Below are 53,252 nucleotides of genomic sequence, written 5' to 3' on the forward strand. Positions count from 1 at the left end.
GGTGGTCGCGAAGCGACCGGGTTGGAGGACCGACGGTATTGCTCAGCAGAAGAGAGCGCGAAACCCATTTGCCCGTCATGGCCGACGTCTTGCAGACGTTCAAGACAGATCATCGACGCCGTGCGCAGCTGGGCCTCGGGCTTCATCTTCACCACCAGCCTGCCGCCGGCCCTGACGGCGGGCGCCCTGGCCTCGGTGCGCTGGCTAAAGGCCCATCCCGAGGTGCGCGAGGCCCACCAGGAACGCGCCGCCGCCCTCAAGGCCCGCTTCCGCGCCGCCGGCATTCCGGTGATGGAGTCGGTCAGCCACATCGTCCCCGTGTTCGTGGGCGATCCGGTCCACGCCAAGATGATCTCGGACATGCTGCTGGAAGAGCACGGCGTCTACGTCCAGCCGATCAACTATCCGACCGTGCCCAAGGGCACCGAGCGGCTGCGCTTCACCCCCTCGCCCAACCACTCCGACGCCATGATGGACGACCTCGTCAAGGCGATGGACCGCCTCTGGACCCACTGCAACGTGGCGCGTCTNCCTGCGCTTCACCCCCTCGCCCAACCACTCCGACGCCATGATGGACGACCTCGTCAAGGCGATGGACCGCCTCTGGACCCACTGCAACGTGGCGCGTCTGCCTGCGGTGGCGTGAGGACGTCCTGCGTCGGACAGCGGCCGACGCCATCGGCCATGTGGCGCCGTCAGCTCGCCGGGCCCGGCGCCCGCGACGACCAGTGAATGTGGTGGAGGCGCCAGCCGTCGTTGTGCCGCTTCAGCACCATGGTTTCGGTCGTGAGCCGGTTCACGGCGCGGCCGTTGAACTGACCCATGGTGCGGCCTTCGCTGGTGATCCAGGCGACGTCGCCCTCGGCCCAGCCCGATCTGCGCGTCACCGTCGCCTCCGAGGCTGCGGCGAAGGCGGCGTCCGAGCCCAAGTGGTGGGACGCATATTCGTCCCGCGATCGCTCCGCGCCGCCTTCCTCGAAGATCATCACCTCCGGCGCCATCAGGGCCAGCGCCGCGGCCGTGTCGCCGGCCTTGAGGGCCGCGTGGAAGGCGTCGACGACCATGGCCGCCTCCGCGGCTTCCGCGGCGACGGACCCGGCGGCGTGGTCGTGGCCGTGGGCGGGATCCTGGGCGAAGGCGGGCGGTGCGGCCAGAACGGCGATCGCCAGCGCCATGGCAAGAGAGGTGCGGGACATTGGAGGCTCCGGATTATCGTTGGCGCGAGCAGATCGAACCGTCTGCTTCAGGCCGGTTGGTTGTGGCGAGCGAACACGCGGGAGGCGCCCGATCGGAGCACCAGAAGCGTGGCGTAGGGTTCCTTGCGCCCTTCGGGCGTCTCCATGCCGGGAGAGCCGAGCGGCATGGCGGGTACGGCGAGACCGACCGCGGTCGGTCTTTCTGCCAGCAGACGTATAACGTCTTCAGCCGGCACATGCCCCTCTATCAGATAGCCGTCTATCAGCCCGGTGTGACAGGAGGCGAGCGCGTCGGGCATTCCTCGGCTGCGTCGGACCGACTCGAGACTCTCCAGGACCGTGATGGCGGTGGTGAACCCCGCCGCGCGCATGTGCGAGATCCATCCGTCGCAACAGGCGCAGGACGGCGTCTTGAAGACCGTCAGATTTCTCGAGCGGGCGGTCTGGGCGCAGGCGGTTCCCGCCATGCTCATGATCAGGCCGACGCCGAGCAGCAGACGGCGGTTCGGGGTCGATTGCATCAATCTGCGCTCCATGGCGCCGAGTGGACCGGTCCGATGGCCACACGTCAACCACTCAGCCCGGATAATCCCGTCCCGTCCCGGCGTATCGCAGGCAGACGGGTGCGACGGACGGGGCGTGAGCCCCTTGCACAACGATGGATGACACGCGCCCTTTCTTGTACGGGGGGCCAAGGGCCGCGATCTCGATGGCTGTGGCGACCTGTCGCAAGGACTACGCCGCCGGGATGCGTATCTGAACAAGGGGCTGGACAGCCGGCCAAGGGACCCTCGCCTATGACCATGTCACGCCTCGATCGCCGAATGCTTCTCCGGGGCGCCGCCGCCGGAGGCGGTCTGCTGGGATTGCAGGGTCTGCTGCCCGCCTGGGCGCAGACCGGATCGGCCGGTTTGCGAGCGGACATGCCGACGCTGACGGGACCGAACGTTGATCTGACAGTCGGCCACTCGCCCTTCACCGTGGGGGGCCGAACGGGTCACGCGGTGACGATCAACGGGGTTCTGCCGGCCCCGTTGCTGCGCCTGCGCGAGGGCCAGAATGTTCGGCTGTCGGTGACCAACCATCTGGACGAGGAGACCTCCATCCACTGGCATGGATTGCTCGTGCCGTTCCAGATGGACGGCGTGCCGGGCGTCAGCTTCCCCGGCATCGGGGCGCACCAGACCTTCGTCTATGAGTTTCCGATCAAACAGGCGGGCACCTTCTGGTACCACAGCCACTCCAACCTCCAGGAGGCGATGGGCCACTACGGTCCGATCGTCATCGACCCGGCGGGCGCGGACCCGATCGGCTACGACCGCGAGCATGTGCTGGTCCTGTCGGACTGGAGTTTCATGCATCCGCACGAGATCCTGACGAAGCTCAAGAAGAGCCCGGGCTATTTCAACCGGCAGCGCACCACCCTCGCGGGCCTCATGGACGGCGGCGACCGCATGAGTCTGGAGGAGCGGCGCATGTGGGGCGCCATGCGCATGGACCCGCGTGACATCCTCGACGTCAACGGCTCGACCTACACCTATCTGATCAACGGCCACGGACCGCAGGAAAACTGGACGGGTCTGTTCCGACCCGGCGAACGGGTGCGGCTGCGCATCATCAACGCCTCGGCCATGTCGATCTTCAACGTCCGCATTCCCGGCCTGCCGATGACGGTGGTCCAGGCCGACGGCGAGAACGTGCGTCCGGTCGAGACCGACGAGTTCCAGATTTCGGTCGCCGAGACCTATGACGTCATCGTCCGGCCGACCGAGGACCGCGCCTACACCATCGTCTCCGAGGCGATCGACCGTTCGGGCATGGGGCGGGCCACCCTGGCCCCGCGCCCGGGCATGACCGCCGAAGTCCCGCCGCTGCGGGAGGTCCCCAACCTGAGCATGCGCGACATGGGCATGGGTGGAATGGACCACGGCTCAACGGGCGGCATGTCCGGGATGGATCACGGCGCAATGCCCGGCAGGGACCACGGAGCCCCGGCCGAGGGCGCGGCTCCGGCGGGCGAAATGGCGGGGATGTCCATGGCCGGCATGAACATGCGCGATCCGGAGAACGCTCCGCCGGACATGGCGGTGGGCGTCGGCGTCGACATGATCTCCATGGATCCGCAGAACCGTCTGGGCGAGCGGCCCACCGGCCTGACGGACGTCGATCACCGGGTGCTCGTCTACACCGACCTGGTGTCGCTACAGCCCAACAAGGACCAGCGCCCCCCCTCGCGGACCATGGAAATCCACCTGACCGGCAATATGGAACGGTTCATGTGGGGCTTTGACGGCCGAAAGTTCAGCGAATTGGTCGAGCCGATCCGCTTCGAGCGCAACGAGCGCGTGCGGGTGACCCTGGTCAACGACACCATGATGGCCCACCCGATCCACCTGCACGGCCACTTCTTCGAACTGGTGACCGGCGGACCGGCCGGCCATCAGCCGCTCAAGCACACCGTCAACGTCGCCCCGGGGTCGAAGGTGACCTTCGACCTGACCGCCGACGCGCCCGGCGACTGGGCCTTCCACTGCCATCTGCTGATGCACATGCACGCCGGCATGTTCAATGTCGTGACGGTGCGGCCCATCGACGGAGCCGCGTCATGAACCGCCTCGCCGTCGCCCTCGCGCCGCTGATCCTCGCCGCCGGCGCCCTCAGCGCCCAGGCCCAGGCACAGGCACAGGACCCGCACGCGGGCCACACCATGCCTCCGCCGGCGAGGACTCAGCCGGCCACGCCGGTTCCCGACCCCCACGACGGCCACCGCATGCCGGCCCCGGCCGCCGCCCCGGACCCGCACGCCGGGCACGTCAGGCCGCCTGCCTCGCCTCCCGCAGCCGATCCTCACGCCGGCCATCAGATGCCGGCTCGGCCCGCGCCCGTCGATCCGCACGCGGGTCATGACATGGCGACCCCGGCGCCCGCCCAACCTGATCCACACGCCGGCCATGACATGTCCGCCATGGCTCCTGCGCAGGTCGATCCCCACGCGGGCCATGACATGTCGACCATGAGCATGGGACCGCCGGACGTGCCGACCAGCGCCGACAATCCCGGCCGTCCTGCCGAAGACCCGATTCCGGCCGCCGCTCTGAGCGGTCCGACCCATGCCGCGGACCTCATCTTCGGGGCCGAGGCGATGGCCGCGTCACGCCGGATCCTGCTGCGCGAAAACGGCGACGTCCGCACCACGGCCGTCGTGATCGACCGGATCGAAGCCGGCTTCGGCGACGACGGCGAGACCTGGCTCTGGGACGCCCAGGGCTGGAGCGGAGGCGATATCCATCGCTTCTGGTGGAAGTCCGAGGGCGAGGGCGACCTCGGCGGCGATGTGGAGAAAGCCGAGCTCCAGGCTCTCTACAGCCGCGCTGTTGCGCCCTTCTGGGACGTGCAGGCCGGCCTGCGTCAGGACGTCAGGCCCGACGGCGAGGATACGACCCATCTGGTCCTCGGCTTCCAGGGCCTCGCGCCCCACTGGTGGGAAGTCGACGCCGCCGCCTTCCTGTCGACCGAGGGCGACCTGACCGCCCGCGTCGAGGCCGAATACGACCAGCGCATCACCCAGCGGCTGATCCTCCAGCCGCGCCTCGAAATCGACGCTTCGGCCAGCGACATCCCGGAGCTGGAGATCGGCCGGGGCCTGTCGTCCGTCGAGGCCGGCCTGAGACTGCGCTACGAGTTCCGCAAGGAGTTCGCGCCCTATGCCGGAGTCGAGTGGAGCCGCGCGCTCGGCGACACGGCCGACTATATCGAAGCGCGGGGCGGCGAGGCTGAAGACACCCGTTTCGTCATCGGCCTCAGGGCCTTTTTCTAGGCCCGGCGACCTCCCCGGGGGCCGCGCCCTCCCCGCACCTCGCCGGAAGGACGCCGGCTCCCGGCCGGGGCCATCAGGCCGCGACGGTCAGCACCGCCGCCATGCCCGGGTGGAAGCGGCAGACGTAGGGAATTCGCCCCGCCGTCCGCAGCACGGTCCGGCCGCTGGCTCCCGGGGCCAGATCGATGTTGAAAGCACGATTGCGCGCCGTGGCCGTGTGCCGGAACAGGTCGCGGTTGACCCAGACGAAGGGGTCTCCGGTACGGCAGGCAGGTCGGTTCTCCGGCGGCTTCGGCATCGGCGACGCTCGGGTTGATTGCCGGCGCCGCGGGTTCCCTCTCTGTGTCTGCCTCACCCCCCTTGATGCATCCGGGTCCACCTGGGGTCCCTGCAGCAGATATGGCGGCGTCCGGCGTCGCGTCCGGCCGGCCGGCCGGACGTTGACTCGCACTGCCGCCAACCCGACAACCAACCGCATGGAGATCCGGATTCTGTTTCTGGGCGAACTCGGCGCCCGTTTCGGTCGCGAGCATGTGCTGGAGTCCACGGAAGTCCTGACCGTCCAGGAGGTCCGTCGACGGCTCGGCGACCAGGTGGAGGGCTCCGCCGCCGTCCTGACGCGACCGGACGTTCGCCTGGCGGTCGATCAGACCGTGGTCCCAGACACCGCGCTGGTCCGTCCCGACCAGGAAGTCGCGGTCCTGCCGATCTACTCCGGCGGCTGACATGGCGATAACCGCGCTCCTGTCCCGTGATCCGCCCCGCGCAGAGGCCGAGCTTCAAGCCTTCCTCAACGGCCGCACCGGGGACGGAGCCGTGGTCGCCTTTGTCGGCCTGGCCCGCGACAGCGCCGGCGGCGGGCCCGTCACCGGCCTCCATCTGGACCACTACGCCGGCTTCACCGAACGGTCGCTGGAGACCATCGCCGCAGACGCCGGGGGGCGCTTCCCCGTTAGCGACATCCGCGTGATCCATCGTTGTGGCGACGTGGCGCCCGGCGAGGTGATCGTCTTCGTGGCGGTCGCCGCGCCACACCGCCGGGCGGCCTTCGAAGCTGCGGACTACCTCATGGATCGCTTGAAGACCGAGGCGGCGTTCTGGAAGCGGGAGGACGGCCCCGACGGCTCGCGCTGGATCGAGCCGACCGACCAGGACCGCGAAGACCTCAGGAGATGGAGCGACTGATGCCCGGGATCGACGAGAGCTTCGACTTCCACCCGCTGAACATCGCCGTGCTGACGGTCTCGGACACCCGGACGATGGAGACGGACACGTCCGGCGGTCTGCTCCTGGAGCGACTGAACGCCGCCGGGCACCGGCTGGCCGCCCGCGCCCTGGTCCGTGACGACGTGGAGGCGATCCGGGCTCAGGTCCAGGCCTGGGTCGATGAGCCGGACGTGGACGTGATCATCACCACGGGCGGCACCGGGTTCGCCCCCCGCGACGTCACCCCGGAGGCGGTTAGGCCGCTGTTCCAGCGCGAGATGGACGGCTTCGCCGTGGTCTTCCATCAGGCCAGCCTGGGCACGGTCGGGCTGTCCACCCTCCAGTCGCGCGCCTTCGCCGGCCAGGCCGGGGACAGCTTCGTCTTCTGCCTGCCGGGATCGACCGGGGCCTGCCGCGACGCCTGGGATCTGGTGCTGGGCCTGGAGCTGGACAGCCGTTATCGCCCCTGCTCGCTGGCGGGGCAGATTCCCCGCCTGCGAGAGGTCTGCGCATGAACGACCTGAGCCATCTCGACGCCGCCGGCCGCGCCCGCATGGTCGATGTGTCGGACAAACCCTTCAGCGACCGGACGGCGGTCGCCGAGGGAACCCTGACCTGCGCGGGCTCGACCGTCGAACGGGCCCTCGCCGGCGACACCCCCAAGGGGGCCGTGGTGTCCACGGCCGAACTCGCCGGGGTCATGGGCGCCAAGCGTACCGCGGACCTGATCCCGCTCTGCCACCCCCTGCCCCTCACCCACGTCGCGGTGACGGTGACGCCCGAGCCCGCCCTGCCCGGCTTCCACATTCGAGCCGAGGTGCGCACCCACGGCCCGACGGGCGTGGAGATGGAGGCCCTGACGGCCGTCGCTGTCGCCGGCCTGACGCTGTTCGACATGCTGAAGGCGATCGACCGCACCATGGTCATCGGCGCGGTTCGGGTGACGGCCAAGAGCGGCGGCCGCGGCGGCGATTGGGGCGAAGGCGCCGGGGAATGATCGGTTTCGACGAGGCGGCGGCGTTGATCGAGGCGGCGGCGACGCCGCTCGGTCGCGAGACCGTCGCCATGGCCGAGGCCTGTGGCCGGGTGCTGGCCGCGCCGGTCGTCGCCGGTCTCGACTCGCCGGCCTCGGACACCTCGGCCATGGACGGCTATGCGGTGCGCGCGGCCGAGGTCGCCGAACTGCCCGTGCGGTTGCGGGTCATCGGCGAATCCTTCGCCGGGCGCGGCTTTGACGGGCGGATGGGACCCGGCGAGTGCGTGCGCATCTTTACCGGCGCGCCCATGCCTGCGGGCGCGGACCGGGTAATCATCCAGGAGATCGTGCGCCGCGACGGCGACGAGGCCCTGTTCAGCCCCGCCCTGGGCGGGGGCCGTCATGTGCGGGCCATGGGCTCGGACTTCCGCGCCGGTGACACGCTGCTGCAGCCCGGACGCCGGCTCGACGCCCGGGCCATGGTCGCCGCCGCCGCCGCCGACCGGGCGACGGTCGAAGTCTGGCGCCGCCCCCGGGTGGTCGTGCTGGGCACCGGCGACGAACTCGCGGAGCCGGGATCGGCGGCCGGGACCCCGGGCTCGATTCCGGAGAGCGTCTCGTTCGGCGTCGCCGCCCTGATCGCGCAGTACGGCGGCGAAGTGATCGGGCGCCGGCGCCTGAAGGACGATCCCGCGAGCCTTGAGGCGGCCGCCGCCGCCGCGCTGGATGAGGCTGATCTGGTGGTCGTCACCGGCGGCGCCTCGGTGGGCGAGAAGGACTACGCCCGGGCGATGTTCGGGCCTGCAGGCCTGGCGCTGATCATCGACAAGGTGGCGATCAAGCCGGGCAAGCCGGTGTGGCTGGGCCGGGCCCGGGACCGGCTGGTGCTGGGGCTGCCCGGAAATCCGACCTCCGCCATGGTCACCGGGCGACTGTTCCTGGCCCCGCTGGTCGCCGGCCTCTCGGGCGCGAAGGCCGGCTCGGCGCTGGACTGGCGCCCCGCGCGGCTGGGCGGGGCCCTGGGCGCGTGCGGCGATCGCGAGACCTTCCATCGGGCGGCGTGGCGCGACGGCCGGGTCCATCCTCTCACCGACCAGGACTCCAGCGCCCAGAAGGCGCTGGCGGCGGCGGACCTGTTGATCCGCAGACGTCCGGGCGAGCCGGACGCAGCGGCGGGCGACGAGGTCGAGACTCTCGACTTCTGATCAACCCAGCCGGGCTTCGGCTTCCGCCAGTCCGCGGCTGTGTTGACGTTGAAGAAGGGGTCGACGGGCCCGATCGGCCAGTCGACGGCGGTGAACCCGACGGCTTGGGCGAAACCCCTCAGTGAACGCTGTCCCGAGGCGGCGTAGGCCGGGAGCTGCTCGAGCGCGGTGACCCGCCACAGCCCGCAGACCGGATGCAGCCGACCCCCGCTGGCGGCGATGGCGGCGGCGTGGCCGTCAAGCGCCGCGCCGAGCCTCATGGCCAGATCCAGCGGCGCGAACGGCATGTCGCACGGCAGGGTCAGCACCGCCGCCCGACCCTGCTCACGGCCGTACGCGAGCGCGGCGGCGAGACCGCCGAGCGGACCCTCGATCGGCATGTCGGAAATCACCGCCACCCCCTCCGGGGACCCGACCTGCCCCGGGTCGCGGACGGCGAGCGCCACCCGGTCGGAGAGGACCGCCGCCTGGGCGAGGGCGCGGGCGAGCAGGGTTTCGCCAGCGAGCACGCGCAGCGGCTTGCCCCCGCCGATGCGGCGCCCCTCCCCTCCGGCCAGCACCACGACGGCGATGTCGTCCATGATCGTCATGTGAAGATCAGCTTGGCGCCGGCCAGCAGCAGGACAACCCCGAGCACGACAAGCAGCCCGGGCCGGGGCAGGCGGTGCAGGCCCAGCCAGGTCCCGGCGACGGCGCCCACGGCCACGGCGGCGACGAACACGGGAAGCGCCGGCGGCAGGGTCGGCAGCACGCTGACATTGCCCGCAAGGCCGGCGGCGGAATTGACGACAATGAAGACCGCCGCGACCCCCGCTGTCCGCCGCGGCTCCTCCCATCCGAACAGCAGGATCAGGGGGCTGAGGAAGATGCCGCCGCCGGTGCCGGTCAGGCCCGCCAGCAAGCCGAGCCCCGCCCCGGCGGGCAGGGCGATCAAGGCCTTGGGAGGCCGCACGGTCCGGGCCGCGGTCCACGCGGGCCGCCACAGCATCCGCGCCGCCGCGAACCACAGCACCGCCCCCAGCAGGGGCCGGTATACCTCGGGCGACACCTCGATGCGTCCGCCCAGCCACGCCATGGGCACCGCCGTGATGGCGAAGATGAGGAAGAGGCGCGGGTTGAACTGGCCGGCGCGCAGGTACGACACCGCTGCGTATCCGGCGACCACGAGGTTCAGCGCCAGGGCGGTGGGGCGCATCACCTCCATGGGGACGGCGAAGAGGGCCATCAGGCCGAGGTAGGCGGACGCGCCGCCATGGCCGACCGAAGAATAGAGCGCCGCCGCGCCGCCCATCAGCAGGGCGAGCAGGATCACCGTCGAGAGGTCCACGCGCGCCCTCTTCGTCAGCCGCCGACGTCGGCCATGCGGCGCAGGTCGCCGGACTGCGCCAGCATCAGACTGTGGCCCCGGGCCTTGGTCGGCAGCGCTTCGAGAATCCGGGCCTCCAGCCGGCCCGGCGCGATCTCCTCACCCAGCAGGTCGCGCAGATCCACTCCGCCCTCGCCGAACAGGCACAGCCGCAGCTTGCCGCGCGCCGTGACCCGCAGGCGGTTGCAGCCGTCGCAGAAATGGTCGGCGTAGGGCGCGATCAGACCGAAACGGCCCAGATAGTCGGGGTGGCTGTATTCCACGGCGGGCCCGTCCTCGGGTCGGCGCGGCAGCGGGGTCCAGCCGCGTTCGCTCAGCCAGTGCTGGACCGCGGCGCCGCCCAGGTGCTGGCGTTCGAAGACGTCGACATTGTCGAGGGTCCGCATCAGCTCGATGAAGCGCACGGTCGCCGGCCGATCGCGCAGCCAGACGGCGAACCGCTCAACGGCCGTCTCGAAGGTGTCGCGCAGCAGGACCGCATTCAGCTTCACCCCGAGATCGAGATCGAACGCCCGGTCGATCCCCGAAAGGATATCGGGAAGCCGGTCGTGACCGGTCAACCGGGCGAAGGTGTCGCGATCCAGCGAGTCGACGCTGACGTTCAGGTGCGTCAGGCCGGCGTCGCGCCAGGCGTCGACGCGCTCGGTCAGCCTCCAGCCGTTGGTGGTCATCGCGACCCCGGCGATTCCCGGCGTGTTCGCCACGCTGGCGATGACGGCCGGCAGGTCCGTGCGCACCGAGGGTTCCCCCCCGGTCAGCCGCACCTTGGTCACCCCGAGGGCGGCGAAACCGGCGACAAGGCGGCGAACCTCGGCGACCGAAAGAAACCGCGCCTCCGGACCGCGGGCGTAGCCGTTCGGCAGGCAGTAGACGCAGCGGAAATTGCACACTTCCGTGATCGAAAGGCGAAGGTAGCGAAAGCGCCGGCCGAAACTGTCGGTCAGCGCCTCCCGGTCCCGCTCCGCCTCGTCCAGGCCCACCGTTCACGCCTCGTCACGCCCGGCCCCGCGCGACGCGACCGCCCTCTTGCCGGTCACCCTACCGCCGTCCCGGGCGTCGACACCAAGCATATTGTGCCAGCGCCGAATTTGTTCTCGGACAAAGACGGCGATCACCCTCTTCCTGGTGTTCGCCTGATCGCCCTACTCCAGTCGCAGGATGTCGATCACCACGCCCTGTTCCGAACGATGACGATAGGCGATCTCGAAGGTCTCGCCGTAGCGGTCGGTGATCTGTCGCAGGAGCGGCAGGGGGTCGTGGTCGTTGAGGAAGCGCATCGCCTCTCCCGGAGTCAGCGTCTCCAGGGCGCCGAAGATCGCGGCGTGCCGAAAGCGCCGCGCCACGCCCCTTGCATCGAACGGGTGGACGGCCTCGGGGGCCGGTTGAGCGGGCGCGATGCGATCGTCGGCGTCGGTCGAACTCATGACGAAATCTCCTTTGCCCTTCACCTTCGCGCATCGATCCGGCCGGAACCTTGTCGGGGCGCAAGACGGCGGCCGCTTCCTCGGGCAGGTTGAGATCGATGACCCACGATGCGCATTTCCGGCAGCTCGTCGCCGCCGCCCTCGACCAGCCCGAGCCCCACCGCCTGCTGTTCGTTTTCGCCGCGGCCGAGCTGTCCGGGGACGCCACGCCCGCGGAGCGTGAGCGGTTCCTCGCCGGCCAGGGCGGCGCCCTCGCCCCGGTGATGTGCGTGGACAAGGCTCCGGGGGACCTGTCCGACTTCGCCATGCTGGCGGACGAGTCCCGCCGCGCCGGTCCGCCGTGGAGCCTGATGTTCGCCGCCGGTCTCGCCGGCCGCAACGGACGTCCGCCCGAACAGGCCGAAATCGACCAGGCGTTGCAGATGATGGTCGAGACGGTCCGCGACGGCGGTTTCGGACGGTTCGCCGCCTATGACGCCGAGGGCGCGGCGGTCACTTTCGAATGACGGGAGGGACTCACTCCCACTCGATGGTGCCCGGCGGCTTGGACGTGACGTCATAGACGACGCGGTTCACGCCGCGGACCTCGTTGACGATGCGGGTCGCCGTCTTGCCGAGGACGTCCCACGGAAACTCGAAGAAGTCCGCGGTCATGCCGTCGGTCGAGGTGACGGCGCGCAGGGCCAGCACCTTCTCATAGGTGCGGGCGTCGCCCATGACGCCGACGGTCCTGACCGGCAGCAGGACGGCGAAGGCCTGCCATATCTGGTCGTAAAGCCCGGCCTTGCGGATTTCCTCGAGATAGATGGCGTCGGCCTGCTGCAGGGTCTCGACCGCCTCGGGCGTGATCTCGCCGGGGATGCGGATGGCCAGACCCGGCCCCGGGAAGGGGTGGCGTCCCACGAACGCGTCCGTAAGCCCCAGTTCGCGGCCCAGGGCGCGGACCTCGTCCTTGAACAGTTCGCGCAGCGGCTCGACGAGCTTCAGCTTCATGAAGTCCGGCAGGCCGCCGACATTGTGGTGGCTCTTGATCACGGCGGACGGACCGCCCGAGGCCGAGACGCTCTCGATCACGTCCGGATAGAGCGTGCCCTGGGCGAGGAATTCGGCGCCCTCGACCTTGTGGGCCTCGCGGTCGAAGATCTCGATGAACACCCGGCCAATGATCTTGCGCTTGGTCTCGGGGTCCGAGACGCCGGCCAGTTCGCCGAGGAATTCCTTCGACGCATCAACGTGCACCAGCGGGATATTATAGTGCTCCCGGAACAGGGTCGTAACCTGCTCGGCCTCGTCCTTGCGCAGCAGGCCGGTGTCGACGAAGACGCAGGTCAGCTGGTCGCCGATGGCCTCGTGGATCAGCACGGCGGCGACCGAGGAGTCGACTCCGCCCGACAGGCCGCAGATGACCCTGGCGTCGCCGACCTGTTCGCGGATCTGCGCGATCTTCTCGTCGCGATAGGCGGCCATGGTCCAGTCGCCCTTCAGCCCGGCGATGCCGAACAGGAAGTTGCGATAGATTTCGGTGCCGCGCGGCGTGTGGTGGACCTCGGGGTGGAATTGGACGGCGTAGATCTTCCGCGCCTCGTCCGCGATGGCGGCGAACGGCGCCCCGGCCGAGGTGGCGACGACCTTGAAGCCCTCGGGGATGGCGGCGACGCGGTCGCCGTGGCTCATCCACACCGGCTCGCGGTGGTCGACGGCGCCAATGCCCGCGAACAGCGGCGTCTCGTCGGCGATGACGATCTCGGCGCGGCCGAACTCACGGTGATGGCCGCCCTCGACCTTGCCGCCCAGCACGTCGCACAGCAGCTGCTGGCCGTAGCAGATGGCCAGCATCGGCAGGCCGAGGTCGAACAGCTTGCGGCCGATGCGGGGGCTGTCGGGCTCCAGCACGCTGGCCGGGCCGCCGGACAGGATGATGGCCTGGGGCTTCATCGCGTCGACCACCGCCTCGGCCTTGTCGAACGGATGGATCTCGCAATAGACGTTGGCCTCGCGCAGGCGCCGCGCGATCAGCTGCGTCACCTGGCTGCCGAAGTCGACGATCAGGACCTTCTGGTGATCAGCGGGGGCGGTCATGCGGGCTCCGTGGCGGCAGGCGTGAAATGGTCATGCAACAGGTCGAGCGCCTCGGCCAGCCGCTGGTCGATCTCGGCCAGGGCGTCCGTCCAGTGCTCGAGGCGGGACAGGTCCGAGCGGCCGTCCGAGACGCCGCGCAGGCCGATCACCGGCACGCCGAAGCGGGCGGCGGCGCGGACCACGGCGAACGTCTCCATGTCGACCATGTCGGCGTCAACGGCGTCATAGGCGGCGCCGGAGACGACGCTGGCCCCGGTGGCGAGCCGCGCCCCCGGCAGGCCGGCTGGCCCCTCGGCCAGCGGCAGGACGGCGGGCAGGCGCGGATAAGGCGTCTCCCCCTTGGGGAAGCCCAGCACGCTGGCGTCCATGTCGCGGTAGCTGACCTCGGTCACCCGGTAGACGCGGGCGTGGTCGAGCGTGCGCGACCCGGCCGAGCCGAGCGACACCACCACGTCCGGCAGGCCGGGTCCGGCCCTCAGACTCTCGAGCGCATGGGCCACGCCCACCGCGGCCTCGATCGGGCCGACGCCGGTGATCAGCGGGCGGATGTGGTCGCGCAGGGCCGGGCCGTATTCGGGCGCAGCGGCCATGACGCAGAGGGCGGTCTTCGGACCGAAGCTGGAAAGGATCCAGTCCCGGCTCACGCCCGCCGCTCGTAGAGGGCGACGAAGAAGCCGTCGGTGCCGGTCGAGGCCGGCGAAAGCCGCAGCCGCCCGCCGGTCGCCGCCTCGATCAGCCGCGTGCGCGCGGCGTCGGTCAGCGTCTCGGCGGCCAGCACATCGGCCACCGGCAGCGGGCGGAAGCCGCTGTTCGCGGCCTCGAAGGCGTCGGCCACGGCCTCGTTCTCGCGGCTCAGGATCGAACAGGTGACATAGGCCAGCCGCCCGCCGGGCTTCACCAGCGCCGCGGCCTGGGCGAGGATGCGCAACTGCAGGGCGTGGAGCCGCTCGATCTCGTCGGCCTTGAGCCGCCAGGCGTCCTCGGGCCGGCGACGCCAGGCGCCCGAGCCGCTGCAGGGCGCGTCGACGAACACCAGATCGGCCTTGCCGTTGAATTCCTCGACCCCGCCGCCGTTCTGGCCGATCAGCCGCAGGTCGGCCGCGACGCCGGCCCGGGCGAGGCGCGGGCGGATGTTGTCGAGCCGCTTCTGCACCACGTCGCAGGCGATCAGCCGCATCGGCGCGGCCGCCGGTGTCGCCTTGGCCGCCGCCAGCTCGTCGGCGCCGGTCGGCGACCAGCCGGCCCGGCTTGGGGCGGCGACCCGGGCCGGATCGGCGGCGGGCAGGCCCTGCACCGCCAGCGCCAGCGTCTTGCCGCCGCCGCCCGCGCAATAGTCGACCACGATGCTGTCCGGCGTGAACGACAGGCCGGCCCCGGCCACCCAGGCGGTCAGCTGGCTGCCCTCGTCCTGGATCTCGACGCGGCCGGCGTTGAAGGCGTCCAAGCCCTGGACGTTCGGCGCCGGCTCGGACGGCAGGCGCAGACCGACGGCCGACCACGGCGTCCGCTCCGGCGTCAGGCCCACGGCCTTCAGCTCGGCCCGGGCGGCCTCGACCGTGGTTTTGGCCGTATTGACCCGCAGATCGACCGGCGCCCGAGCCATGAGCCCGGCGGCCTCCTCGCTCCAGCGCTGGCCGAAGGTCGCCTTCAGATCCTCGACCACGAAGGCCGGCAGGTCGGTGGCGGTCTCGGGCAGGTCGCCCTCCCCCGCCGCGATCCGGGCGCGCTCCTGTTTCGACAGCGGCCGCGGGCCGTAACCCTCGCCCGAATGCAGCGCCTCGATCTCTTCCAGAGACAGCTTGTCAAGGAAGGCCAGGGCGCCGACCACCAGCGCCCGTCCGTCCTCGCGGCCGCCCATGGCCGCGACCAGCCGGCCGCGCGCGCGCAGCACCTGATAGACCCGCTCGGCCACGGCGCGGCGATCGCCGGAGCCCGCATAGCGGTTGGCGGCGCCCCAGGCCTTGATCACCACCTCGGCGGGGGCGCGGCCCTGGGCGATGCTGTCCAGGACGGAGGCGGCGGCGGCGAGGCGGGCGGCTGGGGTCAATGCGGGCTTTCAGACGAAAAGGGCGACCAGCACCATGACCAGACCGACGAAGGCGACGAGCCAGGCGAGGGTGCGGACATAGGGCGTGCCGAAGGCGTAGAGCGGCAGATAGATCAGCCGCCCGAACAGATAGAGGTGGGCGCCGACCAGGGTCAGCGTCTGGCCGTCCTTACCGGCGATATGCGCCATGATCACGGCGGCGGCGAAGATCGGCAGGGTTTCGAACAGATTGGCCTGGGCGCGGATCAAACGGCCCGCCAGCCTGCCCGGCGCCGGGACCTCGCCGTCGCGCGGCCCGGCGTTCCACTTCAGCCCCAGCTCGGCCGTGCGCGCCGAGGCTGCCCAGCCGATCTGGACGATCGCCAGCACCAGGGTGAAGGCCAGCGCGATGAATTCCGGCGTCATATCCATGACGTGAGCCTCCCCGCTCATCCCTGACGATAGTTCGGCGCTTCCCGCGTGATCATCACGTCATGGACGTGACTCTCGCGCAGGCCGGCGCCGGTGATGCGCACGAACCGCGCGCGGTCCTGAAGTTCGGCGATATTGGCGGCGCCGACATAGCCCATGGCGGCGCGCAGGCCGCCGACCATCTGGTGCAGCACCGGGGCGATCGGCCCCTTGTAGGGCGTCTGGCCCTCGATGCCCTCGGGCACCAGCTTCTGGGTGTCTTCCACTTCCTTCTGGAAATAGCGGTCGGCCGAGCCGGCGCCCATGGCCCCGACCGAGCCCATGCCGCGGTACGACTTGTAGGACCGGCCCTGGTACAGGAAGACCTCGCCGGGACTTTCGTCCGTGCCGGCGAACATCGAACCCATCATGGCGCAGGACGCCCCGGCGGCGATAGCCTTGGCCAGGTCGCCCGAATATTTGATGCCGCCGTCGGCGATGACCGGCGCGCCGGACTCCTTCGCCGCCCGGACGGCCTCCATGATGGCGGTCAGCTGCGGCACGCCGACGCCCGCGACGATGCGGGTGGTGCAGATGCTGCCCGGACCGATGCCGACCTTCACCGCGTCGGCGCCCGCGTCGATCAGGGCCCGCGCCGCGTCATAGGTGGCGACATTGCCGGCGATGATCTGGATGCGGTTGGATTCGCGCTTGATGCGCTCGACCACGCGGCTGACCTGGATCGAGTGGCCGTGGGCGGTGTCGATAACGACCACGTCCACGCCCGCTTCCGCCAGCGCCATGGCCCGTTCGTAGCCGGCGTCGCCGACGGTCGAGGCGGCCCCGACCAGCAGCCGGCCCTGGTCGTCCTTGGCCGCGTGCGGGTGGGCCTGGGCCTTCTCGATGTCCTTCATCGTGATCAGGCCGGTGGCGCGATAGTCCTCGTCGACGACGATGACGCGCTCGATCTTGCGGTCGCGCAGCAGCGCCCTCGCCTCGTCGCGTCCGGCGCCCTCGCGCACCGTAACCAGGTCGCCCGTGGTCATCAGCTCGATGGCCTTGCGGTTCGGATCGGTGTCGAAGCGCATGTCGCGGTTGGTCAGGATGCCGACCAGCTTGCCGCTGACGGGATCGACCACCGGGAAGCCGGATATCTTCTTCTTGGCCACGATGGCGCGGATCTCGCCCAGCGTGGTCTGCGGCGTGATGGTCACCGGATTGATGACCATGCCGCTTTCGTAGCGCTTCACCTCGCGCACCTGATCAGCCTGTTCCTCGACCGTCATGTTGCGGTGGAGCACGCCCAGACCGCCGGCCTGGGCCATGGCGATCGCCAGCCGGCTTTCGGTGACCGTGTCCATCGCCGACGAGGTCAGCGGGATGTTCAGCCTGATGTCGCGGGTGAGCTTCGTCGAGACGTCCGCATCCGCGGGCATGATCTCTGACGGGCCGGGTTCCAGCAAAACATCGTCGAAGGTGAGCCCTTCGCGTATCTCCATGAGGAGTCTCCGTTTTGCGGGCCGCGTATAGCGGTGAGCGGCAGGGAACCGCAAGGCCTGCCCGCCCTTATCGTCGCGATAAGAACAATTGGCTTGCCGGATGCGGCGCCCACCCCACATCTGGGAAACCCATGGTCCGCACGCTCATCAGCACCGCCCGCCGCCTCGCACTCAAGATCGCGAGCTATGGCGTGATGCACCTGGTGGTCGCCGTCCTGGTGGCCTTCGCCATCACGCGCGACTGGCGGCTGGCGCTGGCCGTCGGGGTTGTCGAGCCCTTCTTCCAGACCATCGCCTATTCGATCCACGACCGCGTCTGGCACCGGATCGAGCGGCGGCGGATGCTCTCGGGCCTTGAGGAGGCGTCGGAGGCCTTCACCGCCCGCCTGCAGATCATGGCCCCCGAGGAGCAGACCCGCGCCCACGGCCACCACGGCCACAGCCACGCCCTGCCCCGCTCGCTCAAGCAGATCGCGCTGAAGTCGGTCACCTACGGGGTGATGCATTTCGTCGTGGCGGTGACGGTGGCCTTCGCCCTGACCCGCGACTGGCGGGTGTCGCTCGCCATCGGCATCATCGAGCCGCTGGTGCAGACCGTGTTCTTCACGGTCCACGACCGCGTCTGGACGCGGATCGAGGCGCGGAAGGCCAGGCGGGCGGCGGAGATGGCGGCCGTCTAGGGGCTGAAATACCCGGTGTTGGAACAGCCCGGACGCACCGCTCCGGCCGTGCCGCGATCATCAACGCACAGCGCCGAAGTCAGACCCAGTCCGGCCGCGGCTCCTCCATCCGCCGTCCAGACGATCCTGTCGGCCAGAACCCCGATCAGGGCGGCGCCGTTCATTCGCGCGAGGTTATTGTTGGCCTCGGCGCCCAGATTGATGACCAGCACGGAATAGGCCGGGTCTTCTTCGTCGTCATATCTGCGAACCCCGGGATGAGCCGACAGGAAGGCGTTCAACCCGCCCGGAAGCGAATCGCCCGGCCGTAAAGTGGCGAACAGGGCCGCGCCCTCAAGGCGATTGGCCTCCCGTTCAGCGTTCAGGCCCCGCAGCCGCCAGGCGAACGGCAGCAGGGACAGACCCTGAAGCAAGCCGGCGTCATCGCGGGCGGCCGGGGCGGGAAACTGGACGATGAGAGCGGGCTCGCACAGGTGGGCCAGAATTGCGCCGTCCGGAGCTTTCAGATCGACGCGCCGGTCCAGGAAGGCGTCGCCGTCCGACAGAGGCAGCCGACCGGGCGCCGCCGACAGCCACGGGTCCCGGTTCTCCTGCATGACCCGCCTGAGGCGGTCGCGACCGGTTTCGTCCGGCCGCGCCGGCGCGGCCTCGATCACCGGCGGGTTGAGGACTGAGACGACGACGCCGTCGCGCGCCACGACATAGACGGCGGCGACACGGCGATAGCGCGCCGCGCTACGGCTGCTGGCGAACAGCGGGACGCGGCTGTTCCCCAGTTCGGTCAGCAGCTCAGGCGGCACGAGGCTGACGTCGCATCTCAGCGGATGAGGCGCGGGCGGGGTCAGTTCGTCGGCCGGATAGATATCCAGCCGGCTTCCGCCCCGCATGATCGTGATTGCGGGTGCGGGGTCACGGGTCGCGCCCAGCCGGGACGCCACCTGCGCCACGGGCCGACCGATCAGCTCGGCGACCGGCGCGGCGGCCGCCACGCCCGGGCTCTGGACGGCCGATAACCCGAGCAGGAGCGCCGCCAGACTCATCGCCGGTTCATCGCCACCAGGAAGACCTCGGCGCTGTCCTTCCGGCTCGACTCGGGCTTGACGTATTTGACCGTCTCGAACTCCGCCCGCAGCCGGGCCAGCACCCCGCCGGCGTCGCCGCCCTGGAAATTCTTCGACACGAAATGCCCGCCGGGCTTCAGCGTGCGGATGGCGAAGTCGGCGGCGATCTCGATCAGGGCGATGATCTTCAGGTGGTCGGTCTGGCGATGGCCGACGGTGTTGTGGGCCATGTCGGACAGGACCAGATCGGGCGGCCCGCCCAGCAGATCGATCATCTGCTGATCGACGCCCGGATGGGTGAAGTCGGCCTGGATCATGATGGCGCCGGGCACCGGCTCGACCGGCAGCAGGTCGACGCCGACCACCGCGACCGCGCCGCGCTTGACCGCCACCTGGGCCCAGCCGCCCGGCGCGGCGCCCAGGTCGATGACCCGGCTGCCGTGTTTGATCAGGTGGAAGCGGTCGTCGATCTCCAGCAGCTTGAAGGCCGCGCGGCTGCGCCAGCCCTCGGCGCGGGCGCGCTCGGACCATTTGTCGGACAGCTGACGCTTGATCCACTGCTGGCTGGACATCGACTTGGTGTCCGCCGTCTTCATCTTGGTGCCCATGCCGCGCCCGGCGGCGGTCCCGCCCGAGGGCGGACGCACCATCCGTCTGCGTTCTGCGGGCTTTTCTTCGTCAGTCATCGCATCCACATAGCCCCCGACGGGTTTGCGGGCTATGCACCCGCGATAATTCACAAGGAGCGCGCCGATGGCCGACGAAACCCTCACCTTCACCCTCGACACCGGCGACGGCGTCGACCGCGACGTGGTCATCAAGCTGCGCCCCGACCTGGCCCCCGGCCACGTGGCCCGCATCACCGAACTGGCAAAGGAAGGCTTCTACGACGGCGTCGTCTTCCACCGCGTCATCGCCGGCTTCATGGCCCAGGGCGGCGATCCGACCGGCACCGGCACCTCGGGCTCGAAGAAGCCGAACCTGAAGGCCGAATTCTCGAAACAGCGCCACGCCCGTGGTGTCTGCTCGATGGCCCGCACCTCGGACCCCAACAGCGCCAACAGCCAGTTCTTCATCTGCCTCGACGACGCCTCCTTCCTCGACGGCCAGTACACCGTCTGGGGCGAGGTCATCGAAGGCATGGAGCACGTCGACGCCCTGCCCAAGGGCGAACCGCCGCGTTCGCCGGGCAAGATCGTCAAGGCGACGGTGGGCTGAACAAAAGGGCCGCTCCGGATAGGGGCGGCCCTTTTTGCATTATCACCCGTCCGTCACCCTCGGGCTTGACCCGAGGGCCAGACCGTCCGGTGCTCCGTAGAGGGTGGGAGGGATACGGCCGGCGTGCGATCCCGAACGCACAGCCTGCCTCAACCTCTGATCCTCGGGTCAAGCCCGAGGATGACGGTTGGGGGTGTCGCTACTCGATCTCCACCACCTCGACCCGCGCCCCGTTCAGCACCAGCGCGATCTCGCCGCGCTTGAGCTTCAGCGCGTCCTCGCCGAACAGCTGGCGCCGCCAGCCCTTGAGGGCGTCGACGTCGGCCTCGTCGTCGAGGGCGATCTTCTCGAGGTCGGCGACATTGGCCAGCAGCTTGGTCGCCACGCCGGCGTTGTCGCTCTTGGCCTTCAGCAGCACCTTCAGCAGTTCGACCACCGACGGCGGGGCCGGCTGGTTGTGGGCCGGGCGCTCCAGCTTGGGCGCATGGGCCTCCGGATCGGCCAGCACGCGCTTCAGTTCGGCCGACAGCTCCACGCCCAGACGCGAGGCGCCGAAACCCTTGGGCACGGACCGCAGGCGGTTGAACGCGTCGGGATCGGTCGGGCCCTGGGCCGCGATCTCGTCGATGGCCTCGTCCTTCAGGATGCGCCCGCGGGGCTGGTCGCGCTCCTGCGCCGTGCGCTCGCGCCAGACGGCGGTGGCGACGAAGGCCGACAGGTATTTGGCCGAGAATTTCTTGGGCTTCAGGCGCTTCCACGCCTTTTCCGGGTCGGTGTCGTACAGGGCCGGATCGGTCAGATCCTCCATCTCGGCCATGACCCAGTCCAGACGACCTTCCTTCTGCAGCCGGTCGCGCAGCTTGGGATACAGGGCCGCGAGGTGGGTCACGTCGCCGAGGGCATAGATCAGCTGGGCGTCCGACAGCGGGCGGCGGGCCCAGTCGGTGAAGCGGCTGCCCTTGTCGACTTCCTGACGCAGCATCTGGCGCACCAGCGCCTCGTACGACACCTGGTCGCCGAAGCCTGCGGCCATGGCGGCCACCTGGGTGTCGAACATCGGCTTGGGCATGGCGCCGAGCTTGACGAAGATTTCCGTATCCTGACGCGCGGCGTGGAAGACCTTGATGATCTTCGGATCGCGCAGCAGGTCCAGGAACGGCTCCAGGTCCAGCCCGTCGGCCATCGGGTCGATGATGGCGGCGTCCGTGGCCGACGCCGCCTGGATCAGGCACAGGCGCGGCCAATAGGTCGTCTCCCGCATGAACTCGGTGTCGACGGTGATGAAGGGCTGGTCGGCCAGGAGCTTGCAGAAATCGCGAAGCGCCTCGGTGGTGGTGATCGGCGTCATTCGGATGCTATAGCCCCGCGCGACAGGGTTGTGGCAAGAGCCGCCGCAGAAAACCTCCCACTGATTCAGGCCCGTGACCGATGAGCGACACCTCCGATTCCCGGAACGACGGCCTCAGGAACGGTCTGACCTACGCCGACGCGGGCGTGGACATCGACGCCGGCGAGATGCTGGTGGACGCCATCAAGCCGCTGGCGAAGTCGACACGCCGTCCGGGCGCCGAGGCGTCGCTGGGGGGATTCGGGGCCCTGTTCGACCTCAAGGCGGCCGGGTTCGAGGATCCGCTGATCGTCGCCACCACCGATGGCGTCGGCACCAAGCTGAAGATCGCCATCGAGACGGGCCGCCATGACGGCGTCGGCATCGACCTGGTCGCCATGTGCGTCAACGACCTGCTGGCCCAGGGCGCCGAGCCGCTGCTGTTCCTCGACTACTACGCCACCGGCAAGCTCGAGATCGACGCCGCCCGGCGCGTCGTCGCCGGAATCGCGGAGGGCTGCCGCCAGGCCGGCTGCGCCCTCGTCGGCGGCGAAACGGCCGAGATGCCCGGCATGTACCAGGGCGGCGACTACGACCTGGCCGGCTTCTCGCTCGGCGCGGTCGAGCGCGGCCACGCCCTGCCGTATCTGGACCGGCAGGCGGCCGGCGACGTCATCATCGGCCTCGCCTCCTCGGGCCCGCACTCGAACGGCTATTCCCTGATCCGAAAGGTGGTCGAGAAGTCCGGCCTGGCCTGGGGCGACGACGCTCCGTTCGCCCGGGACCGCACCCTGGCCCAGGCCCTGATGGAGCCGACCCGCATCTATGTGAAGCCGGTGCTGCCGCTGATGAAGGCCGGCCTGATCAAGGGCGCGGCCCACATCACCGGCGGCGGCCTGATCGAGAACCCGCCGCGCTGCATCGCCGAGGGTCTGCAGGCCAGCTTCGACTGGGACGCCTGGCCGATGCCGCACGTGTTCCAGTGGCTGGGCGAGGCCGGCGGGATTTCGGATCATGAGCTGCACCGCACCTTCAACTGCGGCGTCGGCTTCATCCTCGTGGTCGCCCCCGAGAACGTCGAGCCGGTGCTGGCGGGGCTGCTCACCGCCGGCGAAGTCGCCTTCGTCTGCGGCCAGCTGGAAGCCGCCTAGGTCCCCCCGGCGTCGAGGCTGCTGAAGGTCACCCGCACGACGGCCGCCGCGCCGGGGTTCTGCCGCAGCGACACGGTCACCCCGCCCCTGGTCCAGATCGGCCGCTCGGCCGGCAGGCCCGCCTCGGCGGTGAAGCCCTGTTCGCGCATGACCGGCGTGACCGACGCCCGCGCGCCGTCCAGGCCGCCGCGTCGCGCCTGAATGACGCAGACCCGGTTCAGATTGCCGTCCTGGCGGCTGCCTTCGGTCGTCAGCCGCAGCAGATGGGCCTCGTCGCCGCTGCGGAAGGTGCGCGTGTCGTCATCCGGCGCGGGGGTCTCGACGAAGCCGAGGAACTCCAGCCCCGCCGTGTCGCTGGTCTCGCCGGTGACATAGGGCAGGCAGACGTCGACCAGAACGCTGCGGGTCAGGTCGGTCGGCGGAGCGGGCGCGGCGACAAGGGCGGCGGCGAGGACGAGGGCAAGCATGGATCGAGACTCCGGAGCGGTCCGTCCACTGTTTCCGAGGCCATGACCAAGCGCAAGCGTCGCGGCCGCGGCCGTTGACCGGGGCCGGCGCGACCGGCAAGGTCCGCGCCTTCCCCGTTTTCGTGAGGTCGCCGATGCGTGCGCTGTCTATCGCCCTGGCCGGGCTGATGCTCGTCTCCGCATCCGGCGCCTCGGCGCAGACCGCGGCCGGGCAGGAGCAGGCCCTGCTGCATCAGCTGGCCGGCGAAATCCGGCCCGAACGGATGCGCGCCGACATCGAGGCCTTGGTCGGATTCGGCACCCGCCACACCATGTCGGAGACCCGGTCCGATACGCGCGGCATCGGCGCGGCGCGGCGCTGGGCGCAGGGGCAGTTCGAGGCGATCAGCCGCGACTGCGGCGGCTGCCTGACCGTGGTCACGCCCTCCGACACCGTCACCGGCCCCCGCGTGCCCACCCCGACCGAGGTGGTGAACATCGTCGCCATCCAGCGCGGCGCCGGCGACCCCAACCGGGTCATCATCATCTCGGGCCACATCGACTCGCGCGTCACCGACGTGATGAATTTCACCGCCGACGCCCCCGGAGCCAATGACGACGCCTCGGGCGTGGCCGCCGTTCTGGAGGCGGCGCGGGTGCTGTCGAAGCACCGCTTCGACGCGACCCTGGTGTTCGCCGCCCTGTCCGGTGAGGAACAGGGCCTGCTGGGCGGCAAGATCCTGGCCGACTACGCCCAGGCCCAGGGCTGGCGCGTAGAGGCCAATCTGAACAACGACATCGTCGGCAATTCCGAGGGCCAGTCGGGCGTGCGCGACACCACCCGCGTCCGGGTCTTCTCGGAAGGGACGAAGACTGTTGAAACCGAGGCCCAGGAGGAGCGCCGGCGCTACAACGGCGGCGAGGTCGATTCCTCCTCGCGCAACCTGGCGCGGTTCGTGGACGGCATGGCCGACCGCTACCTCGCCAATTTCGACGTCGATCTCATCTACCGGACGGACCGCTACGGCCGCGGCGGCGACCAGGTCGAGATGCTGCGCCACGGCTTCCCGGCGGTGCGCATTTCCGAGGGCGCAGAAAACTACGACCGCCAGCACCAGGATCTGCGGGTCGAGGACGGCGTCCACTACGGCGACACCCTCGACGGCGTGGACTTCGCCTATCTGGGCCAGGTCGCGCGGCTGAACATCGTCGCCATGGCCGCCCTGGCCAACGCCCCGGCCAGCCCGCTGGGCGTGACCATCGAGGGCGCGGTCAAGCCGGACACCACGATCAAGTGGCAGGCCGTGCCCGGCGCGGCCGGCTACCGCGTCTGGTGGCGCTCGACCACCGCGCCGCAGTGGACCCACAGCCGCTGGGCCGGATCGGCGACCGAGCTGGTCCTGCGCAACATCGTCATCGACGACTGGTTCTTCGGCGTCTCGGCCGTGTCCGAGGACGGCTACGAAAGCCCTGTCGTCTTCCCCGGCCCCGCAGGTTCGTTCGTCTCGGTCGGCGACCCCGCCCCCCGCCCGGCCAACTGATGCCCGCCGGCAGTCCCGGCCGCGTACGCGTGGCCGTCCTGATCTCGGGCGCCGGCTCGAACATGGCGGCCCTGATCGACGCCGGCCGCGAGGCCGCCGCGCCCTTCGAGGTGGTCCTGGTCCTGTCCAACCGGGCGGACGCGGGCGGCCTTGCGGTCGCCTCGGCCAAGGGCGTGGCGGTCGCCGTGGTCGACCACGCCCCCTTCGGCAAGGACCGCGCGGCGCACGAACAGGCGATCCAGACCGCGCTGGAGACCCACGCCGTCGAGGTCGTGGCCCTGGCTGGCTACATGCGCCTGCTGACGCCCTGGCTGGTCGGACGCTGGACCGGACGGATGCTCAACATCCACCCCAGCCTGCTGCCGAAATACCCGGGACTGGACACCCATGCCCGCGCCATCGCCGCGGGCGACGCCGAGGCCGGCTGCTCGGTGCATCTGGTCACCGAGGGCGTGGACGAAGGCCCGGTCCTGGCCCGGGCAGCGGTTCCTGTGCTGGCCGACGACACGTCGGCCTCGCTGGCGCAGCGGGTCCTGGCGGCCGAACACGCCCTCTATCCGCGGGCGCTGGGCGATTTCTGCCGGCGCGGTTGACCTCAGGCCCGTTCGGCCCGGACCTCGGCCCGGCGCACCGCCAGCGTCAGCCCCGCCACCACGGCGAAGGCCGGCCACAGCGCCAACACGTCAAGGCGCAGGAAACTGATCGCCCCGATGGCCCCGCCCACGGCCAGGCCCACCCACAGCATCAGGAACGGAGTCCACTCCCAGCAGGCGCCGCCGTGCAGGGCGCTGGCGATCCGCTGGCCCATCCGCACCAGGGTCCCGGTCATATAGGTCAGGCCGACTCCGACGTCGCCTTGGCGCTGGAACACCGCATTCTCGACCCCCATGGCCATCACCACGGCCACCATGCCCGCCTCCCGCCAGCCCATGGCGCAAAGCCCCGCACCGGCCAGCAGCAGGACCGACTCGACGGCCAGAACCGCCGATCGCCGCCCCTCGCCGAAACGCCGGGCCACGGTGGCGCCGATCACCACCCCGACCACGAACAGGGCGATGAGGCCGAAGGCGACCCCGGCCTGCTCCCATTGGCCCATGGCGAGGCCGACGCCCAGCCGGGTCGAATTGCCGCTCATGAAGGAGACGAAGAACCCGCCCAGGGTCATGAAGCCGACGGCGTCGACATAGCCGGCCAGGGCCGACAGGGTCGCGGCGAGCATCACCCCCCTGCGGCTGTAGTCCTTCATGACGAATCCCCCGGCGCGCCGGCAGGCTGACACGAAAACGGCCGGATCGTCACCGATCCGGCCGCTGGCGGTCTGTGTGGCGTGACCCGGATCAGCCGACGATCTGGTCGTCGGTGAAGAACTGGGCGATCTCGATCCCGGCGTTCTCGATCGAGTCCGAACCGTGGACCGAGTTCTCGCCGATCGACAGGGCGAACTGCTTGCGAATTGTGCCGTCGGCGGCGTCCTTCGGATTGGTGGCGCCCATGACTTCGCGGTACTTGGCCACGGCGTTGTCGCCTTCCAGCACCTGCACCACGACCGGCTCGGCGGTCATCTGGCCGACCAGCTCGCCGTAGAACGGGCGCTCGGCGTGGACTTCGTAGAATTTCTTGGCCTGGGCCTCGGTCAGCTTAACGCGGCGCTGGGCCACGATGCGCAGGCCCGCGCCCTCGATCACGGCGTTGATGGCGCCCGTCAGGTTGCGGCGCGTGGCGTCGGGCTTGAGGATCGAGAAGGTGCGTTCGGTCATGGAGGTGACTTCTTGTTGGGAGATTGAGGGTCGCGGGCTTATAGCGGCGCCCTCCCCGGTTTCCAACCGCCACACAATTTTGCCCTTTTCGCGCGCCGCAAGGCCGTTCGATGCGTCAGGGGTCGCCCGAGATCACGACCGACCATGCTCCAGATCACCGACCTGACCTTCAACGCCTGGGGCCGCAAATTCCTCGAGGATGCCTCCGTCTCCCTGCCGCCCGGCTCCAAGGTCGGGCTGGTGGGCCGCAACGGCATCGGCAAATCGACCCTGTTCAAGCTGATCCTCGGCGAACTGGCCGCCGGCGGCGACGAGATCAGCCTGCCCAAGACCGCCCGCATCGGCTCGGTCGACCAGGAGCACCCCGCCACGCCCGTCAGCGTGCTCGAGACCATCCTCGAGGCCGATGTGGAACGCCACAGCCTGCTCGGCCGCCTCGAAACCGCCGAGCCGGAGGAGATGGGCGAGATCTGGACCCGGCTGATCGAGATCGACGCCGACGCCGCCCCGGCCCGCGCCGCCGAAATCCTCGTCGGCCTCGGCTTCGACCAGGAGAACCAGCAGCGGCCGATGTCCGAGTTCTCCGGCGGCTGGCGCATGCGCGTCGCCCTGGCCGCCGCCCTGTTCGCCGAGCCGGACATGCTGCTGCTCGACGAACCGACCAACTATCTCGATCTGGAAGGCGCCCTGTGGCTCGAGGCGCGGCTGAAGAAATACCCGCACACGGCCCTGATCATCTCCCACGACCGCGAGATGCTGAACGAGGTCTGCACCCACATCCTGCACCTCGCGAACCGGACGCTGGAGCTCTACACGGGCAACTACGACCAGTTCGAAAAGGCCCGCGCCGAAAAGGCCCGGCTGCAGATGTCGGCCAAGGCCAAGCAGGACGCCGAGCGCGCCCACCTCCAGGCCTTCGTCGACCGCTTCAAGGCCAAGGCCTCCAAGGCCGCCCAGGCCCAGTCGCGGATGAAGCGTCTGGCCAAGATGCAGCCGGTGGCCACCACCATCGAGGAACGCGTCGCCCCCTTCATCCTGCCCTCGCCGCCGCGCCCCCTGGCCCCGCCGCTGATCCGGCTGGAGCGCGCCAATGTCGGCTACGAGCCCGGCAAGCCGATCCTGCGCAATCTCAACCTGCGCATGGATCTGGACGACCGCATCGGCCTGCTGGGCGTCAACGGGGCCGGCAAGTCGACCTTCGCCAAGATGATCGCCGGGGCCCTGAACGTCTCCGAGGGCGAACTGCACCGCGACCGCAAGATGCGCGTGGGCTGGTTCCACCAGCACCAGATCGAGGCCATGGACCCGACGGACACGCCGCTGGAGATCATCCGCCGCGCCATGCCCGACGCCCCCGAGAGCGCCCGCCGCTCCAAGCTCGCGCAATGGGGCCTGGGCTATGAGAAGCAGGAAACCACCGTCGCCAGCCTGTCGGGCGGCGAGCGCGCCCGCCTGCTGCTCAACCAGGTGGCCATGGACGCGCCGCACATCCTGATCCTCGACGAACCGACCAACCACCTCGACATCGACAGCCGCCGCGCCCTGCTCGACGCCCTCAACGACTACTCCGGCGCCGTCATCCTGATCACCCACGACCGTTCGCTGATGGAGATGGTCGCCGACCGCCTGTGGCTGGCCGCCGACGGCACGGTCAAGCCGTGGGACGGCGACATGGACGACTACGCCAAATTCGTCCTCGACCGCGCCAAACAGGCGGCGGTGAAGCCGACTCAGATCAAGGACGAGACGGCCGCCGTCGCCGCGCCGGCTTCCAGCAACAAGGGCAAGAAGAACGACAAGAAATCAGGCCCTTCACCCTCGACCCTGCGTCACGCGGTGAAGAAGGCCGAGGAGCGGATGAGCCAGCTCACCGCCGAGATCGCCCGCATCGACGACGACATGGCCAACGCCTCGGTCAGCAACCCCAAGGCCCTCGAAGGCCTGACCCGCGCCCGGGCGAAGACGCAGACCGATCTGGACAGCGCCGAACAGGCCTGGGTCGCGGCGGAAGAGGCGTTGGCCGAGGTAAGCTGAATCCCACCTCCTCTCCCGATGGGAGAGGGCTTGAGCATACGGCGGCGTAGCCGTCGTCCTGGCGCGAAAGGGTCAGGGTCGCCTGTCGCCGCGGCTTCGCCGCTTCCATCACCGGCCCCTCATCCGGCCCTACGGGCCACCTTCTCCCATTGGGAGAAGGATCGGGGACTGTGCGAGCAATCCGTCGCCAGCCAGACGACTTCCCGCAGCTAGCCCTTTGATCTCACTGCGCCACTTCAAAGGGGCAGCGTCATTTCCCCGCCATAGGACCACCTCGCACTAAACTCCTTCCCGTCCATCGCAGGGCACGCCCAGAGTCCGCCAAGTCCGAATTGTCCGCCTGTTTTCGAGCGGACTCCCGGCGAAACCACCCGAGTCCGCTGTGTCCGAAGAGTCCGCCGTTTCTCTACTTCCGGATGACGGAAAGCGGCATACTTCCGAATCCATGCTCATCCGCCGCCTCCCCCCTGAAACGGTCAACCGCATCGCCGCCGGCGAGGTGGTCGAACGCCCGGCCAGCGCCATCAAGGAGCTGGTCGAGAACGCGCTCGACGCCGGCGCCACGCGCATCGAGGTCCAGGCCGACGGCGGCGGCCTGACCCGCATCCTGATCGCCGACGACGGGCACGGCATGGCGGCCGACCAGCTGGCCCTGGCGGTCGAACGCCACGCCACCTCAAAGCTCGAGCCCGACGACGCCGGCGACGTCGACCTGCTGCGCATCCACACCCTCGGCTTCCGCGGCGAGGCCCTGCCCTCGATCGGTTCGGTGGCGCGGCTGACTATCACCAGCCGCCCGCGAGAGGGCGGCGACGCCCATCAGATCACCGTCGAGGGCGGCGACCAGCGACCCGTCGCCCCCGCCGGCTTTCCCGGCCCCCACGGCGCCCGCGTCGAGGTCCGCGACCTGTTCTACGCCACCCCCGCCCGCCTCAAATTCATGAAGTCCGAGCGGTCCGAGGCGATGGCCATCTCGGAAGAGATCAAGCGTCAGGCCATGGCCCATGAAGGCGTCGCCTTCACCCTCGACCTCGATGGCAGGACGACCCTGCGCCTGCCCGCCGAACACCCCGGCGACGCCGGCCGGCTGAAGCGCCTCGCCGCCCTGCTCGGTCGCGACTTCGAGGCCAACGCCCTGCTGATCGACCAGTCTCGGGACAACGTCCGCCTCACCGGCTACGCGGGCCTGCCGACCTACAGCCGCGGCAACGCCGGCCACCAGTATCTGTTCGTCAACGGCCGCCCCGTGAAGGACCGCCTGCTGCAAGGCGCCCTGCGCGGCGCCTACGCCGACTTCCTCGCCCGCGACCGCCATCCGGCGGCGGTGCTGTTCCTCGAGATCGACCCGCTCTACGTCGACGTCAACGTCCACCCGGCCAAGGCCGAGGTGCGCTTCCGCGATCCGGCGCTGGTGCGGGGCCTGATCGTCGGCGCCCTGCGCCACGCCTTGGCCGCCGCCGGCCACCGCGCCTCGACCACGGTCGCCGCCGACGCCCTGGCCGGCTTCCGGCCCCATGCCGGGGTCGGCTCCGGCCCCGCCTGGAGCCCCTCCGCCCCCTCCGCCCAAGGCTGGAGCGGCTGGCAGGGCTGGGCCGCCCCGGCCGGCGCGAACGCCCAGATCATCCCCGGCCTGAACGAGCGTTCGGCGCGCGTTGAAGCGGCGCCGGGCGATCATGGTCAATCATTGATTCACCATGAATCCCGCGGTGCCGTCGACCCGCTCGACTTCCCGCTGGGGGCCGCCAGAGCCCAGCTGCACGGCACCTATATCGTCGCCCAGACCCGCGACGGCCTCGTCGTCGTCGACCAGCACGCGGCCCACGAACGCCTCGTCTATGAGCGGATGAAGGTGCAGATGGCGCGCGGCTCGGTGACGCGTCAGGCCCTGCTGACCCCCGAAGTGGTCGAGCTCGATCCCGCCGAGGCCGAACGCGTCTCGGCCCGCGTCGACGAGCTCGCCGAACTCGGCCTGATCGTCGAGCCGTTCGGCGTCGGGGCGGTGCTGGTGCGCGAGACCCCCGCCCTGCTGGGCGACACGGACGTCCAGGGCCTGATCCGCGACATCGCCGACGACCTCGCTGAACACGGCGCCGCCCTGGCGCTCAGCGAGCGGCTGGGCGCGGTCTGCGGCACCATGGCCTGCCACGGCTCGGTCCGCGCCGGCCGCGTCCTCTCGGCCCCCGAGATGAACGCCCTGCTGCGCGAGATGGAGGCCACGCCCCACTCCGGCCAGTGCAACCATGGCCGCCCGACCTATGTCGAACTCAAGCTGGCCGACCTCGAAAAGCTGTTCGGGCGGCGCTGATGTCGGTCCTGTTCGTCTGCCTCGGCAACATCTGTCGCTCGCCCCTCGCCGAGGGCGCGCTGCGGGCGGAGGCGGCCCGGCTCGGGCTCGAGCTGATCGTGGACTCGGCGGGCACCGGCGACTGGCATGCGGGCGAGCCGCCCGATGAACGCGCGCAGAGGACAGCCCTCCGCCACGGCGTCGACATCTCCGGCCTGCGCGCCCGTCAGGTCCGCGCCTCCGACTTCCGGCGTTTCCGGCATGTCATCGCCCTCGACCACGACAACCTGTCCCATCTCCGGAAACTGGCGCCGCCCGACGCGACCGCCGAGCTCAGCCTGCTGCTTGACCATGTCGAGGGCCGCGAGGGCCAGCCGGTGGCCGATCCCTGGTTCGGAGACGAAGCCGGCTTTGAAATCACCTGGGCCGAGGTGACCGCCGCCGCCCGCGCCCTGGCGGCCCGGCTTCACCCCGCCTGAGGCGTGGCCCTGAGAAACAGCACGGAGGCGGCGCCGTAGTCGCGCTTGTCCAGCCGCTCATAGCCGGGCGTGGCGATCTCGGCCTCGTCCGAGCCGCGCTCGAACACCACGACCGCGCCGGGCTTGAGCCAGTTGCCGTTCAGCAGCCGGGCCAGCGTCTGCTCCCCCAGCCCCTTGCGATAGGGCGGGTCGAGGAAGGCCAGGTCGAAAGCCTCGCCGTCCGAGCCGGGGCGGACGCCCAGGTCCGTCGCGCTGCGCCGGTGCACCCGGGTGCGGCCCATCAGGCGCAAGGCGTCGGCGTTCTCGCGGATAGCCCCCCGGGCGTCCTCATCGGTCTCGACGAACAGGGCGAAGGCCGCGCCCCGGCTGATGGCTTCAAAGCCCAGGGCGCCCGAGCCGGCGTAGAGGTCCATGACCCGCATGCCCTCGAGCGGCTCGGCCCAAGCGGCGTGTTCCAGCACATTGAAGATGGCCTGACGCGCGCGATCCGAGGTCGGGCGCGTGCCCTCCCCCTCCGGCGCGACGATGGATCGGCCCTTCAGCGTTCCCGCGACGATCCGCACGGATCAGCCCTTCGAGCGGGGACCGCGCGGGCTGCCGCGCCCGCCGGCGGGGCCGGCGCCGGGGCGGGGACTGCCTGGCTTCGAAAAGCCGCCCGGACGCGATCCGCCGGGCTTGCCCGCGAACGGCGGCTTGCCGTCGGGCTTGCGGTCGAAGGGGCGCTTGTCGCCGGGGCGGTCGTCGGAGCGGGCCGCCGGACGGGCGCCGGTGCGGGCGTCGCCGCGCGGCCGGTCGATGAACTGGTCCTCACGCGGCTTGAAGACCCGCTTGGGCCGCTCGCCCGCCGCCTCAGCGCCCTCGGGCCGGGCCCGCGGCGTGAACGACTTCTTCGGATGCTCGAACTTCGGCCCCGCCTTGGCCCAGCCGGCCTTTTTCGGCGGACGGGCGGCGCGTTCGGCGGCGGCGTCAGCGGCGGCTCCGGCGGCGCGGGTGCGGCTGGGCTTGCGCGACGGATCCGACATGGCCGAGCCCGAGGCGCCCTTGACGATCGGGGCCGAGGTGCGGCGGCCCGGGATCGGCGCCGGCGTGGCGACCGTATTGCCCTGGGGCAGGTTCTCGGGCCGGATATGCTGGGCCAGCATCTCGCGGATCACACGGGGGCCGACCTCCTCGACCGACCCCGTCGGCAGGGTGCCGAGCTGGAACGGGCCATAGGCCAGGCGGATCAGCCGGTTCACCGTCAGGCCGAGGTGTTCGAGAACCTTGCGGACCTCGCGATTCTTGCCCTCGGTGATGGAGACGCTGATCCACAGGTTGGCGGGAGCATTGCCCTCGCTCTCCTTGGCCTTGTCCAGGGTGGCCTCGATCGGACCGTAGCGGATGCCGTCGACGGTGACGCCGTCCTTGAGCGAGTCGAGTTGCAACTGGCTGACGCGCCCCCGGGCCCGGGCCCGGTACTGGCGCACCAGCTCGGTCGTCGGCAGCTCCAGGGCGCGGCTCAACTCGCCGTCATTGGTCAACAGCAGCAGGCCCTCGGTGTTCAGATCGAGACGACCGACCGAGATCACGCGCGGCAGGCCGCTGGGCAGGGCGTCGAACACCGTCGGCCGCCCCTGCGGGTCGTTGTGCGAGGTCATCAGGCCGGCGGGCTTGTTGTAGCGCCAGACGCGGGTGGCCTGGGCCGAGCCGATCGGCTTGCCGTCGACGGTGATGACATCGTCGCGCGTGACCAGCACGGCGGGCGTGTCGAGGATCTTGCCGTTCACGGCCACCTTGCCGAGGCCGATCAGCCGTTCGACCTCGCGGCGCGAGGCGATGCCCGCGCGGGCCATGGCCTTGGCGATCCGCTCGCTGCGCTTGGGCGCCTCATCCGCCTTCGGACCCGGCTTTCCGTCCTTCGAGAATGGCTTGCCGCCCGGCTTGCCGAAGGATTTGCCGCCCTTGGGCGGTCCGCGATCGTCGCCGCCCTCGGCGCGCTTGACGTAAGGTTTGCGGGGACCGTCGCGGCTGTCGTCTTGACGCGGGCGCGGCTTCTTGTCGTTGTCTCGGGGATGGCTGGCCATGATGAGCGGTTCATGCACATGGCCTTGGCGTGTGCGCAAGCGGCGGCGGACGCGGGAGAGACTCCCGTGGGCTGCGTGATCGTCGATGAATCCACCGGCGAAGTGGTCTCCGAGGGTCGAAACGGCCCCATCGGCGCGCATGATCCGACCGCCCACGCAGAGATCGTCGCGATGCGTGCGGCCGCCGCGAAGCTGGGAAATTATCGCCTGACGGACCTGACTCTCTACGTGACGCTGGAGCCCTGCGCCATGTGCGCCGGGGCCATCAGCCACGCCCGCATCGGCCGGGTGGTCTGGGGCGCCGACGATCCCAAGGGGGGCGCCGTGGCGCATGGACCGCGCTTCTTCGAACAGCCGACCTGCCACTGGAAACCCGCCGTCGAGGGCGGGGTGCTGGCCGCGGAGGGCGGCGACCTGTTACGGAGTTTCTTCCGCGCCCGGCGCAAAGGAACGGCGGCGCCCGACGCACGTTAGTCCGCCGGGCCCTACGGCTCCGCTTGTTCGAGAGTCCGCATGAAGCCCCTGGCCGTCCTCGCCGTCGCCTGTCTCGCCCTGACCGCCTGCGGCCAGAAACCGAAGGACGCGCCGACCGACGGGGACGCCGTCCGCGAACGGGCCCAGCAGGCCCAGACCGCACGCCGTCGCACGGGAGCCGAGGCCCAGGACCGGGCCCTTAATCGCGTCATCCGCACCGTCTATCTGTGCAACAACAGCGAGCGCCTGTCGGTCGACTTCGACAATCCGCGCCAGATGGCGACGGTCCGCAACTCCAGCGGCGAGGCGGTCGACCTGTTCCAGGAGCGGGCCGAGGACGGCATCTGGTATCGTGCCTCGGGCTATGAGCTGCGCGGCAGGGGCGTCATGGCGACCTGGACATCCGACGGCCGCGAGCCCACCGACTGCCGGGCGGTCGACTAGCCAAACGAAGCCAGCCGTGTGTCGAGGCGCGCCCTGATCCCCGGCCAGTCGTCATCGAGAATGGCGAACTGGGCCGTGTCGCGGATACGGCCCTTCCAGGTGATCTTGTGCTTGCGCAGCACGCCCTCGTCGCGCGCCCCCAGTTTGCGGATGGCGGCCTGGCTGGTGGGGTTTATGGCGTCGGTGATGATTTCCACACGCACCGCGCCGGCGTCGAAGGCGTGACCGAGCAGGAGGCGCTTGCACGACGGGTTGACCGGTCCGCCCCGGACCTCCGGCCGATAGAAGGTCGAGCCGATCTCGCAGCGACGATAGTCCGGTTTGATCTCATAGAGGCTGGTTGTGCCCACGATCGCGCCGTCAGAGGCGCGGCGGACGGCCCAGGCGATGCGCGTCCCCTGCTCCATCGCGGTCAGGGCGCCCAGCCACCAGCCGTCGAAATGCGCGCCATAGGCGGCGCCCACCATGATGTCCCAGGATGCGGCGTCGCAATCCAGCGCCGCGCGAACCTCGACCTCCAGGCCCGGGCTGAAGGGTTCGAGCCGGACGAACCGGTTCTCCAGCGAAACGACCGCCAGCGTCATGCGAGGGGGCTTCAAGCGGCGCCCTCGGCCTTCAGAAAGGCCATCACGGCGGCGCGGTCCACCGCCTTGTCGACGAAGGCGTCGCCGATGGCCCGGGCCAGGATCAGGGTGAGCCCTCCGCCCTCGGCCTTCTTGTCGCCGGCCATGCGCGCGAGGAGCCGGTCGGCGCGGAAGACGCCCGCATGCTCCAGCCGCGTGGGCAGTCCGGCGGCGTCGATAACGGCTTCGACCCGTCGGGCATCGGCGTCGGAGGCCCGGCCAAGGGCGGCGGACAGGCGGAAGGCCATGGCGCAACCCAGGGCCACCGCTTCTCCGTGGGTCAGCACGTACTCGTCAAAGCCCAGCTCGGCCTCGATCGCATGGCCGAAGGTATGGCCGAGGTTCAGCAGGGCGCGGCGGCCCGCCTCTTTTTCGTCCTCGCCGACGATGGCGCTCTTGATCTCGACCGAACGGACGACGGCCCTGGTCAGGGCGGCAGGATCGCCCTTGGCACCGACGGCCCCCTCGCCCGCCAGCCAGTCGAAAAAGTCTGCATCGCAGATCAGGCCGTGTTTCAGCACCTCGGCCCAGCCCGAGCGCAACTGACGGTCCGGCAGGGTGGCCAGCAGGTCGATGTCGGCCACCACCATGCGCGGCTGGTGGAAGGCCCCGACCAGATTCTTGCCGCGAGGCGTGTCGATGGCCGTCTTGCCGCCCACGGAGGAGTCGACCTGGGCCAGCAGTGTGGTCGGCGCCTGGACGACGTCGATGCCGCGCATGTACAGGGCCGCAGCCAGACCCGCGAGGTCGCCCACGACGCCGCCGCCCAGGGCGATGATCAGGTCGCGCCGGTCCAGGCCAAACGCCAGCAGGCGATCGATGACCCGCTCCAGCTCGGCGAACGACTTGGAATTCTCGCCTGGCGGAATGGTCAGCAGCCGGCCGCGGATGCCCGCCGCCCGCAGCGAGGCCAAGGCGGCGGGACCGTGCAGACCGGCCACGGTCTCGTCCGTGATGATCACCGTCCGGCCCCGGACCAAAGGCGCGACGCGGGTCCCCAGTTCGGCCAGCAGACCCCGGCCGACGACCACGTCATAGGGTTCGAACCGGCCGCCGCTGACGGGAACGATGACGGTCATGCCGCCCGCTCCGCCGCGAAGGCGTCCAGCGCTTGGACGATGGCTTCCACCGCCTCGGCGTGGGCGCCGGTGGCGACGTCAACGGTCAGGTCGGCCAGGCCGTAGTAGGGATAGCGGACCTCGGCCATGGCCGTCAGCGTCTCGAGGGGATCGCGGCCGCGGAGCAGGGGGCGGGTGTCGCGGCGCTGGACGCGTTCGGCCACGGTCTCCAGGTCGGCCCGCATCCAGACGGTGACGGCGCGGGCGTGCAGGGCCTCGCGGGTTTCCGCGTTCAGGATGGCGCCGCCGCCGGTCGCCAGCACCATGCGCGGGCCGTGCAGCAGCCGCTTCATCACCCGCGCCTCCCCCGCCCGGAACTCGGCCTCGCCCAGCCGGGCGAAGATGTCGGAAACAGTCATGCCCGCCGCGGCCTCGATCTCCACATCGCCGTCGGCGAACGGCAGACCCAGTCGTTTGGCCAGGCGCCGACCCACCGTCGATTTACCCACGCCCATCAGCCCGACCAGAGCTATGGTGCGTTCATGGACGGGAATCGCCACGTCATGGCTCACGCGCGGCCTCGCGGGAGGTGGCGGCTCGGCGACGGAAGGGGCGTGGGGAGGCACGGCATGACAGGCTCATCCTCTACACCAAGCGCCGCGATCAGGAAGCGCCGCGACGCATGAGCACGCCCCAGATCGAAGCCTTTCTGGAGATGATGGCCGTCGAACGCGACGCCTCGCCCCATACCCTTTCCGCCTACGGCCGCGATCTGGCCGACGCCGAGGCGAGCGTTGAGGGCGGGCTGATGAAGGGCGACGAGGCGGGGGTCGAAGGCTGGTACGCCGGGCTGGCGCGCCAAGGCCTGTCGCCGGCCACCCAGGCCCGGCGGCGGTCGGCGGTGCGCCAATTCTACCGGTTCGCATTGGGCGAAGGCTGGCGCAGCGACGATCCTTCGCGGCGACTGGATGCTCCGAAACAGGGCCGCAGCCTGCCCCGGACCCTGTCGGGCGAGGAGATCCAGCGATTGCTCGCCGCGTCGGCGCACGAGGGCGCCGCCGGCTTGCGGCTCGTGGCCTTGGTCGAGCTGGCCTATGCGTCGGGTCTTCGGGTGTCCGAACTGCTGGGCCTGAGGCTGGAGGCGGTGCGCCGCGATCCGGCCTGGCTGATCGTCCGCGGCAAGGGCGGCAAGGAGCGCCTGGCCCCTCTGAACACGTCGGCGCGCGAGGCCGTGAAAGCCTGGCTGATCGCCCGCGACGCCGCACGGCCGGACAAGGCCCCCGACAGCCCGTGGCTGTTCCCGTCCTCCTCGGCGAAGGGCCATCTGACCCCGCGCAGGTTCGCCCAGCTGCTGGACCAGGCCGCCATTGATGCCGGGATCGACCCGGCCCGTGTCAGCCCGCACGTCCTGCGCCACGCCTTCGCCACCCACCTGCTGGACGGCGGGGCCGACCTGCGCGTGGTCCAGACGCTGCTGGGCCATGCGGACATCGCCACCACCCAGATCTACACTCATGTCGCCACCGACCGGCTGGCGCAGGTGGTGCGCTCCAAGCACCCCTTGGCGCGTGAGGACTAGCAGCGCATATTCCCGACCATGAGCCAGTCATTCTACGTCAAGGCGATCTGGGACCCGGAGGCTGAGGTCTGGTGCAGCGAGTCCGATATCCCGGGCCTGGTGCTGGAGACCACGACCTTGGCCGAGTTTGAGTCGCTGGCACGTCATTTCGCGCCGGAACTGCTGGCCGAGAACCTGGGCATTCATGGCCCGGTGCCGATCCGATTTGAAGCTGCCGGCGGCTTCGATGTCGTTGCCGCCTGAGGCTCCCTTGTCGAAATGACCCTCAGGATACCGGGTGCATTGTTGAACTCCGGTCGTGACGTGACGCTCGTCCATCGATTTTGAACGAGCTGGATATGCCAAAGGACTTCTATTCCGAACTCACTGCCCTCCTGCTCGCTGCCGGTTGGCGGCGGGTGGCCAACGCCAAGGGCAGTCACGAAAAGTGGCGGCATCCGGATCAAGCTCATGCCGTCATTGTCGCTCGCTCGAAAAGCCGCCACACCGCCAATGAAACGCTCAAACAAGCCGGCCTGCCCAAGGCCTTCTGAACCGTCGCTTGCTCCCCGGCGTTGACCTGACTAGGTTCCGCCGCCTTCCGATGCGCCGCATGGCGCGCCTGTTCCGGACGCCTTATGGCCGTGCACTACCTCGAGTTCGAAAAGCCGATCGCCGATCTGGAGGCCAAGATCGAGGAGCTGAATCTGCTCTCCTCGACCTCCGGGTCCTTCGACGCCGAGGTGGACGGCCTGCGCCAGAAGGCCGAGCAGCTGCGCCGGAAGACCTACGCCGGCCTCGACCCATGGATGAAGACCCAGGTCGCGCGCCATCCGCAGCGTCCGCATTTTGTCGACTATGTCGAGGGCCTGTTCACCGACTTTGTCGAACTGAAGGGCGACCGCCAATTCGGCGACGACCAGGCCATCCTGGGCGGCCTGGCTCGCTTCCGCGGCGAGCCGGTCGTGCTGATGGGCCACGAGAAGGGCTATGACACCCAGACGCGGGTGGTGCACAATTTCGGCATGGCGCGGCCGGAAGGCTATCGCAAGGCCGTTCGCCTGATGGACCTGGCGGAACAGTACGGCCTGCCGGTGCTGACCTTTGTCGACACCGCCGGCGCCTATCCGGGCCTGGGCGCCGAGGAGCGCGGCCAGGCCGAGGCGATCGCGCGGTCGACCGAGCGTTGCCTGACCCTGGGCGTTCCCTCGATCGCGACCATCACCGGCGAAGGCGGCTCGGGCGGGGCGATCGCCATCGCCGCGGCCGGCCGCGTGCTGATGCTGGAGCATTCGATCTATTCGGTGATTTCGCCCGAAGGCGCGGCGGGCATCCTGTGGCGCGACGGGGCAAGGGCCCGCGACGCGGCCATGGCCATGAAGATCACGGCGCCCGATCTGCTGGAACTCAGGATCATCGACCGGATCATCCCGGAACCGGTTGGCGGAGCCCATGCCAACCGCGAGGCGGCGATCGCCACCGTCGGCGAGGTGTTGGCCGAGGAACTGAAAGCCCTGTCCGGCATGACCCCGGATCAGCTGCGCAAGGCGCGCGCCGACCGCTTCTACGCCATTGGCCGCGCAAGCTGAGCGTTAACCAGTCGTTCTACTCTGGCGTGCCATTCGTCACAGCCTGGTAAGCGATTGGTTCGCGTGCTGTTTGCGGGGTCCGTATGGGTGGCGTCGGAGAGTCCCTTCGTGAAAGCGCGGTCATTAACCTGACCTCGGCGACGACGATGGTCGTCGACGATTCGGCCTTCGGACTCGATCTGACGTGCCAGGCCCTGAGGGGGTTCGGCATCCGGACCAGCTACACCTGCCAGAGCGCCGCGGAGGCCATGGAAATCCTGGTCGATCACCCCATCGACCTGCTGGTGGTCGACTGCGAGATGCCCAGCGTCGACGGTTACGAACTGGTGCGCTGGCTGCGGCGTTCGACCAAGACCAACGCCCTCGCGCCCGTCATCATGACCGCCGCCCACATGCGCCGCTCCAAGATCACGGAGGCTCGCGATTGCGGAGCGAATTTCGTGGTCACCAAACCGTTCAGCGCCTCGACCCTGCTTGAACGAATCGTCTGGGTGGCCCGCGATACACGCCCGTTCCTCGAGGTCGGGGACTATTTCGGCCCGGACCGCCGCATTCGCGACGAGAGCCCGCCCTCGGACGAACGGCGCGCCGCGGTGATCCGCAAGGCGGCGTTTGAGGCAGACCAGGCCGCGCGGGCGGCCGCAACAACCGACGCGCAATGACAGTCATCACCCACGCCCGGCTCCGGTCCAACCTCTCGAAGATGATCGACTCGCCCGGCGGCGTCAGCGTCGGCGCGGCGCTGTCCCAGGCGCGCGCCAACATCGAGGCCAGGCGCGCCGAGGCGATGGCCATGGTCGAGGTCCAGATCGCGGCCCTTGAGGCCGTGGCTCCCCCGGCCAGCCTCGAGGACCAGGTCTTCCGCCTGAACGAGGCCTATCGCGCGGCCAACGCCGTCATCGACGCGGCCAGTCCGTTCGAGCTGCTGGACCTGTGCAGCGCGGCCAGCGGCCTGTGCGACCTGATCGACGGCGCGCCGACCGACCGGACCTTCGACTGGCGCATCGTCACCGTCCATGCCCGCTCTTTGCGCCTGCTGCAGACCCTGCCGCTGGAAGAGACTGCGGCGCGGGCCACGGTGCTGGACAGCCTGAAGATGGTCTCTGACCGCAAGCTGCCGCCCAAGGCCACCTAGGCCGGCGTACGCTCGGTCCTGGCGCCGCGCGTCTGCTTGCGCCACAGCGCCGCATATTCCCCGCCCTGACGCGCCACCAGTTCGTGATGCGCGCCCCGCTCGACGATCCGGCCTGCCTTGAGCACCAGGATCTGGTCGGCGTCGGCGATGGTCGACAGCCGGTGCGCCACGACCAGGGTGGTTCGGCCGGTGCGGGCCCGGCGCAGGGTCTTCTGGATCGCGGCCTCGGTTCGGCTGTCCAGCGCGCTGGTCGCCTCGTCGAGAATGAGGACGCAGGGGTCGGCCAGCAGGGCGCGGGCGATGCCGACGCGCTGGCGCTCGCCGCCCGACAGTTTCAGGCCGCGCTCGCCCACCCTTGTGTCCATGCCGTCGGGCAGCTCGCGGATGAAGTTGGACAGCTCGGCCGCCTCGGCCGCGGCCCAGATCGCCGCCTCGTCGGCGTCGGGCCGGGCGAAGCCGATGTTGGCGCGGATGGTGTCGTTGAACAGGGCCACGTCCTGCGGCACCAGGGCCACGGCCGCCCGCAGGGATTCCTGGGTCACCTGACGGGCGTCCAGCCCCTCGATCAGCACCCTGCCCTCCTGGGGATCCAGCAGCCGCAACGCCAGTTTGACGATGGTCGATTTTCCCGAGCCCGAGGGGCCGACAAGAGCCGTCGTCGTGCCCGGCGGTGCGAGGAAGCTGACATCCTCCAGACCATTGGCCCGGGCGTCGTGGCGGAAACCGACCCGTTCGAAGGCCAGCGACGCGCCCCTGGCGTCCAGCGGACGCGGCAGGGGGACGGCGGCGGGGGCGTCGGCGACCTGCGGCGTCTGTCGCGTCACCTTCAGCATCTCCTCCATGTCGATGAAGGACTGGCGGACTTCCCGATAGGCGAAACCGAGGATGTTCAGCGGCGCATAGAGGGAGATCATGATGAGCACGGCGGCGGTGACATCGCCGGGACCCATGCGACCGGCGGCGGCTTCGAAGCCCGCCATGACGGCCATGACGCCGAGGCCGACGTTCATGATCACCGCCTGCATGACGTTGAGCAGGGCCAGCGAACTGTTGGCCTTCAGGGCGGCGCGCGTGTAGTCGCCCAGGGCGTTGTCATAGGTCCGGGCCGCGCGCGCCTCGGCCCCGAACGACTTGACGGTCTCGTAGTTCAGCAGGGCGTCGACCGAGACCCCGGCGGCCTCGGTGTCGGCCGCGTTCATCTCGCGCCGATGCTCCAGTCGCCAGTTGGACAGGGCGAAGGTCGAGGCGGCGTAGACGGCGACCACGCCCACGGCCACCGCGCCGAAGCGCCAGTCGTATTTGCCGGCCAGGACGCCGGCGGCCAGCACCAGCTCGACGCCGGTCGGCACGAGGTTGAAGGCGAGGATGCGCATCAGGAAGTCGACCGAGCGCGCGCCCCGGTCCATGGTCCGCGACAGCGAGCCCGAGCGCTTGGTCTGGTGGAAGTCCAGCGACAGGCTGAGGGCATGGGCGAAGGTCTCGGTCGCGGCCGTGCGCTGGGCCGCCGAGCGGACCGGGGCGAAGACGACGTCGGCGGCGTTCGGCGCGATGGCGGACAGCAGGCGCACGAAGGCCCAGCCCAGGGCGAAGGCGGCGAAGCCCAGACCCACGGCGACGCCCGCCCCCTGACCCGCCGCCAGATGATTGACCGCCGCGCCCAGCACCAGCGGCGCCAGCACGCCCAGGGCCTTGCCGCCCAGCGTCATGGCGATGGCCGCGACCAGACGCAGATGAAGCTGCGGGGCGTTGGAGCGGCCGACGAGTCTTATCAGGTCGCCGAGCGCCCGCCATGTCGGGGGGCCGTCCGCAGGAGGAACGACCCCGACCTGCCCCGCCTTCGCTACTGAATCACCCCGTCGTCCCGACCGTTCACCGTGCATCGCCATGGCGGACATATGGACCGCGAGAGCCGCTGCGCAAAGAGCGCCATGACCGCAGCAGGGCCGGCTGCATGAACCGCAAAGGGCGAACGGCGGAACACGCCGTCACGGCTATCCCCGCCGACCCCCGTGTTTCGCATACTCCAGCCGGGCCACGGTGCGATTGTGGACCTCGTCGGGGCCGTCGGCGATGCGCAGGGTGCGGACCATGGCGTACATCTCGGCCAGGGGAGTGTCGGCCGAGACGCCGGCGCCGCCGAAGGCCTGGATGGCGTCGTCGATGACCTGCAGCGCCATGCGCGGGGCCGCGACCTTGATCTGGGCGATCTCGGACTTGGCGTTTTTCGCCCCCGCCTCGTCCATCATCCACGCCGCCTTGAGCACCAGCAGGCGGCACATCTCGATATTGGTGCGGGCCTCGCCGACGCGCTGTTCCCAGACCGAATGCTCGGCCAGGGTCTTGCGGAAGGCGGTGCGCGACAGCAGGCGCTGGACCATCAGCTCCAGCGACCGTTCGGCGATGCCGATGACGCGCATGCAGTGGTGGATGCGGCCGGGCCCGAGACGGCCCTGGGCGATCTCGAAGCCCCTGCCCTCGCCCGCGATCAGGTTCTCGACCGGGACGCGGACGTTCTCCAGCACCACCTCGGCGTGGCCGATCGGAGCCTCGTCATAGCCGAACACCGACAGCATCCGCTCGACGCGGAAGCCGGGCGTGTCGACGGGGACGATGATCTGGGACTGCTGGGTGTGGACCGAGGCGTCGGGGTCGGTCTTGCCCATGACGATGGTCACCGCGACGTTCGGGTGGGCCATGTTGGTCGACCACCATTTGCGGCCGTTGATGACATAGTGGTCGCCGTCGCGCTCGATCCGGGTCTGGATGTTGGTGGCGTCCGAAGAGGCGACCTCGGGCTCTGTCATCAGGAAGGCCGAGCGGATTTCGCCGGCCATCAGGGGCTTGAGCCATTTGGCCTGCTGCTCCTCATTCCCGTACATATGGAGCACTTCCATATTGCCGGTGTCGGGGGCGTTGCAGTTGAACGCCTCGGCCGACCACAGATGGCGACCCATCAGCTCGGCCAGCGGCGCGTATTCGAGGTTGGTCAGGCCGGCCCCGTGATCGCCCGGCAGGAACATGTTCCACAGACCGGCCTCGCGCGCCTTCGCCTTCATCTCCTCCATGGCCGGCGGCTGGCGCCGGGGATCCGCTCGGACCTGGGCGCGGTACTCTTCCTCGCGCGGCAGGACGTGGTCGTCGAGGAAACGCTTCACCCGCTCCTGCCAGTGCAGGGCCCTGTCGCTGTGCCGGAAGTCCATGGGGAGGTCTCCTTCTCCCTCTCCTTCATGGGGAGGGACGATTGGCCAAGCCAATCGGGGTGGGGCTGTGTGAAGCATCCGCCGATGGAGACCGGGCTGAAGTTCCCCACCCTGTCGTCGCTTCGCGCCGACATCCCTCCCCATGAAGGGGAGGGAGAGGTCGTTGAAATCAGCGCTTCAGCAGCGGGGCCAGCTTCTGGGCGATCATCATGTCGCCGGCGATCTTCAGCTTGCCCTGCATGAAGGCCATCATCGGGTCCAGCTGGCCGCTGGACAGGGCCATGAAGTCGTCCCAGCCGATCGAGACGGTGGCGTCCGCGGGCTTGTCCTCATTGGTCACGGTGTTCGGAGACGAGGCCCCGTCGATGTAGATCTTGCCGACATCGCCCAGATCGATCTTCACGGTCTTGCCCAGACCGGAGTTGTCGCCCACGGCGCCGCGGATGTGTTCGGTGACTTGAGCCAGATCGGCCATGGGGCATCTCCCTGAAGGACGTTGAGCCATGGACCTAGACCGCGCGGGAGGCGGCGCCAAGATCACCCGAGGTCAAGTTGGCGCGACGGCGGGCCCTCAGCCGACCTCGGGCCCCCACGGGCCGTCCGACGGCGCCTCTGCCGGCCGTTCGTCGCGCGGCGGATCGTAGGAAGGCCGGTCGTCGCGGCGCTCTTCGTAACGCGGCGGTTCGGAGGAATAGCGTCGCCGTACGGCGCGATCCTCGAATTCCGCCCGGCGCTGGTCTTCAAGAGCATCCAGACGCGCCTGACGCGCACGGCGTTCGGCGCTGAAGTCCGGCAGGGGATTGTCGAAGCCGAACCAGCGCCTTTCCCGCTCGCGCCGGGGCGGCTCCGGCTCGGAGGGCCGGACGTCGGCGTCGGACGATGCGTAGCGCCGCACGCTCGCGGGCCGTGACGGCGGCGTATAGGGCGCGACATCCTCGACCTCCACCCAGGCCACGTCATAAAGGGGCGGGCGCTCCGCGGAGCGGGGCGGCACATAGCGGAAACCGTCGACCAGTTCGCCGACCTCCATCACCGATCCGGGAACCGGCTTGGGCTCCACGGGCGTCACGACCTCGATCTTCAGGGCGTCGCCCGGCTCCACGGGGGCCGCATCCGGCAGGTTGACGAATTTGAGGCCCATCAAGCCCAGGGCCGCGACGCTCACGGCGGCGATCGCCGCCAGATGCGCGGGGCGGACCCGGCGCGGCGGGCGCGGCGCGGATTCCAACGGAGAGTGCGGAGTACGGGGATCGGGATACATGAAAGCACCAGGACTGAGCGGCGCTCCTGCAACCCGTCAGAACGGGTCCGGTTCAAATAAAGCAGGACGGATATCCCGCCGGCCTGCGATCGCGGCGCGGGAAGGTCTGGCGGAGACGCAGGGATTCGAACCCTGGGTACCCCTTACAGGGTACGACGATTTAGCAAACCGTTGCCTTCAGCCACTCGGCCACGTCTCCGGCAGGCGGCGTGATTAGCCGAGCACGCGGGCGGACGCAACGGGTTGCGCAAGCACCTGTGCGTTAACGGGACAGTGAGGGCGGGCGTGCATGGTGGCCGGGAACTCCCCGCGCGAGCCCCATGACCGACGTCGCCAGCCGCCACCCGTCGTTCGACGCCGACCTGTCCGGTCCGGAAGGCCGCGACGCGTCCGGCCTGCAGGCGCTGGCCGCCGCCTCGCTGGCGGGCGAGGCCGGGATCGACGGAGCCGCCCGTCGCGGACCCTTCCGGCCGGATGTGTGGCGCAACGCCCGCCAGCGCCACGCCTCGCGGCTGGCCGCCCACTATTTCCGCGGGATCGACGTCCTGGCGGTGGCCGGCGTCACCCTGCTGTGCGCCCGGGCGGCGGCGCCCGGCCCTCTGCTGCACGCCGAACTGTCCCGGATCCTGCCTTTCGCGCTCGGGGCGCTGACCATTCTCGGCCTGCTGCGGTCCCTCGGACGCTACCGGTTCGCCCGAGGCCAGAAGACAGCGCTGCATCTGGCCTCTGTGGTGGCGATCGTCGCGGTGGGCTCGCTGGTCGCCATGGCCTCCGGCTGGGCCTTGCGGGGCGCCGCCGCCCCGTGGACCGCGTATCTGGTGTGGACAGGACTGGTGCTGGTCACGCTGAACGCCCTGCATATGGGCTGGAGCGACATCGTCGGCCGCTGGCGAGCCTCCGGCGCCCTGACGCCCAACGTCGTTCTTGTCGGAGCGACCCGGCACGCCGAGGCACTGATCCGCGAGGCCCTGAAGCGGCGCGACCTGAACGTGCTGGGCATTTTCGACGACCGGCTGGCGCGCAGCCCGCGGGCCATCGAGGGCGTGCCCGTGCTGGGGACGGCGGACGATCTGCTGACCCACAGGATGACGCCCTATGTCGACCGCATCGTGGTGGCGATCGACCCCAGGGCCGAGGCGCGGGTGCGCGACCTGACCGCCCGGCTCGGGATCCTGCCCAACGAAGTGACCCTGCTGGTCGAGCCCAAGGATGCGGCCGAGACGCGCTCGGCGCTGAACCGGCTGGCGGCTGCGCCGCTGGCGGATGTGCAGGGGCCCGTCGACGACGACCGCCGCGCCTTCAACAAGCGGATGCAGGACATGATCTTCGGCCTGACCGCCCTGGTCCTGCTGACTCCGGTGATGGCCGGGGTCGCTCTCGCCATCCGTCTGGACAGTCCGGGTCCGATCTTCTTCCGCCAGCGCCGTCACGGCTTCAACCACGAGGAAATCGTGGTGTGGAAATTCCGCTCGATGAAGCAGGAGGCCGCCGACGCGACCGCCAGCCGCCAGGTCACCCACGATGACGATCGCGTCACCGCCGTCGGCCGGTTCATCCGCAAGACCAGCCTCGACGAACTGCCCCAGCTGCTGAATGTGATCACGGGCGAGATGTCGCTGGTCGGTCCCCGTCCGCACGCCATCGGCATGAAAACCGGCCACATCGAATCCGCGCGGCTGGTCGCGGAATACGCCCATCGCCACCGCATCAAGCCGGGGATGACCGGCTGGGCCGCCGTCAACGGCTCGCGCGGCCCGCTCAACACCGCCCAGGACGTGCGCCGTCGGGTGCAGCTGGACATCGACTATGTCGAGCGCCAGTCGTTCTGGCTCGACCTGTGGATCATGGTGGTGACCCTGCCGGTGCTGCTGGGCGACCGCGCGGCGGTACGCTGATGTTCTGGCGCGGCGTCTGGGGCTATCTGCCGGCCAATATCGTGCAGGGCGTGGTCGGGTTTCTGGCCATCGTCCTGTTCACCCGCATGCTCAGCGCCGAGGAGTTCGGCCGCTACGCCCTCGCCTTCTCGGTCATGACCCTCGCCCATGTGGCGGTGTTCAGCTGGCTGGAAGCCGCCATGGCCCGCTTCTGGGCGGCCCAGTCTCCGGGCGCCGAGACCTGGGGCCATTTCGCCAGCCTGTACCGCACGGCCTTCGCGCTCAGCGCCGGATTCCTGGTCGTGGCCGGAGTGGCGGTGTGGCTGTTTCCGGTGGACCCCCTGTTCAGGCTGGCGCTGGCGGCGGGCCTCGCGGGCGCGCCGGCGCGCTGTCTGGTCAAGCTGGGGCAGGAGCGGTTCCGCGCCGCCGGCGAGGTGGGCAAGGCGGCGTGGCTGGACATGGCGGTGGCGGTCGGCGGCCTGGCTATCGGCGTGGGCTTCGCCATGATCGGCGCGGGCGGCGCGGCGCCCCTGCTGGGCCTCGGCCTTGCGCCGCTGGCCGCCCTGCCCTTCGTCCTGCCGGGCGAACTGAGACAGGCGCGCGGCGGGGCGTTCGAGCCGGCGCGGGTGCGCGACTACGCCCTCTACGGCTATCCGATCGCGGCCTCGCTGGCCCTGACGGTGGTGCTGTCCTCGACCGACCGCTTCCTGCTGGCCCTGTTCATGGACGAGGCGGCGGTCGGCGCCTATCACGCCAGCTATTCGATCGCGAACCGCACGCTGGACGTGCTGTTCCTGTGGCTGGGCTCGGCGGGCCAGCCGGCGCTGGTCATGGCGCTGGAGCGCGGCGGGCTGGAGCGGCTGAGGGAGGCCGCGCGCGAGCAGCTGTCGACCTTCCTGCTGATCGGCCTGCCGGCGGCGGCGGGGGTGGCGCTGGTGGCCCGGCCGCTGGCCGAGCTGCTGATCGGCGAGGATCTGCGCGCAGCGGCGGCGGGCGTCACGCCGTGGATCGCCCTGTCGGCCCTGCTGTTCGGGCTGACGGCCTATTATTTCGGCCAGGCCTTCACCCTGGGCAAGAAAACGAAGCGGCTGCTGATCGCCATGGCCATACCGGCGGGGGCCAACGTCGTTCTGAACCTGATCCTCGTGCCCCGTTTCGGCCTCATGGGCGCGGCCTGGGCGACAGCGGCCAGTTTCGGCCTCGGGCTGATCGCGACGATGCTGATCGGCCGCCGCGTCGTGGCCCTGCCGATCCCGTGGGAAAGCCTTGTCCGGTGCGGCGTCGCCACCGGCGTGATGGCCCTGGTCGTTTCGCGGCTGCCCGCCCTCGGCGGCTTCCCCGAACTGATGCTGGACGCTTCGGTCGGCGGCCTGGTCTATGCGGCGGCGGCCCTGACGCTGAACGCGGCCGGCGTCCGCGACGTCGCCGCGCGCCTGCTCGCCCAGGCCCGGGCGCGGAGGGCGACGGCATGACCGCCCGCGCGCTCGTCCACGACAACGCCGCATGGATCCCCGCCCGGCCCGCCCTGTCCGTGTTGGTCCCCTTCCTGCGCGACGATCCGACCGACCTGCTGGACCGGCTCGACGCCGAAGCCGCCGCGCTGACCGGCGCGGTCGAGGTCATCGTGCTGGACGACGGCACCGCCGACGCGGCCCTGACGCGCCGGCTGACGGCGCAGATCGACGCCATGGCCCTGCCCGTGCGCCTGATCACCCTGCCCGCCAACGAGGGGCGGGCCATCGGCCGCAACCGGCTGGCGGCGGCGGCGCGCGGCGGCAGCCTGCTGTTCCTCGACAGCGACATGCGGCCCGACCATGCGCACTTCCTGCGCGACTGGGCGGCGCTGGTCGCGGCCGGCGATCCCGCCGTGGCCTTCGGCGGCTTCTCCCTGCTGCAGGCCCCGACCGACGCCCGCTTCGCGGTCCACCGGGCCATGGCGGCGAAGTCGGAGTGCGTGCCCTGCGCCGAGCGGGCGAAACAGCCCGAGAAATACGTCTACACCTCCAACCTGCTGGTCCGCCGCGACGTGTTCGAGACCGAGGCCTTCGACCCCGGCTTCACCGGCTGGGGCTGGGAAGATGTGGAGTGGGCCATGCGGGTGGCGCGCCGCTTCGAGGTCGTCCACATCGACAATCCAGCGACCCACATGGGGCTGGACACCGTGACGGCCCTGGCCGGCAAGTATGAGCAGTCGGCCCCCAATTTCGGGCGCATGGTCCAGCGCCACCCCGGGGTTGTCGCGGCCTACCCCAGCTACAGGGCGGCGAAGCTGCTGAAACGTCTGCCCGGCCTGCCGCTGCTGCGCCGCGCGATGCGACGCGGGGCCGAGGCGGACTGGCTGCCCGTGGCCACGCGGGCCTTCTCCCTGCGCCTGTACCGGGCGGCCCTCTATGCGGAGGCGGTGTGATGGCTGACGTCGCCGTGATCGTTCCGACCCTGCGCCGGCCCGAAAGCCTGGAACGGGCCCTCCGATCCCTGTTCGGTCAGACCGGCGTGGCCGACCGGGTCGCGGAAATCGTGGTCGTCGACAACGATCCGCTCGGCTCGGCGGCGGCGCTGACCGAAAGCCTGCGCGCCATCTCGCCCTGGGCCCTCGTCTATCGCCATGCGCCGGCGCCGGGCGTGGCCACAGCGCGCAATGCGGGCCTGTCCGCGACCGCCGCCCCGCTGATCGCCTTCCTCGACGACGACGAGGCGGCGGAGCCGGGGTGGCTGGCCGCCCTGCTCAAGGCGCAGCAGGAGACCGGGGCGGACGCCGTCTTCGGTCCGATCACCGGACGGGCGCCGGGGGCCGAGCCGTGGCTGGAGGCCTATCTGGAGCGCTTCTTCGGCCGCGCCGGGCCCGAACGGACGGGGTTGATCGCCGAGCCCCATGGCTGCGGCAACTCCCTGATGCTGCGGGCCACCGCCCTGCCCGGCCCGGAGCCGTTCGATGTGGCCGCGGATCAGGCCGGCGGCGAGGACGACGCCCTGTTCGCGGCCCTGGCGGCGCGCGGGGGCCGCTTCGGCTGGGCGGCGGACGCCCGGGTCGAGGAGTTCGCGCCGGCGCATCGGGCCACGCTGAAATATGCGCTCGCCCGCGCCTTCGCCTATGGCCAGGGCCCCAGCCAGACGGCGGCGGCGGCGAAGAACTGGCCGGGGGTGGCGCGATGGATGCTGATCGGCGCGGCCCAGGCGGCGGTCTGGGGCGTCGGCGCGGCAGCCCTGACACTGATCGCCAGCCCCCGGCGCGCCGAGCTGTATGACCGGACGGCGCGCGGCGTGGGCAAGATGTTCTGGATGAAGGGGCTGGAGCCGCACTTCTACGGCAGCCGCGAACTGGACCGGCTGAACCGCGCGGCCGGCTAGGTCGTGGGGCGACGCCCGACAAGCGTGCGGTCGATCGCGCGGTTCGTCGTGGACCGGACCTGTCCGTTGCCGAAGACCCGCACCCGAACACCCGTGCACCTGTGGTCGCGCCGGGCCTCGCCCGTTTGCCGGCCGGTCGGGTTCAAATGCCCCCCGCGGGACTCGCAGCGTTCGGTCAGTTCGGCGAGGGTGAGGTTGCTGGGCTGTCCCAGGGTGCTGCAGGCGCCGAGGGCCAGCAGGCTCCCGGCCAGAAGCACCGAAACGATCGAAACGCGCATGGGCCGTCTCCGACAGGAGGCCGCCGGGCGCGACGGCCGATCGAGACAAGACACCCGCTAACTCCGCTCGTCAAGGTTGACGGCTGCACCTTTTGGTTGCGCTTCCGCCCTAGCCGGTCAGACGCTTCAGGAAGGCCGGCGGCCTGTAGGTCGAGCGATTGACCACGACGCCGGCGATCTTGCCGCCCACCGCCTCGATCTCGTCGCGAAGCATCAGCGGTTCGTTGGCGGCCGTGCTCTCGGCGGCGACGACCAGCACGGTGGAATCGACGAAGGGCGCCAGGGTGATGGCCATCTCGTTGCGGTCCGCGGCCGGTGCGTCGATGACCACCGTGTCGGCGTGTTTTCTCAGGGCGTCCCAGTACCGCGCATCGCCGACGGCTTCGGCCCGCTGGCCGGACCGCAGGTGTTCGGCGGCGAACCGCGTGACCCACAGCCGGCCGCCGAGGCAGGGACGCGCCGTCATCAGCCGGGCCGGGTGCACCGGCTTTCCCGCACGGTCCATCAGGCGCGGCGTGACGGCGAAGAAGATCGATCCGTCGGGCGTGGCGATGGCGGCCTTGCCGAGGGCGCCGAACCGGTCGGGCTCGGCGGCGACGGCCTCCATCTGCCCCTGCTGCGACAGGTCGGCGTCGATCAGCCAGACCGGGCGGCGCGCGCGGACGGCGGCGAGGCGGGCGTATTCGCGAGCGACGGTCGAGACGCCCTCGCCCGAGTTGGCGGCGGCGATCTGCACCACGCGGCCACGGTGGCCGGGCGCCGGGCCCAGCGCGGCCCAGAGAGCCGCCATTTCGGTTGTCAGATCGACCATCGAATCGCTACGCGCCCGGCTACAGGCCCCTACGCTACCACGGGTTGGAACTTCAGCGGGCGGCCTTCATCGGCGCGACGGCCAGCACCGGCATTTCCAGCGTCCGGCCGGTCGAGGCCGGGGTGACATAGCCCTTGCGGGTGAAGATCCGCAGCAGGCCCACGCACAGGGCGGTGAAGGCGGCGAACAGGAAGACGAGGGCCAGCAGCGGCGCCTTCAGGCTGGTCCCCCGGGTCGGGGCCTCGGCGCGTTCGATGACCGTGACGTTGTCGGCCCCGGCGGCGACCAGGGCGCTGTCGGCGCGGGCGGCGCTCTCGCGCTGCTGGAAGTCGCGGATGTTGGCGGTCAGGACCTCGCGGTTTCCGGCCAGATTGGCGTTGGTCGATTCCAGCCGGGTCAGTTCGGCCTGGCGCGAGCGGATCTGGGCCAGTTGACTGTTCGCCACCGCCAGCCGCGCGGCCAGGCCGTCGCGGTCGGCGGCGGCGGTGATCCGCGCCGTTTCGATCTCGGTGAAGATGACGCTGGGGCCCGTGCGGACCTCCTTGGCCCCCACCGTCGTCCCGGTGGCGACATAGGCCTGAAGGTCGGCGATCTGCTGTTCGACGTCCTTCACCGGCTGGGCGTCGGGCGTATAGCGCGACAGCAGGGCCTCGCGCTGGGTGCGCAGCTGCAGGATCTGGTCCTGGGCCGAGACGTTCAGGTCCTGCTGCAGAACCACCTCGGCGGGCTGCTGCGCCAGCTGGGCCTCCAGCGTCGCCAGCCGCTGGCTGGCCTGGTTCAGCTGCGCCCGCAGCGACAGGGCCTCGGCGTAGGTGGTCTGATAGGTCGCCGCCAGGGTCGCCTTGGCTGTGGCGAAGTCGCCGATGTCGTTGGACCGGATGAAGGCGTTGTAGGCGTCGTCCGCCCGGCTAAGATCGGTCTCGAACGCCTCGCGTTGGCGGGCGAGGGCGGGCGTGGTCCGGTCGCGGAACACCACACGGCGCTGGACCAGATACTGGTCCACCACGGCGTTTAGAACCTGGGCCGCGCGCACCGGATCGTCCGACTTGTAGGACACCGAGATGATGGCGCTGCCGGCCGTGGTGCCGACGCCGAGGCTGGAGTCGATGACCTTCAGCGCCGCCGCTTCCTTCTCGGCCGCCGTGCCCGACGCGTCCGGCCCCAGAACCGTGCCGGCGCCGACCGCGCGGACGGCGCGGCGCTTGACTTCGAGACTGCCCAGGATCTGGGCCTCCGAGCCGGCGATCGCATCGGCCTCCAGCGGCTGGCTGCGCTCCGAGGCGCCCACGCGCGGCTGATAGACATATTCCGACCCGGCGCCGGCGTAGACGCTGGCGGTCGCGGTGTAGGACTTCTTCAGTGTCAGGATCAGCGCCGTGCCGATGGCGAACACGAGCAGGAAGATCACGACCATCAGCAGCAGTTCGCGGAACAGCAGACCGACGACGTCGAAGAAGCCGTAGCGCGGGCGGACTGTGGTGTAGGCCGTCGTACGCATGCGGGCGGACTGATTCCATGGAACAGGACTGACCTGACAAGCCTTGGGCTACCGGCGTTAACCCATGGTTACCCATAAGCGGCGACCCTGCCCTCAACGTCGCTTCCAGGAACGAGTCCGCCATGTCCATCGACCGCCGCCTGATGCTGCTGGGCCTTGCCGGGGTCGCGGCGACGGCGGGCGGCTGCGGCGGCGTCGCCAACGGGCTGACCGGGGGCGGCGACTACGCCTCGCGCATGCCCCTGCCGCGGGGTTCGGGCGGCGACCGCGTGCAGAACCTGGGCCGGACCTCCTTCCCCGAGATCGGTTTCGCCGACTGGACCGAGGCCGAGCCGGAATACGTCCTCTATCCGGGCGACGAGATCGAGATCGCGACCCCGACGGCGGTCGAGCTGACCCGGACGCAGAAGATCGGGCCGGACGGGCGGATATCCCTGCCTCTCGTGGGCCAGATCATGGCCGCGGACCGCACCATCGCCGAGGTGGAGGCAGACGCCTCCGCCGCCTACGCCAGCCAGTTGCGCCGGCCTGTGGTGGAGGTGACGCTGAAGACCGCGGGACCGATCCGCGTCTGGGTGGACGGCGAGGTCCGCACGCCGGGCGTCTATGAAATGACTGGCGACCTCGACGCCTATCAGGCCGTCATCCAGGCCGGCGGCTTCCTGCCCACGGCGCGCCAGGGCGAGGTGGCGCTGATCCGGCGCGGGCCGCGCGGGGTGCGAATGATGCGGGCGGTGGATTTGCGGCCCCGGCGGGGAGAGGTCGTGGCCCTGCGGCGGGGAGACATCATCTTCGTGCCGCGCTCGACGCTGGGAGAGGTGGCGAATTTCGTCACCCTGTTCCGCAACGCCCTGC

The 53,252-nt window shown here is 70.3% G+C and carries 58 protein-coding genes, 1 tRNA gene and 2 pseudogenes (1 of these 61 running past the window's edge); 30 read left to right on the plus strand and 31 right to left on the minus strand.

What is annotated here, in order from left to right:
• Positions 1-105 precede the first annotated feature (105 nt).
• Positions 106-530: pseudogene (locus ASD59_RS12920) on the plus strand (aminotransferase class I/II-fold pyridoxal phosphate-dependent enzyme); the annotation flags it as partial.
• Between the two features lie 165 nt (positions 531-695).
• On the opposite strand, the gene ASD59_RS12925 reads toward ASD59_RS12920, so the two are convergent.
• Both ASD59_RS12925 and ASD59_RS12930 read right to left on the minus strand, forming a co-directional pair.
• Positions 696-1,196, minus strand: coding sequence for a YybH family protein (locus ASD59_RS12925; protein WP_055832339.1), 501 nt, complete (start codon positions 1,194-1,196; stop codon positions 696-698).
• 47 nt (positions 1,197-1,243) lie between these two features.
• A complete protein-coding gene (locus tag ASD59_RS12930) occupies positions 1,244-1,717 on the minus strand; it encodes a DUF411 domain-containing protein (RefSeq protein ID WP_055832341.1) in 474 nt (157 codons plus the stop codon).
• 276 nt (positions 1,718-1,993) lie between these two features.
• Between ASD59_RS12930 and ASD59_RS12935 the strand changes: the two genes are divergently transcribed.
• Positions 1,994-3,805, plus strand: a complete 1,812-nt coding sequence (locus ASD59_RS12935; protein WP_055832343.1) for a copper resistance system multicopper oxidase — start codon at positions 1,994-1,996, stop codon at positions 3,803-3,805.
• Entirely contained in the window at positions 3,802-5,013 is a 1,212-nt protein-coding gene (locus ASD59_RS12940; RefSeq protein WP_055832345.1) for a copper resistance protein B, read from the plus strand. The genes ASD59_RS12935 and ASD59_RS12940 overlap by 4 nt, the downstream gene beginning before the upstream one ends.
• Before the next feature lie 73 nt (positions 5,014-5,086).
• Here ASD59_RS12940 and ASD59_RS14390 read toward each other — a convergent pair whose 3' ends face one another.
• Entirely contained in the window at positions 5,087-5,311 is a 225-nt protein-coding gene (locus ASD59_RS14390; RefSeq protein ID WP_055832347.1) for a hypothetical protein, read from the minus strand.
• Positions 5,312-5,489: 178 nt separating this feature from the next.
• Here ASD59_RS14390 and ASD59_RS14395 point away from each other — a divergent pair, with 178 nt between their 5' ends.
• The 5 genes from ASD59_RS14395 to ASD59_RS12970 are packed head-to-tail and all read left to right on the plus strand — an operon-like array spanning position 5,490 to position 8,400.
• Positions 5,490-5,738 (plus strand): MoaD/ThiS family protein, encoded by a 249-nt coding sequence (locus ASD59_RS14395; protein WP_055832351.1) that lies wholly within the window; start codon positions 5,490-5,492, stop codon positions 5,736-5,738.
• Position 5,739: 1 nt separating this feature from the next.
• Entirely contained in the window at positions 5,740-6,198 is a 459-nt protein-coding gene (locus ASD59_RS12955) for a molybdenum cofactor biosynthesis protein MoaE (RefSeq protein ID WP_055832353.1), read from the plus strand.
• On the plus strand, positions 6,198-6,734 hold the full coding sequence (moaB, locus tag ASD59_RS12960; protein ID WP_055832355.1) for a molybdenum cofactor biosynthesis protein B: 537 nt from the start codon (positions 6,198-6,200) through the stop codon (positions 6,732-6,734). Before ASD59_RS12955 ends, moaB begins: the two co-directional genes overlap by 1 nt.
• A complete protein-coding gene (gene moaC, locus ASD59_RS12965; protein WP_055832357.1) occupies positions 6,731-7,216 on the plus strand; it encodes a cyclic pyranopterin monophosphate synthase MoaC in 486 nt (161 codons plus the stop codon). Before moaB ends, moaC begins: the two co-directional genes overlap by 4 nt.
• A complete protein-coding gene (locus tag ASD59_RS12970) occupies positions 7,213-8,400 on the plus strand; it encodes a molybdopterin molybdotransferase MoeA (RefSeq protein WP_055832359.1) in 1,188 nt (395 codons plus the stop codon). The genes moaC and ASD59_RS12970 overlap by 4 nt, the downstream gene beginning before the upstream one ends.
• 128 nt (positions 8,401-8,528) lie before the next feature.
• Here the strand turns inward: ASD59_RS12970 and mobA are convergent.
• The 4 genes and pseudogenes from mobA to ASD59_RS12990 form a co-directional block, all read right to left on the minus strand.
• A pseudogene (gene mobA, locus ASD59_RS14780) lies at positions 8,529-8,990 on the minus strand (molybdenum cofactor guanylyltransferase); the annotation flags it as partial.
• Entirely contained in the window at positions 8,987-9,727 is a 741-nt protein-coding gene (locus ASD59_RS12980) for a sulfite exporter TauE/SafE family protein (RefSeq protein ID WP_082560203.1), read from the minus strand. The pseudogene mobA and the gene ASD59_RS12980, both read right to left, overlap by 4 nt.
• A 14-nt stretch (positions 9,728-9,741) precedes the next feature.
• Complete coding sequence (gene moaA, locus ASD59_RS12985) at positions 9,742-10,746, minus strand: GTP 3',8-cyclase MoaA (RefSeq protein WP_235561826.1); 1,005 nt, start codon at positions 10,744-10,746, stop codon at positions 9,742-9,744.
• Positions 10,747-10,908: 162 nt separating this feature from the next.
• Positions 10,909-11,190 carry a DUF2249 domain-containing protein gene (locus tag ASD59_RS12990; protein ID WP_055832364.1) on the minus strand — a complete coding sequence of 94 codons (282 nt, stop codon included), beginning with the start codon at positions 11,188-11,190 and terminating at the stop codon, positions 10,909-10,911.
• Positions 11,191-11,288: 98 nt separating this feature from the next.
• Here ASD59_RS12990 and ASD59_RS12995 point away from each other — a divergent pair, with 98 nt between their 5' ends.
• A complete protein-coding gene (locus ASD59_RS12995; protein ID WP_055832367.1) occupies positions 11,289-11,696 on the plus strand; it encodes a hypothetical protein in 408 nt (135 codons plus the stop codon).
• Positions 11,697-11,706: 10 nt separating this feature from the next.
• Here the strand turns inward: ASD59_RS12995 and guaA are convergent, their stop codons facing one another.
• Genes guaA through guaB form a run of 5 tightly spaced genes read right to left on the minus strand, consistent with a single transcriptional unit; the run spans position 11,707 to position 17,205 of the window.
• Positions 11,707-13,269, minus strand: a complete 1,563-nt coding sequence (gene guaA / locus ASD59_RS13000; RefSeq protein WP_055832369.1) for a glutamine-hydrolyzing GMP synthase — start codon at positions 13,267-13,269, stop codon at positions 11,707-11,709.
• Positions 13,266-13,913: a 5'-methylthioadenosine/S-adenosylhomocysteine nucleosidase gene (locus ASD59_RS13005; RefSeq protein WP_082560204.1), complete on the minus strand. Its 648-nt coding sequence runs from the start codon at positions 13,911-13,913 to the stop codon at positions 13,266-13,268. The genes guaA and ASD59_RS13005 overlap by 4 nt, the downstream gene beginning before the upstream one ends.
• On the minus strand, positions 13,910-15,316 hold the full coding sequence (locus tag ASD59_RS13010; protein ID WP_055832371.1) for an RsmB/NOP family class I SAM-dependent RNA methyltransferase: 1,407 nt from the start codon (positions 15,314-15,316) through the stop codon (positions 13,910-13,912). Before ASD59_RS13010 ends, ASD59_RS13005 begins: the two co-directional genes overlap by 4 nt.
• Positions 15,317-15,325: 9 nt before the next feature.
• Entirely contained in the window at positions 15,326-15,727 is a 402-nt protein-coding gene (locus tag ASD59_RS13015; RefSeq protein ID WP_327019547.1) for an MAPEG family protein, read from the minus strand.
• 17 nt (positions 15,728-15,744) lie between these two features.
• Positions 15,745-17,205 (minus strand): IMP dehydrogenase, encoded by a 1,461-nt coding sequence (gene guaB / locus ASD59_RS13020; protein ID WP_055832373.1) that lies wholly within the window; start codon positions 17,203-17,205, stop codon positions 15,745-15,747.
• 131 nt (positions 17,206-17,336) lie between these two features.
• Here guaB and ASD59_RS14075 point away from each other — a divergent pair, with 131 nt between their 5' ends.
• On the plus strand, positions 17,337-17,885 hold the full coding sequence (locus ASD59_RS14075; RefSeq protein ID WP_082560205.1) for a DUF2061 domain-containing protein: 549 nt from the start codon (positions 17,337-17,339) through the stop codon (positions 17,883-17,885).
• Here the strand turns inward: ASD59_RS14075 and ASD59_RS13030 are convergent.
• Together ASD59_RS13030 and ASD59_RS13035 are read right to left on the minus strand one after the other, a co-directional pair.
• Positions 17,882-18,925, minus strand: a complete 1,044-nt coding sequence (locus ASD59_RS13030) for a hypothetical protein (protein WP_055832375.1) — start codon at positions 18,923-18,925, stop codon at positions 17,882-17,884. The two genes, ASD59_RS14075 and ASD59_RS13030, sit on opposite strands and share 4 nt — an antisense overlap.
• A complete protein-coding gene (locus tag ASD59_RS13035; protein ID WP_055832378.1) occupies positions 18,922-19,632 on the minus strand; it encodes an RlmE family RNA methyltransferase in 711 nt (236 codons plus the stop codon). Before ASD59_RS13035 ends, ASD59_RS13030 begins: the two co-directional genes overlap by 4 nt.
• Before the next feature lie 67 nt (positions 19,633-19,699).
• Here ASD59_RS13035 and ASD59_RS13040 point away from each other — a divergent pair, with 67 nt between their 5' ends.
• Positions 19,700-20,164 carry a peptidylprolyl isomerase gene (locus ASD59_RS13040; protein WP_055832380.1) on the plus strand — a complete coding sequence of 155 codons (465 nt, stop codon included), beginning with the start codon at positions 19,700-19,702 and terminating at the stop codon, positions 20,162-20,164.
• A 199-nt stretch (positions 20,165-20,363) separates the two neighbouring features.
• Here the strand turns inward: ASD59_RS13040 and rnd are convergent, their stop codons facing one another.
• Positions 20,364-21,512, minus strand: coding sequence for a ribonuclease D (gene rnd / locus ASD59_RS13045; RefSeq protein WP_055832382.1), 1,149 nt, complete (start codon positions 21,510-21,512; stop codon positions 20,364-20,366).
• A gap of 80 nt (positions 21,513-21,592) precedes the next feature.
• Between rnd and purM the strand changes: the two genes are divergently transcribed.
• The gene (purM, locus tag ASD59_RS13050; RefSeq protein WP_055832384.1) at positions 21,593-22,642 is read left to right on the plus strand and encodes a phosphoribosylformylglycinamidine cyclo-ligase; all 1,050 of its coding nucleotides are present in this window, start codon (positions 21,593-21,595) and stop codon (positions 22,640-22,642) included.
• Here purM and ASD59_RS13055 read toward each other — a convergent pair.
• A complete protein-coding gene (locus tag ASD59_RS13055; protein WP_055832385.1) occupies positions 22,639-23,109 on the minus strand; it encodes a hypothetical protein in 471 nt (156 codons plus the stop codon). The two genes, purM and ASD59_RS13055, sit on opposite strands and share 4 nt — an antisense overlap.
• 134 nt (positions 23,110-23,243) lie before the next feature.
• On the opposite strand from ASD59_RS13055, the gene ASD59_RS13060 reads away from it, so the two are divergent.
• Together ASD59_RS13060 and purN are read left to right on the plus strand one after the other, a co-directional pair.
• Entirely contained in the window at positions 23,244-24,629 is a 1,386-nt protein-coding gene (locus ASD59_RS13060; RefSeq protein ID WP_055832531.1) for a M20/M25/M40 family metallo-hydrolase, read from the plus strand.
• A complete protein-coding gene (gene purN / locus ASD59_RS13065; RefSeq protein ID WP_055832387.1) occupies positions 24,629-25,222 on the plus strand; it encodes a phosphoribosylglycinamide formyltransferase in 594 nt (197 codons plus the stop codon). Before ASD59_RS13060 ends, purN begins: the two co-directional genes overlap by 1 nt.
• Positions 25,223-25,224: 2 nt before the next feature.
• On the opposite strand, the gene ASD59_RS13070 is transcribed toward purN, so the two are convergent.
• Together ASD59_RS13070 and ndk are read right to left on the minus strand one after the other, a co-directional pair.
• On the minus strand, positions 25,225-25,875 hold the full coding sequence (locus tag ASD59_RS13070) for a YoaK family protein (protein WP_055832389.1): 651 nt from the start codon (positions 25,873-25,875) through the stop codon (positions 25,225-25,227).
• A 91-nt stretch (positions 25,876-25,966) separates the two neighbouring features.
• Complete coding sequence (gene ndk / locus ASD59_RS13075) at positions 25,967-26,386, minus strand: nucleoside-diphosphate kinase (protein ID WP_055832391.1); 420 nt, start codon at positions 26,384-26,386, stop codon at positions 25,967-25,969.
• Positions 26,387-26,530: 144 nt separating this feature from the next.
• Between ndk and ASD59_RS13080 the strand changes: the two genes are divergently transcribed.
• The 3 genes from ASD59_RS13080 (at position 26,531) to ASD59_RS13090 (ending at position 31,183) form a co-directional block, all read left to right on the plus strand.
• Positions 26,531-28,420, plus strand: coding sequence for an ABC-F family ATP-binding cassette domain-containing protein (locus ASD59_RS13080; protein ID WP_055832393.1), 1,890 nt, complete (start codon positions 26,531-26,533; stop codon positions 28,418-28,420).
• Between the two features lie 445 nt (positions 28,421-28,865).
• Positions 28,866-30,725 carry a DNA mismatch repair endonuclease MutL gene (gene mutL / locus ASD59_RS13085; RefSeq protein ID WP_055832395.1) on the plus strand — a complete coding sequence of 620 codons (1,860 nt, stop codon included), beginning with the start codon at positions 28,866-28,868 and terminating at the stop codon, positions 30,723-30,725.
• Positions 30,725-31,183: a low molecular weight protein-tyrosine-phosphatase gene (locus ASD59_RS13090; protein ID WP_055832398.1), complete on the plus strand. Its 459-nt coding sequence runs from the start codon at positions 30,725-30,727 to the stop codon at positions 31,181-31,183. Before mutL ends, ASD59_RS13090 begins: the two co-directional genes overlap by 1 nt.
• Here the strand turns inward: ASD59_RS13090 and rsmD are convergent.
• Both rsmD and ASD59_RS13100 read right to left on the minus strand, forming a co-directional pair.
• Complete coding sequence (gene rsmD, locus ASD59_RS13095; RefSeq protein ID WP_055832402.1) at positions 31,171-31,746, minus strand: 16S rRNA (guanine(966)-N(2))-methyltransferase RsmD; 576 nt, start codon at positions 31,744-31,746, stop codon at positions 31,171-31,173. The genes ASD59_RS13090 and rsmD overlap by 13 nt on opposite strands.
• 3 nt (positions 31,747-31,749) lie before the next feature.
• Positions 31,750-33,246: a pseudouridine synthase gene (locus ASD59_RS13100; protein ID WP_055832403.1), complete on the minus strand. Its 1,497-nt coding sequence runs from the start codon at positions 33,244-33,246 to the stop codon at positions 31,750-31,752.
• Here ASD59_RS13100 and tadA point away from each other — a divergent pair.
• Positions 33,235-33,720, plus strand: a complete 486-nt coding sequence (tadA, locus tag ASD59_RS13105) for a tRNA adenosine(34) deaminase TadA (RefSeq protein ID WP_156377038.1) — start codon at positions 33,235-33,237, stop codon at positions 33,718-33,720. The two genes, ASD59_RS13100 and tadA, sit on opposite strands and share 12 nt — an antisense overlap.
• Before the next feature lie 39 nt (positions 33,721-33,759).
• Positions 33,760-34,164 carry an MliC family protein gene (locus ASD59_RS13110; protein WP_055832407.1) on the plus strand — a complete coding sequence of 135 codons (405 nt, stop codon included), beginning with the start codon at positions 33,760-33,762 and terminating at the stop codon, positions 34,162-34,164.
• Here ASD59_RS13110 and ASD59_RS13115 read toward each other — a convergent pair.
• From ASD59_RS13115 to ASD59_RS13125, 3 genes are read right to left on the minus strand one after another with little or no spacing between them, the layout of a single operon-like run.
• Positions 34,161-34,748, minus strand: coding sequence for a GNAT family N-acetyltransferase (locus ASD59_RS13115; RefSeq protein WP_055832410.1), 588 nt, complete (start codon positions 34,746-34,748; stop codon positions 34,161-34,163). The two genes, ASD59_RS13110 and ASD59_RS13115, sit on opposite strands and share 4 nt — an antisense overlap.
• An 11-nt stretch (positions 34,749-34,759) precedes the next feature.
• Positions 34,760-35,866, minus strand: coding sequence for a 3-dehydroquinate synthase (aroB, locus tag ASD59_RS13120; protein ID WP_055832412.1), 1,107 nt, complete (start codon positions 35,864-35,866; stop codon positions 34,760-34,762).
• Complete coding sequence (locus ASD59_RS13125; protein WP_055832414.1) at positions 35,863-36,471, minus strand: shikimate kinase; 609 nt, start codon at positions 36,469-36,471, stop codon at positions 35,863-35,865. The genes aroB and ASD59_RS13125 overlap by 4 nt, the downstream gene beginning before the upstream one ends.
• Positions 36,472-36,527: 56 nt before the next feature.
• Here ASD59_RS13125 and ASD59_RS13130 point away from each other — a divergent pair, with 56 nt between their 5' ends.
• From ASD59_RS13130 to ASD59_RS13155, 6 genes are all read left to right on the plus strand, one after another.
• Positions 36,528-37,424 (plus strand): site-specific tyrosine recombinase XerD, encoded by an 897-nt coding sequence (locus ASD59_RS13130; protein WP_055832416.1) that lies wholly within the window; start codon positions 36,528-36,530, stop codon positions 37,422-37,424.
• 18 nt (positions 37,425-37,442) lie between these two features.
• On the plus strand, positions 37,443-37,667 hold the full coding sequence (locus tag ASD59_RS13135; protein ID WP_055832418.1) for a DUF1902 domain-containing protein: 225 nt from the start codon (positions 37,443-37,445) through the stop codon (positions 37,665-37,667).
• A gap of 95 nt (positions 37,668-37,762) precedes the next feature.
• Complete coding sequence (locus tag ASD59_RS13140; protein ID WP_055832534.1) at positions 37,763-37,957, plus strand: type II toxin-antitoxin system HicA family toxin; 195 nt, start codon at positions 37,763-37,765, stop codon at positions 37,955-37,957.
• An 84-nt stretch (positions 37,958-38,041) separates the two neighbouring features.
• Positions 38,042-38,992 (plus strand): acetyl-CoA carboxylase carboxyltransferase subunit alpha, encoded by a 951-nt coding sequence (locus ASD59_RS13145; protein WP_055832423.1) that lies wholly within the window; start codon positions 38,042-38,044, stop codon positions 38,990-38,992.
• Between the two features lie 146 nt (positions 38,993-39,138).
• Entirely contained in the window at positions 39,139-39,654 is a 516-nt protein-coding gene (locus ASD59_RS13150) for a response regulator (protein ID WP_235561827.1), read from the plus strand.
• A complete protein-coding gene (locus ASD59_RS13155; RefSeq protein WP_055832428.1) occupies positions 39,651-40,127 on the plus strand; it encodes a hypothetical protein in 477 nt (158 codons plus the stop codon). The genes ASD59_RS13150 and ASD59_RS13155 overlap by 4 nt, the downstream gene beginning before the upstream one ends.
• Here the strand turns inward: ASD59_RS13155 and ASD59_RS13160 are convergent.
• The 5 genes from ASD59_RS13160 to ASD59_RS13180 all read right to left on the minus strand — a co-directional run bounded on the left by ASD59_RS13160 (position 40,124) and on the right by ASD59_RS13180 (position 44,787).
• Complete coding sequence (locus tag ASD59_RS13160) at positions 40,124-42,007, minus strand: ABCB family ABC transporter ATP-binding protein/permease (protein WP_055832536.1); 1,884 nt, start codon at positions 42,005-42,007, stop codon at positions 40,124-40,126. The genes ASD59_RS13155 and ASD59_RS13160 overlap by 4 nt on opposite strands.
• A gap of 111 nt (positions 42,008-42,118) precedes the next feature.
• Positions 42,119-43,327 (minus strand): acyl-CoA dehydrogenase family protein, encoded by a 1,209-nt coding sequence (locus tag ASD59_RS13165; protein WP_055832429.1) that lies wholly within the window; start codon positions 43,325-43,327, stop codon positions 42,119-42,121.
• A 169-nt stretch (positions 43,328-43,496) separates the two neighbouring features.
• Complete coding sequence (locus tag ASD59_RS13170; protein WP_055832431.1) at positions 43,497-43,802, minus strand: SCP2 sterol-binding domain-containing protein; 306 nt, start codon at positions 43,800-43,802, stop codon at positions 43,497-43,499.
• 96 nt (positions 43,803-43,898) lie between these two features.
• Positions 43,899-44,492, minus strand: coding sequence for a hypothetical protein (locus ASD59_RS13175; protein WP_156377040.1), 594 nt, complete (start codon positions 44,490-44,492; stop codon positions 43,899-43,901).
• Between the two features lie 203 nt (positions 44,493-44,695).
• Positions 44,696-44,787 (minus strand) — tRNA-Ser (locus ASD59_RS13180).
• Positions 44,788-44,908: 121 nt separating this feature from the next.
• Between ASD59_RS13180 and ASD59_RS13185 the strand changes: the two genes are divergently transcribed.
• Genes ASD59_RS13185 through ASD59_RS13200 form a run of 4 tightly spaced genes read left to right on the plus strand, consistent with a single transcriptional unit; the run spans position 44,909 to position 49,810 of the window.
• The gene (locus ASD59_RS13185) at positions 44,909-46,483 is read left to right on the plus strand and encodes an exopolysaccharide biosynthesis polyprenyl glycosylphosphotransferase (protein WP_055832434.1); all 1,575 of its coding nucleotides are present in this window, start codon (positions 44,909-44,911) and stop codon (positions 46,481-46,483) included.
• A complete protein-coding gene (locus ASD59_RS13190) occupies positions 46,483-47,934 on the plus strand; it encodes a lipopolysaccharide biosynthesis protein (protein ID WP_055832436.1) in 1,452 nt (483 codons plus the stop codon). Before ASD59_RS13185 ends, ASD59_RS13190 begins: the two co-directional genes overlap by 1 nt.
• Positions 47,931-48,869, plus strand: a complete 939-nt coding sequence (locus ASD59_RS13195) for a glycosyltransferase family 2 protein (protein ID WP_055832438.1) — start codon at positions 47,931-47,933, stop codon at positions 48,867-48,869. The genes ASD59_RS13190 and ASD59_RS13195 overlap by 4 nt, the downstream gene beginning before the upstream one ends.
• Positions 48,869-49,810, plus strand: coding sequence for a glycosyltransferase (locus ASD59_RS13200; protein ID WP_055832441.1), 942 nt, complete (start codon positions 48,869-48,871; stop codon positions 49,808-49,810). Before ASD59_RS13195 ends, ASD59_RS13200 begins: the two co-directional genes overlap by 1 nt.
• Here the strand turns inward: ASD59_RS13200 and ASD59_RS13205 are convergent.
• The 3 genes from ASD59_RS13205 to ASD59_RS13215 form a co-directional block, all read right to left on the minus strand.
• Positions 49,807-50,088, minus strand: coding sequence for a hypothetical protein (locus ASD59_RS13205; protein ID WP_055832443.1), 282 nt, complete (start codon positions 50,086-50,088; stop codon positions 49,807-49,809). The two genes, ASD59_RS13200 and ASD59_RS13205, sit on opposite strands and share 4 nt — an antisense overlap.
• A gap of 109 nt (positions 50,089-50,197) precedes the next feature.
• Positions 50,198-50,899, minus strand: a complete 702-nt coding sequence (locus tag ASD59_RS13210) for a hypothetical protein (protein WP_055832445.1) — start codon at positions 50,897-50,899, stop codon at positions 50,198-50,200.
• Between the two features lie 52 nt (positions 50,900-50,951).
• Positions 50,952-52,397, minus strand: a complete 1,446-nt coding sequence (locus ASD59_RS13215) for a GumC family protein (RefSeq protein WP_055832447.1) — start codon at positions 52,395-52,397, stop codon at positions 50,952-50,954.
• 122 nt (positions 52,398-52,519) lie between these two features.
• Between ASD59_RS13215 and ASD59_RS13220 the strand changes: the two genes are divergently transcribed.
• Positions 52,520-53,252: the 5' portion of a polysaccharide biosynthesis/export family protein gene (locus ASD59_RS13220; protein WP_055832449.1), read on the plus strand. The gene runs 47 nt beyond the window's last position; 733 of the gene's 780 nt are visible here — the first part of the coding sequence; the start codon lies at positions 52,520-52,522; its stop codon lies off the right edge, out of view.

Source organism: Brevundimonas sp. Root608, assembly GCF_001427825.1.
Lineage (GTDB): Bacteria > Pseudomonadota > Alphaproteobacteria > Caulobacterales > Caulobacteraceae > Brevundimonas.

Bases quoted from the DNA above. Each gene is read 5' to 3' on its own strand.
- ASD59_RS12925 (WP_055832339.1), bottom strand. From the start codon at position 1,196: ATGTCCCGCACCTCTCTTGCCATGGCGCTGGCGATCGCCGTTCTGGCC.
- ASD59_RS12930 (WP_055832341.1), bottom strand. From the start codon at position 1,717: ATGCAATCGACCCCGAACCGCCGTCTGCTGCTCGGCGTCGGCCTGATC.
- ASD59_RS12935 (WP_055832343.1), top strand. From the start codon at position 1,994: ATGACCATGTCACGCCTCGATCGCCGAATGCTTCTCCGGGGCGCCGCC.
- ASD59_RS12940 (WP_055832345.1), top strand. From the start codon at position 3,802: ATGAACCGCCTCGCCGTCGCCCTCGCGCCGCTGATCCTCGCCGCCGGC.
- ASD59_RS14390 (WP_055832347.1), bottom strand. From the start codon at position 5,311: ATGCCGAAGCCGCCGGAGAACCGACCTGCCTGCCGTACCGGAGACCCC.
- ASD59_RS14395 (WP_055832351.1), top strand. From the start codon at position 5,490: ATGGAGATCCGGATTCTGTTTCTGGGCGAACTCGGCGCCCGTTTCGGT.
- ASD59_RS12955 (WP_055832353.1), top strand. From the start codon at position 5,740: ATGGCGATAACCGCGCTCCTGTCCCGTGATCCGCCCCGCGCAGAGGCC.
- moaB (WP_055832355.1), top strand. From the start codon at position 6,198: ATGCCCGGGATCGACGAGAGCTTCGACTTCCACCCGCTGAACATCGCC.
- moaC (WP_055832357.1), top strand. From the start codon at position 6,731: ATGAACGACCTGAGCCATCTCGACGCCGCCGGCCGCGCCCGCATGGTC.
- ASD59_RS12970 (WP_055832359.1), top strand. From the start codon at position 7,213: ATGATCGGTTTCGACGAGGCGGCGGCGTTGATCGAGGCGGCGGCGACG.
- ASD59_RS12990 (WP_055832364.1), bottom strand. From the start codon at position 11,190: ATGAGTTCGACCGACGCCGACGATCGCATCGCGCCCGCTCAACCGGCC.
- ASD59_RS12995 (WP_055832367.1), top strand. From the start codon at position 11,289: ATGACCCACGATGCGCATTTCCGGCAGCTCGTCGCCGCCGCCCTCGAC.
- guaA (WP_055832369.1), bottom strand. From the start codon at position 13,269: ATGACCGCCCCCGCTGATCACCAGAAGGTCCTGATCGTCGACTTCGGC.
- ASD59_RS13015 (WP_327019547.1), bottom strand. From the start codon at position 15,727: ATGGATATGACGCCGGAATTCATCGCGCTGGCCTTCACCCTGGTGCTG.
- guaB (WP_055832373.1), bottom strand. From the start codon at position 17,205: ATGGAGATACGCGAAGGGCTCACCTTCGACGATGTTTTGCTGGAACCC.
- ASD59_RS14075 (WP_082560205.1), top strand. From the start codon at position 17,337: ATGGTCCGCACGCTCATCAGCACCGCCCGCCGCCTCGCACTCAAGATC.
- ASD59_RS13030 (WP_055832375.1), bottom strand. From the start codon at position 18,925: ATGAGTCTGGCGGCGCTCCTGCTCGGGTTATCGGCCGTCCAGAGCCCG.
- ASD59_RS13035 (WP_055832378.1), bottom strand. From the start codon at position 19,632: ATGACTGACGAAGAAAAGCCCGCAGAACGCAGACGGATGGTGCGTCCG.
- ASD59_RS13040 (WP_055832380.1), top strand. From the start codon at position 19,700: ATGGCCGACGAAACCCTCACCTTCACCCTCGACACCGGCGACGGCGTC.
- rnd (WP_055832382.1), bottom strand. From the start codon at position 21,512: ATGACGCCGATCACCACCACCGAGGCGCTTCGCGATTTCTGCAAGCTC.
- purM (WP_055832384.1), top strand. From the start codon at position 21,593: ATGAGCGACACCTCCGATTCCCGGAACGACGGCCTCAGGAACGGTCTG.
- ASD59_RS13055 (WP_055832385.1), bottom strand. From the start codon at position 23,109: ATGCTTGCCCTCGTCCTCGCCGCCGCCCTTGTCGCCGCGCCCGCTCCG.
- ASD59_RS13060 (WP_055832531.1), top strand. From the start codon at position 23,244: ATGCGTGCGCTGTCTATCGCCCTGGCCGGGCTGATGCTCGTCTCCGCA.
- purN (WP_055832387.1), top strand. From the start codon at position 24,629: ATGCCCGCCGGCAGTCCCGGCCGCGTACGCGTGGCCGTCCTGATCTCG.
- ASD59_RS13070 (WP_055832389.1), bottom strand. From the start codon at position 25,875: ATGAAGGACTACAGCCGCAGGGGGGTGATGCTCGCCGCGACCCTGTCG.
- ndk (WP_055832391.1), bottom strand. From the start codon at position 26,386: ATGACCGAACGCACCTTCTCGATCCTCAAGCCCGACGCCACGCGCCGC.
- ASD59_RS13080 (WP_055832393.1), top strand. From the start codon at position 26,531: ATGCTCCAGATCACCGACCTGACCTTCAACGCCTGGGGCCGCAAATTC.
- mutL (WP_055832395.1), top strand. From the start codon at position 28,866: ATGCTCATCCGCCGCCTCCCCCCTGAAACGGTCAACCGCATCGCCGCC.
- ASD59_RS13090 (WP_055832398.1), top strand. From the start codon at position 30,725: ATGTCGGTCCTGTTCGTCTGCCTCGGCAACATCTGTCGCTCGCCCCTC.
- tadA (WP_156377038.1), top strand. From the start codon at position 33,235: ATGGCTGGCCATGATGAGCGGTTCATGCACATGGCCTTGGCGTGTGCG.
- ASD59_RS13100 (WP_055832403.1), bottom strand. From the start codon at position 33,246: ATGGCCAGCCATCCCCGAGACAACGACAAGAAGCCGCGCCCGCGTCAA.
- ASD59_RS13110 (WP_055832407.1), top strand. From the start codon at position 33,760: ATGAAGCCCCTGGCCGTCCTCGCCGTCGCCTGTCTCGCCCTGACCGCC.
- ASD59_RS13115 (WP_055832410.1), bottom strand. From the start codon at position 34,748: ATGACGCTGGCGGTCGTTTCGCTGGAGAACCGGTTCGTCCGGCTCGAA.
- aroB (WP_055832412.1), bottom strand. From the start codon at position 35,866: ATGACCGTCATCGTTCCCGTCAGCGGCGGCCGGTTCGAACCCTATGAC.
- ASD59_RS13130 (WP_055832416.1), top strand. From the start codon at position 36,528: ATGAGCACGCCCCAGATCGAAGCCTTTCTGGAGATGATGGCCGTCGAA.
- ASD59_RS13135 (WP_055832418.1), top strand. From the start codon at position 37,443: ATGAGCCAGTCATTCTACGTCAAGGCGATCTGGGACCCGGAGGCTGAG.
- ASD59_RS13140 (WP_055832534.1), top strand. From the start codon at position 37,763: ATGCCAAAGGACTTCTATTCCGAACTCACTGCCCTCCTGCTCGCTGCC.
- ASD59_RS13145 (WP_055832423.1), top strand. From the start codon at position 38,042: ATGGCCGTGCACTACCTCGAGTTCGAAAAGCCGATCGCCGATCTGGAG.
- ASD59_RS13150 (WP_235561827.1), top strand. From the start codon at position 39,139: ATGGTCGTCGACGATTCGGCCTTCGGACTCGATCTGACGTGCCAGGCC.
- ASD59_RS13155 (WP_055832428.1), top strand. From the start codon at position 39,651: ATGACAGTCATCACCCACGCCCGGCTCCGGTCCAACCTCTCGAAGATG.
- ASD59_RS13160 (WP_055832536.1), bottom strand. From the start codon at position 42,007: ATGCACGGTGAACGGTCGGGACGACGGGGTGATTCAGTAGCGAAGGCG.
- ASD59_RS13165 (WP_055832429.1), bottom strand. From the start codon at position 43,327: ATGGACTTCCGGCACAGCGACAGGGCCCTGCACTGGCAGGAGCGGGTG.
- ASD59_RS13170 (WP_055832431.1), bottom strand. From the start codon at position 43,802: ATGGCCGATCTGGCTCAAGTCACCGAACACATCCGCGGCGCCGTGGGC.
- ASD59_RS13185 (WP_055832434.1), top strand. From the start codon at position 44,909: ATGACCGACGTCGCCAGCCGCCACCCGTCGTTCGACGCCGACCTGTCC.
- ASD59_RS13190 (WP_055832436.1), top strand. From the start codon at position 46,483: ATGTTCTGGCGCGGCGTCTGGGGCTATCTGCCGGCCAATATCGTGCAG.
- ASD59_RS13195 (WP_055832438.1), top strand. From the start codon at position 47,931: ATGACCGCCCGCGCGCTCGTCCACGACAACGCCGCATGGATCCCCGCC.
- ASD59_RS13200 (WP_055832441.1), top strand. From the start codon at position 48,869: ATGGCTGACGTCGCCGTGATCGTTCCGACCCTGCGCCGGCCCGAAAGC.
- ASD59_RS13205 (WP_055832443.1), bottom strand. From the start codon at position 50,088: ATGCGCGTTTCGATCGTTTCGGTGCTTCTGGCCGGGAGCCTGCTGGCC.
- ASD59_RS13210 (WP_055832445.1), bottom strand. From the start codon at position 50,899: ATGGTCGATCTGACAACCGAAATGGCGGCTCTCTGGGCCGCGCTGGGC.
- ASD59_RS13215 (WP_055832447.1), bottom strand. From the start codon at position 52,397: ATGCGTACGACGGCCTACACCACAGTCCGCCCGCGCTACGGCTTCTTC.